Genomic DNA, 57036 nt, shown 5'->3' on the forward strand with positions numbered 1-57036 from the left:
TGGATTGAACTATCGAGCCGTGCGTGTATGAGTTTTGCATAATCAGCGAGACTACCGACGAGCGCTGTCTCCGCCGCGTGAGGACATTACCCATGCTCGATTGGGATGAGTTGCGGAGCTTTCTTGCCGTTGCGCGTCATGGCAGCCTGTCGGCGGCGGCGAGGTCATTGCAGGTCACGCAGTCCACTATGGGGCGACGGCTCGAGGCGCTTCATCAGCGCAGCGGCGTGCGGCTGCTGCAGAAGACGCCAAGCGGATATGTCCTGACCCCGGCGGGCGAGCGCGTGCTTGCGAGCGTAGAGCGGATGGAGGCCGAGGCCTTTGCGATCGAACGCTCGATTACCGGCGAGGACGCGCGCATTGCCGGCGAAGTCCGGATCACCACCGTCGAGACGTTTGGCGCACGGATACTGACGCCGCTGCTGCAACCATTGCTGGCGATGCACCCTGACTTGCGCATCGAACTGATCACCGCAACGCGATCGCTCTCGCTGTCGCGGCGCGAGGCCGATATCGCGCTGCGCCTTGCCCCTTTCGAACAGCACGAAGCCGTCGTGCGCAGGATTGGTGACATGGCCTTTGCCGCCTATGCGGGCCTGTCGTACCTTGAGGCGCACGGCTTTCCCGATTTCCAGCGCGGCGCGTTGGGCCATGCTTTGGTGACGCTGCAGGAAGACCTTGCGCTCCTGCCCGAGGCGCGCTGGCTGGCGCAATTGGCCCCGCAGGCCAGAGTACAACTCAAGACAAACAGTCGCGACGCGCAATTGCAGGCGGCTACTTCGGGATACGGCGTGGCCGCCCTGCCCTGTTATCTGGCCCTTGACGAACCAGGCCTTCGGGAACTGACGGCGCCCAACCAGCGGCTCGTCCGTGGCATCTGGCTGGGGGTGCACAAGGACACGCGTCATGTGCCGCGGATAAGGCTGGTGATCGACACGATCGTCGAGGGCTTGCGCGGACAGGCCAAGCGCCTTGTTCCTCCTGCCCTTTAGACGACATCCCGGAACGCGAAGTCGCACGGATCGTTGGCGGCAGGCGATCATGGAGTTCCGGACCATCCACCAGCACTGCTGCCTGCGCAGAAGACTTTTTGTCCTGACAGATCGTCCAGGCGTGCCCATTCCCGCTTCGGTCGCTACAGCCTACAGCAGGACCAGCGGTGCCCTCCAAGCCTACAGGACCTCAGCATGGAACTGACCACAAGCCCGGACCTTGCACCCGATGGCGCGGAGCGGGATGATTTCGACACTGCTCGCAGCGACGCCCACGACGACTTCCTGCAGGAGATGCTGGCCGGGCTTTCGGCCAGCCAGAAGGCCATTCCCTGTCGCTTCCTCTACGATCAGGCAGGCTCGGCGCTGTTCGACCAGATTTGCCTTCTGCCCGAATACTACCCGACCCGCACCGAACGCAGGATCCTGTCGGATCATGCTGCCGATATCGCGGCCGCCATCGGGGACAACGTGCGCTTCATCGAACTCGGCGCAGGGTCGGGCGGCAAGGCCGAACTGCTGCTCGACGCCATGCCGGGGGCGCGAGGATATGTTTGCGTCGATATCTCGCCGGTCCCGCTTGAACATGCGGCAGCCGGGGTTCGCCGTCGCTATCCCGCCATCGACGTCCGGCATGTATGTGGAAACTATCTGGGGGAACTCGTCCTCCCCTCGGGCGGTGACCTGCGCGACGTCTGCTTCTTTCCCGGATCGACGATCGGCAATTTCGAGCGCGCCGACGCGGAGGCATTTCTCGCGCGGTGGCGCGACCGTCTCGGGCCCGGTGGAATGATGCTGATCGGTGTCGACCTCAAGAAGGATGTCGCGGTGCTCGAACGCGCGTATGACGATGCCCAGGGTGTCACCGCGCAGTTCAGCCTCAACCTGTTGCGGCGCGCCAATCGCGAACTGGGCGCCAACTTCGACCTCTCGGACTTCCGCCACCGCGCCCGCTATATGGGGGAACCCGGCCATATCGAGATAACGCTTGTCAGCCAGAGGCTCCAGACCGTGAGCCTTGGCGGCAAGTCGTTCAATTTCGCCCAAGGCGAGGCGATCCATGTCGAGAATTCTCACAAATACGGCATCGATGAATTCAAGAACCTTGCACGTCGGGCGGGCTTTGCCAGCGCAGGCGTCTGGACCGACGACGATGACCTTTTCAGCGTGCACCTGCTGCGCGCGACGCATTGACCGTGGCGATGGAGGGGGCCCGCACGATGCGCGCAGCGGTGTTGCGTCGTCCCGGCGCAGCTGAAGCCCTGCAAGTGGAAACCCTGCCCGTTCCAGATCCATCAGATGGCGAGGTGTTGATCAAGGTCGAGGCGTTCGGGATCAATCGCTCCGAACTGTTTACCCGGCGTGGCCAGTCTCCCGGCGTGAAGCTGCCGCGTGTGCTCGGAATCGAAGCGACCGGCATCGTGGCGGCGGCACCGGGCAATCCGGATCTCGCTCCGGGCGACAAGGTGATGAGCGTGATGGGCGGCATGGGCCGCGCCTTCGACGGTGGATATGCCGAGTACGTTTGCGTGCCAGCGCACAACGTGCGGCGCATCGAAACGGCTCTGCCCTGGCCTGTCATGGGCGCTTTGCCCGAGATGCTCCAGACTGCCTGGGGCGCATTGTTCACCGCGCTCGATTGCCAACCCGGCGAACGCATCCTGATCCGCGGTGGCACGACCTCGGTGGGACTGGTCGCTGCGCAACTGGCCAGCCGCAAGGGCCTTGTCGTTGCATCGACGACCCGCCAGCCCGACCGGCTCGCATTCCTTGCCGAAAGAGGTGTGCATCATCCGCTTCTCGATCGGGGGACGATTGCCGGAGATTTGCGCTGCATCTGGCCGGATGGTGCGGACAAGGTGCTGGAACTCGTCGGGACCGGTACCCTGCTCGACTCCCTCAACTGCGTTCGCAAGGGCGGCACCGTCTGTATGGCGGGCATGGTAGGCGACAACTGGACCTTGCCCGATTTCGAGCCGATGATGGCCATTCCCTCGGGCGTGCGTCTCACGACCTATTCGGGCGATGTGGAGGACTTTCTGGCGATGCCGCTGCAGGAATTGCTCGACGCCGTCACAAGCGGCGAACTTGTGCCTCCTCTTGGACCGACCTTCCGTCTTTCCGATATCGCCGAGGCGCACCGGTGCATGGAAGGCAACCATGCAATGGGCAAGATCGTGGTGATCCCGTGACGCAGCCAATGCCACTTGAAGCTCCTTCAATCCCGACGACCGGGACCTTGCACGACCGCTTCGCTGCCGTCCGGCAGTTGACCGAAAGTCTGGCGGCGCCGCTGTCCGACGCCGATGCGACGATCCAGTCGATGGCCGATGCCTCTCCTGCCAAGTGGCATCTGGCGCACACCACGTGGTTCTTCGAAACGTTCATCCTGCGCGATCATGTGCCCGGCTACCGCTTGCACAGCGAGCAGTGGCCGTTCCTGTTCAACAGCTATTACGAAGCCGAGGGCGCACGCATGACGCGCGCCGCGAGAGGAATGCTTTCGCGCCCGTCGCTGGCAGACATCATCGACTATCGAGAAGCTGTCAGCGCAGCGCTGCTGCGCGTCATCGATGACTTGCCCCAGAGCGTGCTCGCCCTTGTGGAGCTGGGCTGCCATCACGAACAGCAGCATCAGGAACTGCTCCTGACCGACATTCTCCATGCCTTTTCGACCAACCCCCTCGAATGCGCCGTGTGGCAGCGGCCCCGCGCATCGGTGCCTGATCCGACGCACCCTGTCAGTTGGAACAGAGGTGCCGATGGACTTGTCGAGATCGGTTTCGATGGCGGCAATGCCGGCTTTGCCTTCGATTGCGAGGGTCCGCGCCACACCACTTTCCTGCAGCCGCACGAAATCGCGGATCGGGCCGTCACTAACGGCGAATGGCTCGAGTTCATGGCGGATGGTGGCTACGATGATCCCCGCCTCTGGCTGTCCGACGGCTGGGCATGGCGGCAATCGCACGGCATTACAGCCCCGCTCTACTGGCGCGGGGATGAGGGGGGCTGGTCCAGCTTCTCTCTCACAGGCCGCCATACGGTCGAACCGGCGGCACCGGTTTGTCACGTCAGCTTTTACGAGGCGGACGCGTTTGCGACATGGGCCAACGCTCGCCTGCCGACCGAAGCCGAGTGGGAGTGCGCCGCGCGGCCGCACGATTCCTTTGGCGGCAACCAGCTTGATGCAGGCGGCGACATCCGTCCACGCCCAGCGCGTGACGGTGCGGGATTCTTCGGCGACGTATGGGAATGGACCGGCAGCGCCTACCGCCCCTACCCCGGCTTCCGTGCAGCAGAGGGCGCCATTGGCGAATACAACGGCAAGTTCATGAGCGGGCAGTCGGTCTTGCGCGGCTCAAGCTGTGCCACCCCGCGCGGCCATTCGCGCGCGTCGTACCGCAACTTCTTCTACCCGCATCACCGCTGGCAATTCATGGGCCTTCGTCTCGCAAGGGACGTCGCGTGACCGCCCAAAGCCATTGGCCGCAAAGGCGTGCGATGATCGCGGTCGGTCTGTCTACTATCGTCGAGTGGTACGATTTCACGCTTTGCCTCTACTTCGCTCCGACGCTTGCGCGCGTGTTCTTCGGCGCGGACCAGGAAAGCCTGGGCAAGACGCTGGGCGGCTTTGCCATCGCCTATCTTATGCGGCCGCTCGGCGCGATCGTGTTTGGCCAGTTCGGTGACCGGCGCGGGCGCAGGCCGACTCTGCTGCTGTCGATGTCGCTGATGACGATCGCCATGCTCGCGCTTGCGGTTTTGCCCACATACGACCAGATCGGCCCAGCGGCGGGCTGGCTGCTGATCGTCATGCGCTGCCTCATGGGATTCAGCGTGGGCGGCGAATATCCGGCGGTCGTGGCCTATCTGTTCGAATCCGCACCGCCCCACAGCCGCGGGCTCGTTACCTCGAGCGCAGCGGCCGCGAGCGAGGTCGGCGGACTGATGGCGGTTGGCCTCTGTGCCTGGCTTACCGCAACGCTTCCTGTCCAATCGCTCGACACATGGGGCTGGCGCATACCATTCGTTTTCGGTGCCCTGCTCGCTGCCGCAATCTGGCTGGCGCGCCGGATCATCCCCGAGCCGCCCGGCTTCCTGTCGGATCAGGTCTCGCGCCCGCGACGGGCGTCCCCGATGGGCGATGCGCTCATCCACCAGCGCAAGGGCATAGGGATTGGCTTTGCCATCTCGGCTCTGGGGTCGATCTCCTATTACGTCGGCATCACGTATGTGCCGTCGTTCATGAAGCTGGTCGGCTGGCCGGACGATGCGGTCGCACTTGGCCTTTCGACCATAGCCGCGCTGGTGGTGATCGTCGTAACGCCTTGCGTCGGTTGGCTGTCGGACCGGATAGGCCGCAAGGCAGTGCTGATTGCGCTCTGCGTCGCTTGTGCGGCTCTGCCATTTGCGATGTTCTCGCTGATCGCGGGCGGCGAAAGGACAACGGCGATGATCGCCGTCATGGTGCTCGCAGCTCTTGCCGGTGGCGTCAGTGCGGTTGGTGCGGTCGCCACGACGGAGCAGTTTCCCGCGCACGCCCGACTCAGCGGCCTGGCGCTTGGGGCCACGACCGCCACGGCGATCTTCGGTGGGGCCGCGCCCTATGCCGCCTATCTGCTCCAGACGTGGTCGGGGGCGAGCGGCACCCCCGGCATCATGATCGCAATCGTTGCAACAGTTTCGGGCCTTGTGCTGCTACGCGCCATGCCGGGCAGGACTGCATCCGCACCGCGCCAAGGTTGATTCTGCCTGATATCCGGAACGCGTTCATTCCGCGTCAGGCTGGATCTCCGGGCGGGCGCGCTGGAATGCGTCCAGCGCGAGGCAGCTGGCTTCAATCCCGGAAATCCGCGCGCTGATAGTGGCGCCAAAGCGCCTGGCATTCACGAGTTGCGGGACGAGCACGATATCTGCCAGTCCGGGCGTGTCGCCGAAACAGAAAGGCCCGGCATTGTTGGGCAGCAGCGCTTCGAACGCAGCGAGACCTTCCTCGATTACGTCGCGTGCCCAGCCATTTACGGCATCCTCATCCCACCCGCTCGCCCGCAGGCGGGCAAGGACCTTGAGGTTCTGCACCGGGTGAATATCGCAGGCGATGACTTGTGCGGCAGCCCGCACCTTGGCCCGCGCCAAGGGATCTGCCGGCAGAAGCGCTGGCTCGGGATGCGTCTCGTCGAGATATTCGCAGATCGCGAGCGACTGCGTGAGCACTTCATCGCCCACGACGAGCGTCGGCACCAGCCCTTGCGGATTGAGCGCGAGGTATTCGGGCGCCCGATGCTCTTTCTTGCGCAAGTGGTGGGATACGTTTTCGTATCCCAACCCCTTGAGCGACAGGGCAAGCCTGACCCGGTACGATGCAGTTGAGCGGAAGTAGCCGTGCAGAATCATTGCCTTGTCCGTTCTGTCTCAGTCCTGCGCCGCCGGCGCGACCGTGACTTCGGTTGCGCTCAGGCCGTCAATGGCAACGACGATCACGTCGCCCGGCACAACCGCGCCAACTCCGGCGGGCGTCCCGGTATAGATCAGATCACCCGGCTCAAGGCGATAGAGTTCGGACAGGAAGCGGATGATGTCCTCGACCGGCCAGATCAGATCGGCGATGTCGGCCGACTGCTTCGTGGTGCCGTTGACCGTGAGGGTGATCGCACCGGTGGACACGTGGCCCACTTCACTGACCGGATGGATCAGTCCGAGCGGCGACGATTCCTCGACGTTCTTGCCCGAATCCCACGGACGGCCCTGCTCGCGCGCCTTGAGCTGGAGATCGCGGCGCGTCATGTCGAGACCGGTCGCATAGCCATAGACATGGCTGAGTGCGTCCTCGGTGCTGATGTTGCGGCCGCCCTTGTCGATCGCAACGACGAGCTCTGCCTCATAGTGGAAGTTGGCGGTGCTCGACGGATAGGCGATCGGCTGGCCCGAAGGAACGACGGTTTCAGCCCACTTGGTGAAGAAGAACGGCGGATCGCGATCGGGATCCTTGCCCATTTCGCGCGCGTGCTCGGCATAGTTGCGGCCGACGCAGAATACGCGGCGAACCGGGAAGTCGTCGCCGGTGCTGGTCTTGGCAAGGACGGCAGGCTGGGGCTGGAAAAGCAAAGTCACGCACGAAGCTCCCTGTAGAGATGCAGTTTTTCCTGGCTGGCCTTGTCCGAGAAGGCGAACAGGATGAGATCGGAATTGGCCTGGATGCGAAGTTCGTTCCACGACGGGACGGCCAGCACATCGCGGACGGCAAGCGGGTGATCGGTGCCGGAAACATTGGCCACGCCCTCGCCTTCGACCACAACGAAGACCGTGCCATCGCTCGACCGGCGCGGGCTGGTTTCAAACCCCTTGGGAATGAACCGGACATGCGCCGAAATCGTAGGCATGACCGAACCGCCGTCGGCTGGATTGATGAACTCGAGCGCATGGCCGAGGTGCGGATCGATTTCCGAACCACTCGCCAGCGACATCAGGTTTTCCCGCCAAAGCGCGAAGGGATAATGGAACAGTGGCTGGTGCGCCGGACGGCGGTCAGCCACGGAGCCGCGCATCGGACGCATGTTGCCGCCGTAGCGCCGCAGGGTGTCGCCCGCCGGAGCCGTCTCGGCATGGACCTTTTCGGGCAGGCGCTCGGCAAACGAGGCGTCAAACAGGCGCACGGTGGGGATGTCGAGGCCATCGAGCCAGATCATCGGCTTGTCAGTGGGATTGGCGTGGTCGTGCCACTGCATGCCCGGCGTCAGGACGAGATCGAACGGACGCATGATCGCCTTCTCGCCATCCACGGTCGTGTAGGCGCCTTCGCCTTCCATCACGAAGCGCAGCGCGCATTGTGCGTGGCGGTGGCAAGGTGCGATCTCGCCCGGAAGGATAAGCTGCATGCCGGCATAGAGGCTCGGCACGATTGCCGACTGACCAGCGATACCGGGGTTCTCAAGGATGAGAACGCGGCGCTCGGCCTGCTCTGCGGAGATGATGTCACCCGCCCGCATCAGGAAATCACGGATGGAGTCATAGCCCCATTTATGGACCTGCGCGGGGCTGCGCGGCGTGACTTGCACGAGATCATGCAGAACCTCCCACAAGGGAGTCAGCCCTTCCGGAGCCATCTTGTCATAGAGATCCTGCAACAAGGCGCGCTGCTCGTTGCTGCCATCATGGGCCATTGCCGTCGCTCTCCCCAGAATCACCCACGGCGTGGGCCAAATCCGGGACCCGCCGTGGTCGGACCCCTGTCGGCCGGACAGCAGTGCTGGCGGGCGATCGGTTCATCCGTGAACGCGGGTTACCCCAAGACTTTGCGCATTGTCAAACATATTGGATATTGCGCAATACTATTTGGCAAGCGGCGAAATGCCCACCATCCCGCTGATTTCCTCGCAAACCTGACGCAGTCCGCTTTCGGACGCAGCGTGACGCTTCTCGTCCGATCCGGCGAGCGAGATCAATGTCGCGACGAGGATCGCATTGCCCTGCAGGTCGAAGATCGGAAACGCCTTGGCATCGAGCCCCGGGATCAGCGTACCACCCACATGCGCCCTGCCTTCGCTGCGTACGGACGCCTTTATGGCTTCAATCCGCGCGGCGTCGATTGCCTTGTTCAGGGCGACGTCGTCGGCAATGAACGTCTCGGTCTCCTGCTCGGGTCGGAAGGTCAGGAACACCTGTCCCGTTGCCGAATTCACGATCGACAGGACCGAACCCAGGGAAAGCGCCGTTACGATCGGTGGACGCCCCATATGCCAGCGCACGATTGTCGGCCCCGATGGCCCGAGCGCGGCAAGAAGCACGGTCGAGCCGGACGACGCGCAGAAGTCGCCCAGCTTTTCATCTGCAATGCGGAAGACGTCGATCCGCGCCAGAGCGCTCAGGCCGAGCCGAAGTGCGGCCGGTCCGAGATCGTAAGTGCCGTTGGCGGCCTGCTGCACCATCCCTGCCTCGGTGAGGCTGGCGAGGTAACGGTGCGTCTGGGAAGGCGAAAGTCCGCAACCTTTCACAATCGCGGCCAGGGGCTTTGCTCCACCCAGTTTGGCCAGGGTGTCGAGCACATGCATCCCGATTTCGACTGACTGAATTCCTGCGCGCTTCTTGGGGCCCGTCTCAGCCATTCCAACTCCGTCACCTTGATGCGCCACGCCGGACGCGTTCGATCGCGACGTTGAGCCGAACGCGAGGCGGGCGTCAACCGCGCTCGCGCTCGCCAAGTCAGTTCGCGGCGGTCTCGAGCAACAGATTGAGCAGGAGATGCGGGGCCTGGTTCATTATGTCGTGCCCGCAGCCGAGCTTGTGAGTCTGCCAGCCGTCCTGGCCGGCAACGCGCTCGTGGATGGCCACAAACGGGCTGTTTTCGTCTGCGGCGCAAAGCGCATAGACCTTGCGCTCTACATCATAAGGCGCGCCCGAGAATCGAACCGGCTGCAGGAAGGTTGCGAGCGGATGTGCGCGTGCCCGCGGATCGACTCCTGGCGGCGCGGCAGTAACCAGTCCATCGGCCGAAGCGGCTATGAACATGTCGCGCACTGCCGGAGGCCAAGTGTTCCAGACCGAATCCCCGTCGTTTGGAACGAGCGCGTCGAGAAACAGCAGGGTGCCAATACGTCCGGGCAGCCGATCGGCGGCTCCGGCAATGACCAGCCCGGCGTAGCTGTGACCGCACAGGAGCACGTTCTCGAGGCGCTCGGCCTCGATATAGCTGACCACATCCTCGATATGCGTGTCGAGATTGATGGCTGCGGTCTGGCGTCCCTCCGGCCCGCCGAGACCGGTCAGGGACAGCGCATGAACGTCATGGCCGGCAGCGCGAAGCTGCGGAAGGATGGGCGAAAAATACCAGGCGCCATGAAAGGCCCCGGGAACAAGCACGATCGTTGCCATTGGCATTCCTCTCACATGCAGACAGGGGCCGCCGACTGCGTCGGTCGGCCCCGGAAGTCAGGCAAGGCAGGCATGGCGTCGCCCTGCGCCTGCCAAATTTTTACAGACCGGAAAACACGCCGGGCTGGTGGACTTCGATCACGTTGCCGTCCGGATCGTTCAGGAACACCTGATACCAGCCCGGAATGGCCCAGCAGCCATAGTCCGAATAGCGGATGCCAAGTTCATCGCAGCGGCGCATGAAGCCCTTGATGTCATCGGTGCGGAAGCAGAAGTGCCCGTGCGACATCGGGTTGACCGACTGCTTCATCTTGAAGCCGGTGTCGACGTCGCGCTCGGCCCAGTGAAATTCGATGTCGCCGTCGGTAAGGAAATCAACCTTGCCGGTGTAGGCACGGTCTTCGCGCTCACGGCTGATGACGGTGTGATCGTCATCCTTGATCGCCCCCAGTTCGAACAGGCGGGTGTAGAAACCCGTGAGGCGCGGCAGGTTGTCCGTGCACAGGTTCATATGGTGGAATTTGAACTTCACGTCTGTCTCTCCTGTCCAAAGCGTCTTTTTGGCGGTCCGATGTAACCATCTGGCCTGCAGCAAGGCTGTTCCCAGCGCACCGCGCAGCGTTCCTCGAGGGATTACGCCAAACCTGGCACAATTCAAACCAAATTATCATATGCACACGCTTTCCTGCACATATGAAATATCAAATCATTGGTGCGAAACTATTGCGCCGTCCTTGATCATTGCCTCGATCGCGCCATCGTCGTAGCCGATCTCGCGCAGAACCGCAGCGCTCTCCCACCCCTTGGGTTGTGCGGGGGAGCCCATCGGGAGATTGGCTTCGTTGACGAGGATCGAGGGCCGGATCGCGATCGTGCGCCCTTCGGTCGGGTGATCGTCTTCACGAAGGAGGCCAACGGCGGTCAGATGCGGATCGTTCGGCAAGGTATCGAGCGTGTGGCACGGCTTGCAGGCGATGTCGGCAGCCTGCATCAGTTCGAGCCATTCGGATGTCGTACGCTCGAGCAGCGGGGCCCCCCGGACCTCGAACCATGCCACGACATTGTCGGCGCGTGCCGACACCGAATTGAAGCGCGCATCGTCGACCAGATACCCCCGACCGGAAACCTGCAGAAACGCCCGCACCTGCTTGTCGGTATTCACGGTGAATGAAATCCAGCCGTCGGCGGTCTGCACAGGCCGGTTATGCGGGCTCAGCAGGCGCCGGTCACCTGCCGGGCCTACCGGCGGATCGAACGAATGTTGCGCGAGATGCTCTTGCAGCATGAACGCCGACATCGTCTCGAACATCGGAATCTCGAGCTTGCAGCCAACGCCAGTCGCCTGCTTCTGCATCAGTGCGGCAACGACAGCGCCGGACGCGATCTCCCCGACCACGTGATCGCAGACCAGCATCGGCACATAGGCCGGGGCGCCGTCGCGTTGCAGGAACAGCCCGGTAACCCCTGATGCCGCCTGGATCACGCTGTCATAGGTCGGCTGCCCGGCGTAGGGGCCTTGCGAACCATAGCCCGTGATCAGGCAATAGACCTTGTCGGGATAGCGCGAGCAGACCTGGTCGGGACCGACGCCGAGCCGGTCAAGCGCCTGAGGCCGCAGATTGGCGATGACCGCATCCGCCGAAGCGACCAGCCGGTCGAGCACTTCACGACCCGCTGGCGTCTTGAGATTGCAGCAGATGTTGCGCTTGCCGCGATTGAGATGAAGGTAGGTGCCGGAATGCTCGCCGGTGGGCGATTGCCCGCCAAGCCCCCGCATCAGGTCCCCCTCGGGGTTCTCGAGCTTGATCACCTCCGCGCCATATTGCGCCAGACGGGCAGTCGTGACCGGCCCGACTACAACGCTGGTCAGGTCGAGAATGCGCATTCCCTTGAGCGGGGCGAAGGTCATGAGATCTCCAGTTCAACTTCGGCAGCCACCTGCCCGGCATCATCGTGAACCCTAACCTGCCAGCCACCGTCGATTGCGGTCGCGGCAAGTGTAAGGGACCGGTCGCAGAACAGCGGCAGGCGATTCGTGATTTTCAGCCGGCTCGGCGTGACGGCAAGATCGCAACGCAGGAATTCGGTGATGAGCAGCGTCACCAGCCCGCCATTGACGACGAGGTCAGGAAAGCCCTCGACCTCGGTAGCGTGCGCGCGGTCGATGTGGATCTTGTGCGAATTGAACCCGAGCGCCGAATACTGAAACAACATGATGGCGTCGGGAGTGACCGTCCGCATCACATCGGCGTTGATTGCAATCTTTTCCTGATTGCGATGCTGGTAGCGCGCAGGTGCCATCAGCACGAAGATCTGGTCCTCTATAACCAGGGCTTCGTCGCGGTTTGCCGATCGCAATTCGTGCCGCACGGTCACGATGGCGCGCGCGGCGTCGGCTTCGCCCTTCTGGCGCAGATCAGCCAGCGAACTGATCCGCAGGAGAGGCTCACCAACCGCAATATTGCCAAGGAAGTGCACTTCGCGCCCCGCCTGCAACAAGCGCGGAAGCCCGAGATCAGGCATGGGCACGCCGAGGCCGGGATATCCGTCAGACCGCAGATCAGAACGGCGCGTCGCAGCGCCCAACGCCGGGAAGTGCCAGCCGCGCGGAATATTGTCGCAAGCCTGCGACCCCGGCGTCGCGAGATCGAGCATTGCCGCGATCTTCGCCAGCACGGCGGAATCGATAGATTCCTCGACGACGCGAGCCTGTGCGTTTGCTGTCATTGCCCCGCCCTGTCCGCAAGCGCGCCCATCACCATCGCTATTCCCGTGTTTTATCAGTAAAACTGATCATTTAATAAGCGAACGCGAGTGGCGGGGCAAGAGAATGATTATTCCCAACCCGGTGGACGGGGATCAAACGGCTGCATCGCGGAAACCTTGTGCAGAGCGGATCGAGTGAATATGCAACCGCCAGCGCATTGGCCAACCAGAGCCAATCACACGTTTTCGGGATTTCGATCAGTGACGGACAAGGAAAAGACGGCCAGCCCTTCGCAGCCTCGCACCTACTCGGCGCCGGCGCTCGACAAGGGGCTGGATATTCTCGAACTGCTGTCCGGCACGGAACGATCGATGTCGCAAAAGGACATCGCCCGCAGTCTCGGTCGCAGCGTGGGTGAAATTTACCGCATGCTCGCCTGCTTGGTCGGGCGCCACTACGTCGGCGTCGCGGACGACAGTTATCATCTCACCAGCAAGATGTTCGAACTGGCTCACAAGCATCCCCCGATGCAGCGCCTGCTGATCGAGGCCCGCCCGATCATGCAGGGCCTGTCAAGCCAGCTCGAACAGTCCTGCCACCTTACAATCTACGGCCGGGGCCGCCAGATCGTGATCGAAAAGGTCGACGTATCGAGCGGCATGGGCTTCAGCGTCAGCGTCGGTGCTGAACTGGAACTGCTGGTCTCGGCATCTGGCCGTATCCTTCTGGCGTTTCAGGAAGCCGAGACGCGCAAGCTGTGGATCCAGCAAGCACTGCAGCGCCATGCGCAGGAAGTCGATCCGCAGATCGACACGGTGCTCGATTTCATCCGTTCGCGCGGCTTCGAGTCTGCGCCGAGCAGCCAGATTCGCGGACTCTATGCCGTGAGTTGCCCGATTTTGGACACCCAGGGCCACGCGATTGCAGCCCTGACCGTGCCCTATGCCGACCGCATCGATCTCGCTTCGCGAAGATCGATACCCGACGTCGAGGCGGCGCTTCAGGAAGCGGCATTGCGCGTCTCCGAACGCATCGCGGGTAAACGCGACTAGCCTGAATCCAGAACGGTCCATTTGCGCACCCGGTCGATCATGGCCGGGAGCAGCAGCGCGCCATTTGACACGCCCCTTCAAATATGGAATTTGAGATTTCCATATAAATGGCAGCGAGGTCATCGCGCGCCAGCGGGGATGGTTTGATGGATCTTGCGCATCCGGGCACGGCGGCCCGAACGGAAAATGGCGGGCAGACCCGCATGGCAACGCGCGCGGCTGTTGCCAGTTCGATGGGGTCCATCCTCGAATGGATTGATTTCACGACCTACGGTGCGCTTGCTGCCACAGTCTTTCCCAAGCTGTTCTTTCCCACACTGAGCACGCAGTCTGGTCTGCTCGCGGCGTTCGCAACGTTTGGCGTCGGCTTCTTTGCCCGACCCCTGGGTGGAATCTTGTTTGGAGCGCTCGGGGACCGCATCGGGCGCAAGTCTGTCCTGCTCTACACCCTCACCCTAATGGGCCTGTCCTCTTTCCTGATCGGCTGCCTGCCCGGTTACGCCAGCATCGGAAACTATGCCCCGGCTTTGCTCATCCTGCTCCGCTTTCTTCAAGGCGTGGCCCTGGGCGGTGAAGCGACCGGTGCCCAGTTGCTCACCATGGAGCACGCCCCGCAGCATCGCCGCGGCCTGTTCGGCTCGCTGATCAACCTTGGCAATTCGGCAAGTGCCGCCGTCGCCAACGGCGCGCTCTTTGTCCTGTACGCGATGCTCGGCGAAACTGCGTTCGAAAGCTGGGGTTGGCGGATTCCGTTCCTGCTGAGCTTCGTCCTGGTCCTTCTCGGCCTGTACATCCGGCGCCGGGTTAGCGAGACGCCGGCCTTCGAGCAGCTCAAGGAGCAGAAGGCTGCAGCCGCGCTGGCCGAGACCAAGGCTCCACGCAGCCGCATGTCCCGTGCCGACGTGCTGACCACCGCCCGCCTGATCATCGTGTGGCTTTGTCCGGCATGTTGCTTCCACGTTATCAATGTCTTCACGCTGGGCTACCTGACCGGCACGCTGCAGCTATCTGGGCAGACCGCCTTCCTTTGCATGACACTTGCCAACGTTCTCGCGATGGGATCGATCGTTGTGGGGGGCACTGCCAGCGACCGCTTCGGTCGCCGCCGCACCATGCTGTTCTCATCGGCGCTCACGCTTTGTGCGGCACTGGCCTACTTCCCTCTGCTCAACACCGCCAACTGGCTGTTCATCGGTCTCGGCATCATTTTCTTCGTGTGCAGCCTCCAGATCCAGTCGGGCGTGCAGCCGGCCATGTTCGCCGAGCCCTTCTCGACTTCGGTACGCTATACCGGTTCGGCGGTGGCCTATACCGGTGCAAACCTGATTGCGGCCGGGCCAGCGCCGTTCGTTGCATCATGGCTGCAATCGATCGGCGAGGGCCAGACCTGGCCCATCACGGCCTATCTTGCCGGTGTCATCATCATCTCGGCCACCGGCGTGCTCGCGAGCCCCGAGACCAAGGATTACGACCTTGCGCGCTGAGCGCGTCCTGCGCGCCCTCAGCCACGAACTAGCTTTCGGAGTACCCAAGTGCTTTTGACCAACAAGATTTGCGTTATTGTCGGAGCCGGATCGCCACGAGGCATAGGCTACGCCGCTATGCAGCTATTCCTCGATCACGGCGCCACCGTCATTGGTTGCGATCGCAAGATGGATGACGAGCGCAAGGCGGGCCTGCTGTCAGGCTTCGATGCGGCGATTGTCGCCGAGGGTCGCGTCGACTTCATGGGCTGTGACATTACCAGCGCCGATGACTGCGCCCGCGTCGTCGCCGAAGTGACTGCGCGCCATGGGCACGTCGACAGCGTAGTGAACTGCGCAGGGATCGTGGAATCACGCGGCACGCTCGACATAGATGCCGCAAGTCTCGACACCATGCTCGGGGTCAATCTCAAGGGCGCCTTCATTCTCAACCAGGCCTTCGTGAAGCAGTTTGCCGAACAAGGTTTCGGATCGATCGTGAACGTCGCTTCGGTTGCGGCGCAGCGCGGCGGCGGACTCGTTGGCGGCAGCCACTATGCTGCATCCAAAGGCGGCATGATCAGCCTCACCCGGTCGCTCGCCCGCGAATTCGGCCCCAAGGGGGTGCGCGCGAATGTCGTCTGCCCGTCGATGACCGAAACAGGCATGCTGGACGATACGGTCAGCGCCGAGATGCACGAGCGCGTCGTCGCCGATATTCCGCTGCGCCGTGCCGGTCGGGCGATCGACATCGCCGGCGCCTGCCTGTTCCTCGCGTCAGACCTCTCGGCCTATGTTACAGGTGCAACCATGGACGTTAATGGCGGTAGTCACATCCACTAGGCAAATAGCCTGAAACGATCCGGAACGAAGGAACGGCACAATGGACGGCAGCGCAATCGATCAGGTCTTCTCGGCAATTCGTGAAGCCTATTGGGGCCTGTTTTTCAGCGTGCCACTGGTGCTTGGCGGCATCGCGCTGACCGGCTCGCTGTTTTACTTGTGCTTTGTCAGGCCAAGCATGCAGGACCGCTCGTTGCGCGGCTGGATCGCCTATCTGTTCCCGCGTGAGATGTACACGAGCCGCTCTGCCATCGTCGATCTGAAGGTCTGGATTCTCAACGGCCTCCTGTTCATCCCCCTGTTCGAAGCCTGCGTGATCATCTTCGGCCTCGCGGCAGGTATCGGATTTGTCGATTTGTTCGAGGATTGGTTCGGTCCCGGGCCCAGCCTCTTTGCAAGCCTCTGGGCCATTGTGGTCGTGCAGTTCCTGGGCTTCTGGTTCGGACAAGGGATCGGCCAATATTCCGGCCATCTGGCGCTGCACCGCGTCCCCGTCCTCTGGGCCGTCCACCGGGCGCACCATTCGGCGGAATCGGCAAATCTCTTTGCGTTTCTGCGCAGCCATCCGCTTGAGCACTTCATCAATGGATCGACGCGGGTTGCCGGAACGGCTGCGGGCATCGGCCTTGCGCTCTATCTGACCGGCAGCAAGCTCCTGCCAGAGACTGCCGCGACGATCTTCTGGTATAACGTCGCCTATGTCCTGATCGGATTCCGCTCGGTCGATCACCTGCACATCCCGGTGTCTTACGGGAAGGTCCTCGACGTTCTGGTGGGATCGCCGATCATGCATCAGGTCCATCACAGCGCCGAGGACCATCATCGCGACGTCAATATGGCAGGTGCCGGTTACCTGTATGACTGGATGTTCGGCACGCTCTATGTCCCGGCGAAGGGCGAGACCTGGCGCTGGGGCCTGAACGACGACGAACTGGGCGACGCAAATCCGCACAACACGCTGAGAGGTTTCTTCCTTGAGCCGCTCGCCACCATGCGAAAGGAGTTCATCGCGATCCTGCCCAGACGAAAGACCAGGGCACCGGACCACCATCAAGCCTGATGCGATGGCGGTCGGGATGCATGCAATGCCCTGCCTAGCGAGGCCGCAGTTTCCCCATCGCGAAAATCGCAATCGCTGCGAATACCGCCGGGATCGCAAGCAGCGTGATCGTGTTTGAGGCTGCCCAGCCGTGGGCCATGGCCAGTCCACCCGCAAGACTGCCGACGATCGACCCGGAGCGACCGACCCCGTTCATCCAGCTGACCCCGGTCGCGCGGCTGCCCGTAGGGTAGAAGCCCGAAGCAACCGCCTGCACGGCGATCTGTCCACCCGAAACGCATAGTCCTGCGCCAAAGGCAGCAAAGGCCTTTACACCTACGCTCTCGGCCGCGCCGCCCAGCAGGGCGATCGCAACAGCTCCACCGAGGTAACCGACGGTCAGGACCACGTTCTCGTCGAACCGGTCCATCAACTGCCCGAGCAGGACGCCACCGACAGCACCGCCGACATGAAATCCCGTGGTGATCAGGGCGGCGTCCGACTTGCCCAGCCCTGACTCGGTCAGGATCAGCGGCAGCCAATTGCCGACGAGGTAGATTACCAGCAAGCTCATGAACGTCGTCGTCCACAGCAGCACCGTGCCGGCGGCCATGCCGCCGGTGAAGAGTTGCGTAATCGGGGCACCGGGTGCCGCCTCGCTGGCCACGAAGCGGGCACCTTCCGCGGCCGGTGCGGATTTCATCCGCGCGACGATTGCCGCGATGCGGCTGTTCGCATCGCCCTTGAGCGCGAGAAACCGGATAGACTCGGGCAGTACGAGCAGCAGAACAGGCGCAAGCAGCAAGGGCGCGATGCCGCCCGCGATCAGGACCGAACGCCAGCCAAACGTCGGAATAAGGCCCGCAGCAATCAGGCCCGACGATGCCATGCCCACAGTGAACCCGCAGAACATCAGCGTGACCAGCGATCCCCTTCGATGGTCAGGACTGTATTCGGACGCCAGCGTGATCGCATTGGGCATAGCGCCGCCAAGTCCCAGCCCGGTCATGAACCGCAGAATGGTCAGGCCGGTCATGGTGCCCGAAAAACCCGAAAGCAGGCACATGGCGCCAAACAGCGTGCACGTGAAAACAAGGATCGGCTTGCGGCCAAAGCGGTCCGACAGAGGTCCGAAGACGAAAGATCCGACCAGCAGTCCGGCCAGCCCGGCCATCATGAGGACCGTCAGTTCAGTGGGGCCTGCGCCCCATTCGGCGCGAATGGCCGGTGCCAGAAAGCCGATGACGGCGGTGTCGAATCCGTCAATGGCAACCACCAGAAAGCAGATGGTCAAGACAAGTCTTTGCAAGGCTGAAACCGGCATGCCGTTGATCATGGCCTGCACGTCAAGCGATTGATTTTTTTCCGACACTGGCATTCTCCCGAACTGCCTTCTTCTATCTTTTTCCGTCAGTTCGGCGCGCAAATGGAATTGCAAATGCGCGCGACAGACCATGACTCATTCACAGGTAAATGATTGACGCCGGATGCGAAAGAACTAACCTGTCGCCGAGCTCCTTTGGCGGTTGTCAGGTCCTTCTTGACCATTCCCGCAGCCCCGCAAAGCCATCAGGTACAAATGATCCGCCGCCAGACCCGCATTCATCCGGCCATACTCGTTCTGGCCGTAACATTCCTCGCAATGCTGGTTTCAGCCGGGGTGCGCTCTGCCCCGGCCGTGCTGATCCTGCCGTTTGAGATGCATTTCGGATGGTCGCGCGCAGCGGTGTCGTTCGGCGCCGCTTCGGGCATACTGTTGTATGGCCTTACCGCCCCCTTCGCCGCCGCATTGATGCATCAGGTAGGCATCCGAAAGACCATGCTCTGCGGCCTGGCATTGATGACCATCTCGTCCTTCGCCAGCCTGTGGATGCACGAATACTGGCAGTTCATGCTCACCTGGGGGCTGCTGTCGGGCGTCGGCTCCGGGGCGGTGGCGTCCGTGCTCGGCGCCGCGATCGTCAATCGCTGGTTCTCCGCAAGGCGGGGTCTTGCAATGGGTTTGCTCGGTGCCAGCACCGCGACCGGCTCGCTGGCGATCGTGCCGATCCTCGCATGGCTCTCGACCGAGGGAGACTGGAAGCCGGTAGCCGTGTTCGTGACGGTCTGCTGCGCCGTGCTGATCCCGGTCGTGGCCTTGCTGGTGCCGGAAAGCCCTGCGGACAAGGGCGTGGGGCGCTTCGGAGAGAATGAGGCGCCAGTCGAAACAGTTTCGGCTCCGCGCGAGAGCTGGATGGCCTTGGCAGTGCTGAAGCGCGCGGCCAGAAAGCCGACGTTCTGGCTGCTGGCTGGATCATTCTACGTCTGCGGCCTGACCACGAACGGCTTGGTGGGTACGCACATGATTGCCTATTGCGGTGATCACGGCATTGCTCCGGTTGCAGCTGGCGGACTGCTGGCGGCGATGGGCATGTTCGACCTGATCGGGACCACCGGTTCGGGCTGGCTCACGGATCGCTACAACCCGCGCCACCTGCTCGCGCTCTACTATGGCGTCCGCGGGCTATCGCTGCTGATGCTGCCGTTTCTGGATTTCACGACCCCGGGCCTCGCGATCTTCGCCCTGCTCTATGGTCTCAACTGGATCGCCACGCTGCCGCCCACCGTGAAGATCGCGAACGAGGAGTTCGGCGAGGCCGAGGGCCCCATCGTCTACGGCTGGGTCCAGGTCGCCCACCAGCTGGGCGCGGCCAGCGCCGCCTATGGCGCAGGCCTTGCCCGTCAGGTCACTGGCCATTATGATCCCGCCTTCATGGCCGCAGGGACGGTCGCCCTCGTTACCATGGTGGTCATGCAGATTTCGGCGCGTCGTTCCAAAACTCTGGCGCGCTCGTCCCGCCTCGCCGCCTGAGCATCTAGCCGCCGCCGCGAAGCAAATCGTCGCAGGCTCTCGAGCCGATCCGGTCCCGGGTTGCCCTGCCCTCGCCAAAGCGGATGCCGGTCCGTCGCTTTGCTGAATAGACCGGCCATTTCACAAGGCCCATCCCGTTCGGGTTACCCGTGCGGGCAAAGTTCGTCCAGTATCGGATGACGGTATCGGACAGGCGCGCCTCGTCGGCATTGAAGGGGCGCGTCGACAATACGCCCCCGTCCCTGTCCGGATTTCCGAAAGTGTACGTCAGGTCTGACGAATGCCGGACCGCCGCTTCGCCCGGACTGGGCTGCGCGAACTCATAAAGCCATGCCCGATCCGCTGCATCGGCCATTTTACGCGATGGGCAACCGAACATCAGATCGGTCATCAGCTGCTCGCCCAGGCTGCCGTGGCGCACGGTGTCTGTCTTCCTTGCGTAAGCCTGCAGAACCTTGGGCCCATTCTTTCCGAAGTTCTGCCCTGCCACGGTCCGGACCTTTTCGTCGGTCAACGCCATCGGCATCTCGCGCGAGGCATTGCCCAGCAGAATGGACCGTCCCTTGAGCCCACCCTGGCCGAAGATATCTGCGGGCACGCCGGGAAGCACAACGCCATCGACCACTGGCGAGAGCCGCAGCATATCTTCGCCTGGACTGTCGGCAAATGCGTTCCAGCGCGCCATCAGTTCCTTGGCGCTTGTCTGGCGCAACTCCGCCACGGTGCCAAATGCACGGTTCGCGTCCTGCGCTTTTTGCAGGTTCTCGGGCCGGCCCAGCACGGTCCCATAAGGCGCCCCGCTTTGCAGGATCGCCTTGCTGAAAAGTCCCCGGGCTTTCGGAGAAGCCAGCAGGAAGCCCACGCTTGCCGCCCCTGCGGACTGGCCGAAGATCGTCACGTTACCGGGATCACCGCCAAACGCGGCGATGTTGTCATGCACCCACTGCAAGGCGGCAATCTGATCGAGCAGGCCGTAATTGCCCGAGATGCCCTGAGGACTTTCGGATGACAGCCCTGGATGCGCGAAATATCCGAAAACGCCCAGCCGGTAGTTGACGGTGACCAGCACGACCCCGCCCCGCGCAAGCTTCTCACCGTCATAAAGTGGGGAGTTTCCGGCACCTCCCAGAAATGCGCCACCATGAAACCACACCATGACCGGCAACGTCCCGTTGTGATCGGGCCTCCAGACATTGAGGTTCAGACAGTCCTCGCTGGCGCGGGCTGCATCGATAGAGTTCCAGCCCTGATCGGGCTGCATGCAAGCATTGCCAGGCTTGCTCCCATCGCGAACTGCGGTGAATGCCGGCGTCGGCTCTGGCGCGCGCCAGCGAAGTGGTCCCACGGGCGCCTGAGCGTAAGGGATGCCCTGAAAGGCCTCGCCTCCGGCAAAGGCAGTGCCTTCTACCGTACCTGCCGGAGCAACGACCCTTGGTTGCAGTGCCTCGGCATTCAACGGACCACCTGTCGCCAAAAGCAATGCGGCGAGAGCCAGTGTGTTTGCAAGCGTCCCGTGAATCTTGCTCATCCCGAATCCTCTTCCCGGACCGATCGCGGAGATTTGCGCTCGCCTGATCCGTTTCATGTGACTGACCTCGCCGCCATTCCGGACGTTGCAGATTTGCCGCACCTGCCGCGTAAACACGATCCGCTACCAGCAGAATGTGCACTTCACACCTGAAACACCTAGCAGAATCTCACTTTTTATAATACGTAACGCCTTGCATCGTGTGCAAACGGCTTAATGTCCGACAACCAGGGGAGGTTACCATGGACAAGACAAAGATGACCCTGCTCGCCAGCATCAGCTTGGCGGCAATGACACAGCCTGCGTTCGCCCAGGAAGCACAGGCGGACGCGGCAACGGCCGCCGAACCTCAGATCGTCGTGACCGGCAGCCGCATCACCGCTAACGGTGACAGCATGCCCACGCCGGTGACGGTTGCGCCGACCGACCTGTTGCTCAAGACCAGCCCGACGAACTTGCCGGACGGCCTCAACAAGATGCCGATCTTCGCGCTGTCGCGCGGCACGGCCAATCTCAACAATCCGACCGATAACTTCACCGGTAACTATCTGAACCTGCGTGGCTTCGGCATCAACCGCAACCTGGTTCTGCTTGATGGTCACCGCATGGCTCCCACGAGCTACACCGGTGCTGTCGACATCAACACGCTTCCCCAGATGCTCGTGCAGCGGGTCGAAGTCGTGACCGGCGGCGCGTCGGCCGTCTACGGTTCGGACGCCGTATCCGGCGTAGTCAACTTCGTACTCGACAAGAAGTTCAACGGGCTCAAGGTTGCAGGCCAGTCGGGCATCTCCAGCCGTGGCGACGCCTTCTCGTGGCGCGCAGGCGCGGCTTACGGCACCAATTTTGCCGATGACCGCGGCCACTTCATGGCCAGCTATGATCATTTCAAGCAGGACGGTCTCGACGACAAGGAATCGCGCAGGAACGGTCGTGCGATCTATGCGGTTGCCGGCAGCGGCACCTCGGCCGATCCGTTCCGCCTGATCACCAATGCCCGCAACGCCTTCATCAGCTTCCAGGGCAACGCCTACACTCCGGCATCGCCGGTCGGCGAAATCTTTACCGAAGATGGCCGCCTGCGCTTCCCCACGTTTGGCACCCCGCAGGGCGGCGCGCTGTTCAGCGGCGGCGACGGTTTCTACGGCAAGGGTTCGTCGGCTACCGCCGATCTTGAGACCGATCAGGCCTATGCACGTCTCGACTATGACCTGACCGACGACGTCAACGTCTATGTCCAGGGCAACTATGCCCAGGCCCGCACGTTCAACAACTTTTACCCCAATCTGCTCTTCCCGATGCTGGTGCCGACCAGCAACGCCTTCCTGCCCGCCGATACACAGGCCAAGCTGGGCGGGCCCGTGTTCCTTTTCGCCCGCGTGTTCGATTCCTCGCAGTATGCCCTCGGCGTTCGCGCGAAGTCGGAAAGCTGGCTGGCTGCAGGCGGCCTTAACGCCAAGGCACTGGGTCTCGACTGGAACCTGCACTATCAGCACGGCGTCAGCGCGACCGTGAACACGCAGGTCAACAACGTCCTGCCGGGCAACCTCGCGGCATCGCTTGATGCAGTGGACGAAGGTCTAGCCAAGGGCGGCGCTGCGAATGGCAACATCGTCTGCCGCGTAAGCGTGACCAACCCCGGCGTCTATCCGGGCTGCGTTCCGCTTAACGCTTTTGGTGCTTCGGCGGCGAGCCAGTCGGCTGCGCTCGACTACATCACCGGGGACAACTTCAACCGACCCGAGTTCACAATGGACAATGTCGAAGCCAGCGTAAGCGGCACGGCGTTCGACAACTGGGCAGGCCCGGTACGCTTCGCTCTCAGCGCCGAATATCGCTCGCTGAAGCTCGACGTGACCACCAACTCGCCGAGCGGCGTCTTTGCCGATTGCACTGGCCTGTCGCCGTTCCTCTGCACCCCCGGTGCGACGCCGGTCTATCGTGACGCGCAGATCACGCCGATTAGCGTGAAGGAAGACGTCAAGGAAGCCGCGTTCGAATTCGACTTCCCGCTGCTCAAGGACAGCAGCGTCGGCTCGTTGAATCTCAGCGGTGCTGCACGCTACACCGACTATTCGATCAGCGGTGGCGTCACCACCTGGAAGATCGGCGGCGACTGGCAGCTGACGGACAGCCTGCGCTTCCGCGGGACGCGTTCGCGCGATATTCGTGCACCCAGCCTCTATGAACTGTTCCAGCCCGCGACCAACGCTCGCAGCGGTTACCAGGATCTTCACACCGGCACGTCCGGCTCGGGAACCGTGGCAATCGAAACCGGCGGCAATGACAATCTGGTACCCGAAAAGGCTGATACGCTCACCTTCGGTGGCGTCTTCCGTCCAAGCAGCCTTCCCGGCTTCAGCATCGCGATCGACTACTACAGGATCAAGATCAACAACGCGATTTCGCTGATTGATGGTCGTCAGCAATCGATCCAGAAGCTGTGCGAAGACAGCAACGGCACCAGCCCGTTCTGCTCGCTCTATGAGCGTCCGCTGCCGTTCAGCGATCGCAGTGCGGCCAACTTCCCGTCGCTGGTCAAGTTGACCACGCTTAATGCCTCTTCGGTCAAAACCTGGGGCATCGATGGCGAGATCAACTACAGCTTTGGCGTCGGTTCCGACGGCAAGATCGATCTTCGCGGTCTGGTTGGCTATCAGCCAGAGTACACCACGATCCTCGTCCCGGGCGCTACGCCGCAGCTTGGTGCAGGCGCGGGTGCTACCCAGTCGACCGGTGGTGTTCCCAAGCTCCGTCTGACCGGCTTCATCGGTTACAGCACACCCGATTTTGCGATCGACATCCAAGAACGCTGGCGCTCGTCGCTGAAGTGGGACGCAGACCGTACGCTGGTCTTCAACATCCCCGATGTGCCTTCGGTTGCCTATACCGACATTACGTTCACGGCATACTTCGGCCAAAGCAAGGACAAGCAGTTCTTCCTGTCGGTCCAGAACCTGTTCGACAAGAACCCGCCGGTCTATCTGACCTCGGGCACGTCGGGCACGCCGGCCTTCTCGTTCCCAGCCGTGTCTGGCGACGATATCATCGGTCGCTACATGACTGCCGGTGTGCGCCTCAAGTTCTGACGCGCAGATCAAGCGAGCACAAAAGGGTCCCCTTGCGGGGGCCCTTTTTTGTTGTGAATTCGGTGACTTGGTAAGAGCCTTTCTCTTGCAAATCATCGAACACGTTGCCTAAAATGCAACGCACGGCCTTGGGCGGGCGAAGGCCCAAACACCCAGCATCAAGTGCCCCTACCCTATTTGGCGCCGCCCCGGCAGAAGGCGTGGCGCAGGAGAGAAACAGATGTCTCAAGCAGATAAGCCTTCGCGCCAGCGCTTCGCGTCCAGGTTGTTCGCCATCGGAGGCCTTTCGGCTGCGCAAATCGCGCTGGTGGCACCGGCATGGGGGCAATCCGTTGCTCCCAGTGGCCAGCCGCAGTGCGACGCTTCGATCGCACAGACCTTCAAGCCCGACGATGCGACACGGATTGTCCAGGTCGCACACTTCAGGAAGGGCGACACGATAGGCTTCGGGACCGCGCAACCGGCAGGCGCTTCTGTTGCCGCCGCGGACGTCTGCATGGTCAAGCTGATCGTCGGTCCCGGCAATCCAGGCCCGGCCGGTGCGGCATCGACCTCCGAAGGCATCGGCATCGAGATCTGGCTGCCCGATCGCGCCAACTGGAACGGCCGCTTGCACGCGCTCGGCGGTGGCGGTTGGCAGGGCGGACCTGCAGGCGTTGCAGGCGCAGTCGCCAATCCGATGGCAGCCATGGTTGCCATGACCGAAGGCGCGGTCTCCTCGACAACCGACACGGGTCATACAGTCATGAATGGCAGCTTCGCCGTTCTGCCCGATGGCTCGATCAACAGCCGTCTCTGGACCGACTTCGCCTCACGTGCGATCCACGAGCAGGCGGTCAAGTCCAAGGCACTTGCGGCATTCTACTATGGCAAGGCGCCGAAATATTCATACTGGGAGGGTGGCTCCACCGGTGGCCGGCAGGGACTGAACCTCGCCCAGAACCATCCCGAGGATTTCGACGGGATCATCGCACTGTTTCCGGCGCTGAACTGGACCCGCTTCATCACCGCGGAGCTCTATCCCCAGGTCGTAATTCAACGCGATCTTGGTGGCCGTGCGCTGACCAAGAGCCAACTCGACCTCGTATCGAACGCAGCGATTGCTGCCTGCGACAGCGTTGGCGGCGAGCATCTTGGATATATCGTCGACATAGCCACCTGCCGCTACGACCCCAGCAAGGACAAGGCCGTGCTCTGCGCGTCCGAAGGCGGCACCAACTCAACCGGAGACTGCGTCAGCGTTGCGGAGGCACGGGCCCTGAACAAGGTCTGGTACGGCATGACATCGGACGGCAGCGTGCCCGATCCCGCCGTCGACAATGGCTGGAACCGGACCGATCGCAATCTCGCCACGAAGCGCAATCGGCGTCACTGGTTCGGCCTTGCGCGCGGCACCACGCTCTACCTCAACTACCCCGGCTTCGAGGGGCTGGTTAACCCCGACCACCCCTTCTCGATCGCCACGCACGTCGTGGCCCTCGAGATGCAGAACCCTGCCATCGCCGAACCGATGTTCCAAAGCGCGGCGGGAAGCGGACAGTCGAAGTGGAAAGACCTGACCTACGCGCAACTCGCCGGTGCCTATGCGCGCGGCCTCGCGCTCCAGCCCAAGTTCGGCAATATCAACACCAACAATCCCGACCTGACCGCCTTCCGCAAGCGCGGCGGCAAGTTGCTGACCTGGCACGGCATCGCTGACGAGGTGATCCCCGTCCAGGGCTCGATCCACTATTACAACGCCGCAGCACGCCAGATGGGCGGCGTCGACCGCTTGCGTGATTTCTACCGGCTTTACCTCGTTCCGGGCCTCGGCCACGGCACGCCGAATGGCACGTCTAACCACGCGGCGGTCATTCCCAATTTTGCGCCAGGGCAGATGTACGATGTCCTGACCGCGTGGGTCGAACAGAAGACTCAGGCTCCCGGCGCACTGACGCTCAAGGCTGGTGAAGGCGCGGCCGCACGCAGCATGCCGATCTGCCCCTACCCCGAGAAGATCACTTACGTGAGTGGCGATGCAAAGCAGGCCTCGAGCTACACCTGCATTCGCCCCAAGCGTTGAAGTACCGTCAACGCCTGTCGGGACGCTGACATGAAAAAGCCCCCCGGAGATGTCTCCGGGGGGCTTTTCTTTCAGGCTACGGCCCGGCTCAGAACTTGAAGCCGAGACGCGTGAACCATTCGACCGGACGGTTGTACGAGCCGACGATCGCACCGAACGCAGGAATGGCGCTGCCGGAGGTCACGAAGCGTTCGTTGGTCAGGTTGGTCCCGCCGACGGTCAGCGTGTAGCGTTCCGAAGGATCGCGATACGCAATGCTGGCATTGAGCAGCGAAACACCGGGACGATTGAGCACGAACGTGCGCTCGACGTTGTTGGTCTGCGACGAGATGTAGGTGTAGTCCGCCAGCAGGGTAACAGTCCCGCCATTGGCCAAGCCGATCTCGTAGCGTGGGCTGAAGTTCACCTTCCACTTCGGCGTCTTGGGCAGCACGCTACCTACAACTGCACCAGCCTGGAGCGCGCTCGGACCGCTGGTGACGGCAACGGCGGGATCAAGCTTGGTGTAGTAGGCGTCGGTGTAGCCAAGAGCGAAGTTCAGCGTCAGTGCGGGCACCGGCTGGGCCACGACCTCGAGCTCGGCGCCCTTGATCTTGCCGTCGCCGACGTTCGCGATGGTCGGCGAACCGCCCACCTGATAGTTCAGCTGGATCGCGTTGTAGTTCGTCTGGAACACCGCAGCGTTGATCTGCAGACGACGATCGAGCAGCGTCGACTTCAGGCCGATTTCGAAGGTCTCTGCCTCTTCCGGCTTGAAGCTGCTGACGAAGGTCTGCGGCGTCGAGTAGCGCGTCGTCCAGCCGCCGGTCTTGTAGCCCTGCGACCACGAGCCATAGAGCATCACGTCGTCGTTCGGGTGGATCTGCACACCGACCTTGGGCGAGAAGTCATTGAAGCTCAGGTGGTTGATGCCACCGGGATAGATGCGCAGCGGGTTGCTGGGATCCGGATAGTTGTTGGCCACGCGGCAGCTCACCCCACCGATGGTTGCATTCGGGAAGATGTTGCCGGCAAGGTCGGAACAGGGGGCACCCGCAAGCTTGTAGAACAGCCCGCTCAGCTCCTGCTGGCCGCCTTCGAAGCTCTTGCTTTCGTGCGTGTAACGGCCGCCCAGCGTGATCCCGATGAGATCGCTGAAGCGATAGTCGATCTGGCCGAATGCCGCATAGGCATTCGTTTCGAGCCAGTTCGGACCGTCGATGACATAGATGCCTTCACCCGAGATCACGTAGTCGGCAAGATAGCCGCTTTCGTTGAAGTAGTAGCCGCCAAGCACGTAGTTCAGCTTGCCATCAAGCGCGCTGCCGACGAGCTGCAGTTCCTCACTGAACTGCTTCTGCTTCTGCTCAAAGCTGTAGGTCGACATGTTGATAGGCGAACCATCGCCGTCGAGGCCGCTGACCCAATGGCTCTTGCGGAACGAGGTGATCGACTTGAGCATCGCGTCATCGCTGACGTCGAATTCAAGAACGCCCGTGAAGCCCCAGTTCTTCAGGTGCGAGAAGTTGTTGCCCGTCGCGTAGGTGGTGTCGCGGTTGTTGGTGATGAACCGGTTGTCCCACGGCAGCAGGTCGTTGTTCGGGTTTGCGTCTGCGTTCACGCCGGCGAGCGTGTAGAGACGATTCACCGGGAAGGTTTCGTTGCGGTGGATCGACGGCAGCTGCGTACCCGACGAGTTGCACATGTTGATCAGGCCGATGGCCGTCAGCGTGTCAACCGGCGTGCTGATGCAAAGGTTGTAGAGGTTGCCGAACAGGCCGCCCGGATCGCCATTGGTCGTCTGCAGCAGCTTCGTCGGCGCCGTGCCCTTGGTGTAGGCATAGTCGCCGCCGAGGGTGAAGCGGAAGTTGCCACCGTCGTACTTGACCTTGCCGCGGATCGTGCGGTTGTCTTCGTCGCCTTCGCGCGAGGGCGATTCATAACCGGCGGCGGGATAGACCGTGTACGGTGGCGAATTTGCAGCAAGCGAGCCAGGGAAAGGCAGGCGCTTCATGTAGCCGTTGCGGGTCTTCACATCGACGGTGACCATCGAATAGAGGTTCTCGGCCAGCGGAACGTCAACCGACGCACGAGCCTGGAACAGGTTGAAGCGACCGACGGTCACGTCACCGCGAACGCTGAATTCCTTGCCCGGATCGCGCGTGACGATCGAGACCGCGCCACCGATGGTGTTACGGCCGAACAGCGTGCCCTGCGGACCCTTGAGGATTTCGATGCGCTCGACGTCGAGCAGGTCCTGGTTTGCGCCAACCGAACGGGCGAGATAGACGCCATCGACGTAGACGCCCACGGCGGGGTCGATGTTGAATGCAAAGTCGCTGGCGCCGATGCCGCGGATCGAGGCGGCAAGAACCGCGGTCGAAGCGGTGAACGAAACGCCCGAGTCCAGGTTGACGTTGGGCGAAAGCGCCGCAAGCTGGCTGACGTTGCCAACGCTGCGTTCTGCCAGCGAGTCACCGGCGAACGCGGAAATGGCGATCGGAACATTCTGGACGTTTTCCGCGCGCTTCTGCGCGGTAACGACGATCTGGCCGATGCCGGAAGTTTCTTCAGCTGCAGTTTCCTGCGCGAAGGCAGGGACACTGGCGCCTGCGAAACACGCAACAGAAAGCAGCGCCGGCACCGCAGTGCCGGACAGGAATGTCCTTTTCATGTTAATCTCCCCTATTTGATTATTTGCCCAAGACTTAAATTGGATAGATCAGCGAATTCGGAATGATATCATTGTCGAAAACGCAGAACTTCTGCGAATATTTCAATTTATCTCCCTCATAGACCACACGGTCGATGTATCGTCCCACGCTGTATACTTCGGCCGGAAAATCCCGCTTCGTCCGGAATACTGCGTAGTTTGCCTCGACATTGATGATCCCGTCTTCACTCACAGTGATGGACGGAAGGCCGATGACGTGGCGCTGGTAGTAAGGCGCGTGGAAGATCGTGCTTTCCACGCCGTAGATGCGATCCTTCATCATCGCCTTGCCCTTGAGCGAGAGCGTGCTCAGCGGCAGATCACGATCGAAGTTCTCGCGGGGCACGACCCGGTACCACGCGTTTTCGGTGAAGAACTCGGGCCACTCGTCGTAGTGGGCCCCGTCGATGCAGGCACCATAGGCAGCATAGAGGTCGGCCACGTCGTGGCGGAGTTGGATGTCGACGCTCACAGTTCCATCACCTCCCGCCAATAGCGGTACATGCCGCGAATGAGGGTCTCGGTGACCATGTGGTCGCTCGGCCCCACGCCCACGCCATCGAGTTCGCAAATCGTGCTGAACGCTTGGTCCTGCACGAAGCCTTCCTGGCTGAACTCGATAACTTCGCCATCATCTGCCGACACGAAGCCGGCCGGACCGAAGAGGTTGGCCTGCCGCAGGCGACGCTCGACCATTTCCTCGTCGTCGTCCTCGAACCCGAAGTGCGTCCAGACGAAGTCGAACTTGTCGGGCCCTGCCGGAATGATCTGGCGGGTAGAAAGCGAGTTCACCTGCTGCTGGAAAATCACGTTGGGGAACACGGTAGTCATGCAGACTGTATCGTTGCCCCACCACGGTTCGTGCACGATATCGAGCAGCAGCGGTTCGTTGAGCTGCATGTTTTTCCGGAAGCTGGTGACGCCTTCCTCGATGTTCTTTGTCACTGCATCGCTGCGGCGCGAGATCATCGCGGCGTGGCGATGGTGCTTGTCCATCTTGAGGCGCGATTCGTTATCGGCGCGCCACAGGCCGAACGTCACGAACCAGGTATGCAGCAAGCCCGGATGATAGGGGTCCTTGATGTTCTCCATCATCAGCTTCCAGTTGCCCGGAATGCGCTGGCGATTGTAACCAAGCAGGGTCAGCTTGCGACCGTTGAACGTGCGGTCGAAGCAGGCCAGGATGTCCTCGCCGAGGTACTCCTCGAGCGGTTCGACATCGTGATCGAAGCAGGCGAAGACCACCCCGTTGCGAACCGCGACCTTGAGGCGATTCAGCCCGTGATCATCGAGACTGAAGTCCTCGGGCATTCCGCCATTGCCCTTCACACCATTGCGGAAGGGCACGCCCAGCAGCTTGCCGTCGTAGTTGTAGTTCCACTGGTGATAAGGACAGACGAGCGTCTTCACCTTGCCGGTGCGCTCCTGGCAGAACCGCATTGCGCGGTGCGCGCAACGGTTTTCGAGCACGTTGATCTCGCCCTTGCGGTTGCGGATCATGATGACCGAACGCTCACCGACCGAGGTCCGCTTGAAGCTTCCCGCCTCGGGCACCTCGATCTCGAGCCCGACATAGCTCCAATGCGGGCCGTAGAAGATCCGCTCAAGCTCGCGCTGGTAGATTCCCTCGTCGGTGTAGACGGGTGAAGGGATCCGGCTGGACCCTTCCCCATCCCACGCGGGCAAGGTCTGCCCGTCCAGGCCTTCGCGCCTGTTAGAAGTCATAGCATTGTCCCAGTCTGACTAAAGGCTTCAGACCGTGCCGATGCGCAGGACGGGCTTGATCGTCTTGCCCGTTTCGCTGTCGGCGATGGCCTGATTGATGTCTGCGAAATCGTACTGCTTGATCAGTCGATCGAAGGGGAAACGCCCCTGGCGATAGAGCTCGATCAGAGTGGGGATGAACGTTGCAGAGATGACGTCGCCCTGGACGATGCCCATCACGCGCTTGCCGGGGATCATCACGCCCATGACGTCGACCTTCACTTCCGAGCCGAGCGGCGGCGCACCGACGATGCCGCAGGTCCCGAAGATGCCGAGGCAGTCGATTGCCTGGCGAAGCACCGCGCCGACGCCGCTGGCTTCGAGTGCGAAGTCAGCACCCTTGCCGGTGATTTCCTGGATCTTGGCGACCGCATCGACTTCCTTGCCGTTGATCGTGTGCGTCGCACCGATTTCTGCAGCAAGGGCAAGACGTTCGGGATTGATGTCGACAGCGATGACCTTGGTCGCGCCGGCAACCTTGGCTGCCATGATTGCGGCGAGTCCCACGGCACCGATGCCGAACGCCACGAACGACGAACCCGGCTTCACCTTCAGCGCCTGCAGGACAGCACCCGCACCGGTCTGAAGGCCGCAACCAAGCGGAGCCAGCAGGTCGAGCGGCAGGTCCTTGGGCACCTTGACCACATTGCGCATGTTGGCCAGCGCATATTCGGCGAACGAGGACTGCGCGAAGAAGTGGTCATGGATCGGCGCGCCGGTCGAATCGGTGATACCGGTCGAACCGTCGGCGCGGCTCCCACCAAAGCACTGGGGCAGCACGTTCTCGCAGTGAGCGGGGTGGCCCGAATGGCACAGATCGCAGCTACCGCACCAGGCATAGCTCATCACGACGTGATCGCCGGGGACGACATTGGTTACCGAACGGCCGACCGCCTCGACAACGCCACTGCCTTCATGTCCGAGTACTGCGGGTAGCGGCATGGGGAGCAACTGGTCGCGAACCGAAAGGTCGGTATGGCAGATGCCGGTGGCAACGATCCGGACCAGCACCTCATCATCGGCTGGCTCGCCAATGCGAACGTCCTCGATTGACATCGCTCCGCCCTTTTCGCGGACGATGGCTGCCTTGATGATCCTGCTGTCGTGAATGCCCAACGATCTTCTCCCGTATACACTGTCCCGGCTTGCAGGACTCGCGCCCCGCAGCGCTCCCGGTTTGATCGGGAGTCGCCACCAGATGATGTTATCGCTGCCAGAAATTTTTATTTGGCGCAATCCTTTTTATATTATACAAATGGCTCATGGACAGCGTTGACCGGCCGTAAGAGGTTGGCCAAGCGCTGCTTTGTCTGTGCAAAACGGCCCGAGCCGATTGGGGAGAGTAACATGGAAGTGCAGCTGCTGATCGACAACAAAGCGGTCGCTGCGGGCGATGGGAAGACCTTCGAACGCCGCAACCCTGTGAGCGGTGAAGTAGTCACGCGCTCGGCCGCTGCCGGCGTTGCCGACGCAGCGCGGGCCGCGGCTTCCGCAGGAGAGGCCTTCAAGTCGTGGTCCAAGACCGGCCCCACCGAACGTCGCCGCGTGCTGATGGCCGCTGCCGACCGTCTCGAAGCCAAGATCGGCGATATCTCGCAGGCCATGGCCGCAGAAGTCGGCGCATCGGGCCTGTGGGGCGGATTCAACGTCATGGCCGCTGCCAACCTGATCCGCGAAGCCGCATCGCTGACCACGCAGATCCAGGGCGAGACGATCCCGACCGACAAGCCCGGCACCCTTTCGATGACGCTGCGCCAGCCGGTCGGTGCGATCCTTAGCATCGTGCCCTGGAATGGCCCGGTCATCCTTGCATGCCGCGCCATCGCCTACCCTATCGCATGCGGCAACACGGTCGTCTTCCGCGCCTCGGAGATGAGCCCGAAGACCCACGCGCTGATCGCCGACGCGTTTGTCGAAGCAGGCCTGCCCGAAGGCGTCCTGAACTTCGTGATCAACGCGCCCGAAGATGCCGCAGATGTGATCGATTGCCTGATCTCGCACCCGGCCATCCGCCGCGTGAACTTCACTGGCTCCACCCGCATCGGCCGCATCATCGCCGAGAAGTCGGGCCGCAATCTCAAGCGCTGCCTGCTCGAACTGGGTGGCAAGGCACCGTTTGTCGTGCTTGACGATGCCGACATTGCAGGCGCGGTAAATGCCGCAATCTTCGGCACTTTCCTGTATCAGGGCCAGATCTGCATGTCGACCGAGCGCTTCGTCGTGGACGAGGCTGTTGCCGACGAATTCGTTGCAGCATTCGCCGCCCGCGCCGCGGCGCTGCTGGCCGGCGATCCGATGGTCAATCCCGCCTGCGTGATTGGCCCGATGATCGACGCCTCGTCGGGCACGCGCATCAACGCCATGCTTGACGATGCCCTCGCCAAGGGTGCGAAAATCGTCGTCGGCGGGTCGGCAAATGGTGCGGTGATGCCCGCCACGATCGTCGATCACGTCGTTCCGGGCATGACGATCTACGACGAGGAAACCTTTGGCCCGGTCACCACGATCGTCCGCGTCAAGGGCGTCGAGGAAGCGATCCGCGTCGCCAACGACACCGAGTACGGCCTCGCCGCCGCTGTCTTCGGACGCGACGCGACGCGCGCGCTCAACGTCGCGCGCCAGATCGATGCAGGTCACGTTCACGTCAACGGCGCGACCGTCCAGAACGAGCCGCAGGCCCCTTATGGTGGCATGAAGAACAGCGGCTACGGACGGTTTGACGGCCGCGCCGTGATCGACGAATTCACCGAACTCAAGTGGGTTACGGTCGAGCCCTCGGACCAGCCCTACCCGGTCTGATCCTCGCAGGACCAGACCCTTCGAGATAGCAGGGGGGCAGCCAGCCGGCTGTCCCCCTTTTTTCATGTCATGACCCCGCGCGCCGCGCGATGAAGCCCTCGAGAAACGTTGCAAAGGCCTTGACCCGCGGCGCCTCGGCGCGCTGCGATGCCCGAACCAGCCAGAGGTCGCCGCGCACGCAGCGCAAGTCGGTGAGCAAGGGCACCAATCGTCCCGCCGCCACTTCATCGACCACCGCATAATCGGGCAGTTGCGCGATCCCGAGTCCAGCCATCGCGGCGCGGGCCACTGCCTCGCCATCGTTGAAGACAAGGCCGGCAGGTATCTCGCGATCGTACTCCACGCCGTCGAATGACCATCGCTCAAGCATGCCGGTGGTCGGATAGCGGAAGCGGATGACTTTGTGCTGCCAGAGTGCTTCCAGCGTTGCGGGCATACCGCACTCGGCCAGATATGCGGGCGAGGCGCAGAGCAGAAAGCGGTGCTGCGCCAGCTTGCGCGCAAACAGGCCGCTGTCTTCGAGAACCCCGGTCCTGACCGCAAGATCGTAGCCACCTTCGACGAGATCGACCTTGCGATCGTCAAGGCCGATTTCAAGTTCGATCCCCGGGTACTCGGCGATGAACTCGCCCAGGTTCGGCACGACCAGCATGCGTCCCAGTGTTGCCGGAAGGCTGACCCGCACCCTACCGACCGGTGCCGCGCGTTGCGCGGCCAGCATGCCCTCGATATCGCGCAGATCATCCAGCAGGCGGCTCGCGCGATGGTAGAGCTGCTCGCCCTCGAAGGTCATCATCACCTGCCGCGTCGTCCGCGTGAGCAGGCGCACCCCAAGCCGGGCCTCCATCCGCGAAACCGCTTTGCCCACAGCCGAGGCCGAAAGACCGAGCCTTCGCGCCGCAGCGGCAAATCCCCCAGCCTCGACGGTCGCGACAAATGCGGTGAGACCGGATATGGATTCGACGCTGGCGATTGAAGACATCATGTCCGCTCTGTTCCGCGCGAAGGCCCTATTCCGTCAACTACAAACATCTGTAAATGTGGCGCGCGATCCAAATGCATCGCCCGTCGGTCTCGTCGGAGCGGCACCAATCCATTCCTGAGGTTTCCATGGCAATCTTCCGCACCAAATCGAAGCCACACCCGGCAGGACTTCTTGATCCTCGCCGGATCGCCGGTATCGCATTGGTGCTGGGTGCGACCACGGCGCTTGCCAGGCCGCCGGTCGGACAATTCGCCCTTGCCGACATCACGCCGCACAATGTCGACGTCGCACAGGACAAGGACGGGCTGCGAGTCTCGATGCCGCGCCAGTTCTGGCAGGACCCGGCGCGCGAAAAGCTTTCCGACCGTGACTTCATGGCGCTGCTCCCGGTCGACTTCTCGGACGGCACGATCGAGGCCGAAATCATGAGCACCGTCGATCCGCAGGCACCCGCCTTTGCCCGCGGTTTTGTGGGCTTTGCGTTCCGTGTCGCGGATGGTCGTTTCGAGAAGATCTACCTTCGACCTACAAACGGCGTCGCCGATGACCAGGTCCGCCGCAATCATTCGATCCAGTACGCGGCCTTTCCCGACTATCGTTTCGATCGCCTGCGCGCCGAATCTCCTGAACGCTATGAAACCGCTGCAGACATCGCACCCGGCCGATGGATTCACGTCAGGATCGAAGTATCCGGCGCGAAGGCGAAGCTGTATCTCGACCGCCGCTCCAACCCGACCCTGATCGTGAACGACCTCAAGCTAGGTGCCGACCGCCGGGGCAAGGTCGGGCTGTGGATCGAGAGCGGCACCATCGCGCACTACCGCAAAATCAGGATCACGCCCGCGCGCTCGGCCGGTTAAGGCAGTCAACTGGTCTGCATCATCCTTGATGCGCTTTCATAAGTGCGCATCAAGTGGGCAGTTTCGTCAACTGAGCCGGAGGTTATTGCCTCGATCAGCCTGATAGTCAGGTCATGAATCATCTGTGCGTCGGCTGCTGCCATGGGTGGCAGGATCGTTCTGCCTGATTGCACCTGAAAGTAGAACAGCGTCCTGATGATGACGTGCAGCACGTCATTGCCGTGGAGGTCCGCGAGAATCCGCCATATGCTCAGCTGGTGCGAATAATCGCCACGCTCGAACTGATCGGGGCGCAAAGTCCGCATTGCCGCTTCGAGCCCTTTGTACGTCTGTCCGGCGAAACGTTCGGCAACGGTCTGAGCATTGATGGCGTTGATCGTCCAGATCAGGTCGCCAAGCCACGATTCCGGCAATCGATTCAACTGGAAATGCGGGAAGACAGCGCGAACGATCGCGCCCGGAGTGGGCCGCCGCAGGACAAAACCACCCCCTCGCCCCAATTGCACGCGCACCATCTCGAGATCTTCGAGAATACGCAGGGCCTGCAAGATGACCGGCCTGCCAGAAGAATGCGCTTCGACGAGTTCATCAAGCGATCCAAGCCTTGCACCGTCGATCAGCCCCACGCTGTCGCGCGCCGCCACGATGATCCTGCGAGCGATTACCATGGCCCGATTGCCCGCAGCTATTCCCGCAGGCTGCACAGGCATGTCGAGAGCCTTCGTTACCCCATCCAGGAGGTCGCGCGTCCAGGCAAAGACCGGACTGTTGCGTCCGGCAAGGTGACGTTCCAGCAGGACAGCCGCCCTTGCCGTATCGCCGCAATCGGCGTCGATGGCGTTGAGATACAGCGCGATGAGCTGGGCGGTTTCGGCGAGGTCAGGGACCCGCAGTTCCAGGCCACCACCGACGCCGCGCCGCATCGACCCGATCCGCCGCGCTTCGAGGATGCGCAAGGCCTGGCGCACAACGTTGCCTGATGCCTTGTATTCGACCTGCAACCTGTGCTCGGGCCCAAACACCTTGCCGCCCGCGCCGTCCAGACGAACGATATCGGCCTCGAACCTGTCGGCAAGCGCCAGCGCGGCCGTCCGGCCCTTGCTGATGGGGATTTCTGTCGCGCGCTGAAGGCGTGGGGGAAACATCTGGAATGGCCGGCAGGAGATGCTTTGTGGTGCCATCTATTTTGGGCTCTCTTTATGCCCGAAGACAACCCCTAGAGCGGAAATATCGGAGCGGCCCACAGGGAGGCGCCGCACGAAAATTGGGGATGATGCATGACCAGCCGCATTTTCGCTCGCCTGATGGCGGGCGCCACTTTCGTCGCGATGTTTCAGACGCCCGCCTTCGCGCAGGACGCTGCCACGGATGCCGCACTTTCGGAAATCGTGGTCACCGCGCAACGCCGCGCAGAAAACCAGCAGGATACCTCGCTCGCCGTAACCGTGATCCCGGGAGACGCACTGCAGGACCGCGGCATCCGCGATCTTACCAATCTTCAGAACGTCACACCTGCATTCTCGTTCGCCGACGCTGGCATCCTCAAGTTCGCGAACATCCGCGGCATCGGCCTCAACCTGCAGTCGCCCACGGTCGTCTCGGGCGTCGCGCTCTATCGTGACTCGCTATTTGCGCCCAGCCCGATCTTCCTCAACGAAGGCGTGTTCGACATCGCCTCGATTGAAGTGCTGCGCGGCCCGCAGGGCACGTTTGTCGGCCAGAATTCCACCGGAGGAGCCATCATCCAGCGCACCCGTTCGCCCAAGCTTGGCCGAAGCGAAGGCAATGCTGAAGTGTCCTACGGCAATTACAACGCCATCGTCGCCGACGCAGGCTTCAGCGTGCCGCTGGGAGAGACGCTCGCGGTGCGCCTCGCAGGCCATTTCGAAAATCGCAACAGCTTCTACGACCAGATCAACCCGGCCAACCGCTCCGAACCGGGCAAGGTCGATGCACAGGGCGCGCGCCTCAGTGTGCTGTGGGAGCCTTCGACCAACCTGAAGGTTGAATGGAAGACCGAAGTCAACGCCAACAGCGGCGGTGGCTACCCCTATGCCCCGCTGCCCGGCACGGCCTTTGCGGCTGCTGCCCCGTCGACGCCTTTCGTGATTAACTACGATCATCCGACCAAGCAGAAGGAGTTCAGCCTCCGCACCGGGGTCGAGACGGTCTTCACGCTCGACAGCGGCACGCAGCTGCGCGCAGTGTTCGGCTATCAGTTTGGCAAGCAGGACTTCACCAACGACACGGATGCCTCGCCCGTGCCATTCTCGTGGAACGACCAGAAGATCCACGACAACGTCTACAGCGGCGAAGTCAATCTGATCTCGTCCGATGCCAGCGCAATCAAGTGGGTACTGGGCGCTTCGGCGGCTTACCAGACCGCCGATCTTGATCTCGGGATCAATCTCGTCGGCGGCAATTTCGTGATCGGCATAAACACGGTCAATCCCAAGCTCTCGCTCGGCGGGTTCGGACAGGTGACCTGGCCGATCACGGAAGGGCTCACGCTCGATACGGGCGTGCGCGTAAGCTACGACAGGCAAACCCAGAGCGGCACCTTTGCCGTTGGCGGCTTTGGCATTGATCCCTCCAGCCCGCGCTATTCCGACACGCGCGTGACCGGAAAGGTGGCGCTCAACTACAAGGTCGACGACGACAACCTGCTCTACGGCTTCGTTGCGACGGGCTACAAGCCGGGAGGGGTCAACCTTCCGGCCGGGCTGTTCCTTGCAGAGACCGTGACCAACTACGAAGCGGGCTGGAAATCGACGCTTGCCGATGGCCACATCACCACTCAGGTCAATGGCTTTTACATCGATTACAAGAACCTGCAGCTCAATGTGTTCAATCCGAACACCCGCGCAAGCTCGATCACCAACGCGGGCAAATCGCGAATCTACGGTTTCGAAGCGCAGATCCAGGCCCGTGCCGGCGCCCTGCGGTTCGATGGAAGTGTGGCCTACGTCAATTCGCGGGTCGGTGCGCTCAGCCTGATCGACACGCGCGCGCTGCCGGGCGGCAATGCGAACAATCTCGGGGGACAGTGTGTCACCAATTCGCCACCGACGCCTGCCGGCTGCTTCGATTACCTGCCTTTCGTGACCACGCTGGACGGGCGAAACAATCTCTATTCGCCCGAATGGACTGCCAGTGCCGGGCTAGAATACACAATCGAACTCGGCGAGGCGCAGATAATTCCTCGCATCGACGTCGCGTACCTGGGCAAACAGACTACCAGTCTGTTTGAACGCCCCGTCGTCGATGTTCTCGAAGCGCGCACGCTTGCCAACGCGCAATTGCAGTATCGCCGCGATCGCTGGACGCTCTCCGTCTACGGCACCAATATCTTCGACAAGACCTACCGCTCGGGCAACGATGGCGATAACACCTTGTACGGTGCCCCCCGCCAGTACGGCGTGCGTGTCGGCCTCGAATTCTGATCGGAATGCCAATGCGAAACATCGAACGTTACGCCGCCCTCTCGCTTGTCCTGGCAAGCGCGGGTGGCGCGCCCGTCACGGCCATTGCCGCCGAAGATGCCGATGCCCCGCGCCTCGAGTTCGCCTTCGAGGAGATCGTCACTCTCGCGCCCGACATAAGGGTCGGGCCGACGTCGCTGGGCGGCCGCAACATCATTCCGATCACCGGCGGCCGGTTCGAAGGCCCCGGCATCAAGGGGACGATCATTCCCGGAGGTTGGGACTGGCAGCTGATCCGGCAGGATGGCTGCCTGCAGATCGAGGCCGATTACATGCTGAAGACCGATGATGGCGTCGTGATCAACGTCATCAACAAGGGCGTTGCCTGCAGGGGTGCCGACGGCAAGCCCGTTCCGCTGCGCACGCAGCCGGTATTCGAGGCACCGCTCGGCAAGTACGAATGGTTGGGCAAATCGGCGTTCGTCGGGACGCTCGAACCCGTTCAGGAGGCCGGAGCTCCGGCCGTCCGCATTCGCTTCTACAAGGCAATCTGAACCATGGCATCGCTCCGCAAGGTCGCCCCTCTGCTTGCCTGCGTCGGCAGCGCGCTCATCTGGAGCAGCGCCGATGCCGGGACCGGAAATAGAGCAACGGTCCGCGCCAATGCCGATCGCTGCGCAGCCCTTGCGGGGCTCCACCTTCCCGGTCTGGGGCGGATCACGTCGGCGGCCCCCGGACCCGCCGAGCTTCCCCCCGGCCCTTTCGGGCAGCCCGCGCTTGCCCTTGCGCCGCACTGCGAAGTTCAGGGCGTGATGCAGGAACGCCTTGGACGGCTTGGCCAGCACTACGCCATTCGTTACCGCCTACGTCTGCCGGCGAACTGGAACGGTCGGTTCCTGTTCCAGGGTGGCGGCGGCACCAATGGCGAAGTCGGCAACGCCGTGGGCGCAGACAACACCAGTGGCCCATCGGCTCTTGCCCGTGGCTTTGCCGTTGTCGCGCAGGACAGTGGCCACGACAACAAGGTCAACTTCGATCCCGCATGGGGCGGACAGACCGTTTTCGGCACAGATCCCATCGCGCGCGCCAACTACGGCCATGCCTCGTTGCCGCTTGTCACCAAGGCAGCCAAGGCGGTGATCGCCCGCTACTATGGCAAGAGCGCCGAACACAGCTACTTCCTCGGCTGCTCCAAGGGCGGGCAGGAAGGGATGGCCGCAGCGCAGCGTTACCCCACGTTGTTCGATGGCATCGTGGCGGCAGCGCCCGGATTCGCTTTGCCCCGCGCCGCGCTAAACCAGGCATGGAGCGTGCAGCAATTCGCCGCACTGGCGCAGGAACAGACCGGCAAACCCGCCACGGTCGCTGCGCTCGCGCGCACGTTTACGCCTGCAGACATGATGCTCGTGCGCAAGGCCGTGCTTGATGCCTGCGACGCGGCAGATGGCCTTGCCGATGGCATCACGTCCGATTTCCGCCAATGCCGAGGCGATCGCGTCCTCAACCGGCTCCAGGCGCAGATCTGCCGCCCCGGCATGACCGCCGACTGCCTGACGGCATCGCAAGTCGATACTCTGGCGCGCGTGATGACCGGTACGCGCAATGCATCCGGGCGTCCGATCTATGCGGAATGGACGTGGGACGGTGGCATCGGCAGCCCGATGTGGTCGATGTGGCGCACCGGTAGCGAGCAATTGCCCGCATTCGACGTCGCTCTGGGCGGAGCTTCCCTGCCGACGGTGTTCTCGGTACCGCCCGCGCAGGTCGGTACCTCACCTGACGACATCCTCGCCATGCAACTGCGCTATCGCTTTCCCGATACCGAGGCGGCGATCTACCGTCGCGCAGGACCGTTCAGGACGAGCGCCTGGCAGGACATCGCAATGCACTCGGCCAATCTTGACGGCTTTTTTGCGCATGGCGGCAAGCTGATGGTGCCGCACGGCGTATCCGATCCGGTGTTTTCGGTCATGGACACGCTGGCATGGCACGACCGCGTCGTGCAGCGCTACGGCGCGCGTACCGATGATGGCATGCGCGTGTTTCCCGTCTCAGGCATGGCGCACTGCATGGGGGGACCGTCCACGAGCCATTATGATGCTCTGGGTGCGCTCGTCGACTGGGTCGAACAGCGCAAGGTTCCGGACAGCCTGCTCGCCACAGCCGACGCGCGGACGCCATGGCCGGGCCGTACACGCCCGGTCTGCGCCTGGCCGAAGATCGCGCGCTATCGCGGCGGTGACCCGGAACGTGCCGCGAGCTTTGCCTGCGAATGACCGCCTGCGCGCTCCGAGACCAAGATCAGCGGGTAAAACCGGAAAACGGCGTCAGATAGATTGCGCCGAACCCGTCGAGCACGGCGCGAACTTCCGGCGTCGTTTCGCCGTAGACGTAAAGCTTCTCGATCCGCACGAGCGCAAGGAATGCCTCGGCAAAAGGCGCGAAGGTCTGCTGCACGTGCGGCAGGAGGCCTTCGATGCGGTAGCGCTCGACGATGTGGACTTCGGTGCGGGCCTCATTGACCACGTACTCGTAGGTCAGCGTGTCGGCTTCCTTTGCCGTTTCGGCCACGATATTCGCGACAAGCGCTTCGAATGCCGGAAAGTCTCCCGGTTCGATCGCGCAGTGATAGATGGAGTAGAGGTCGCCCTGCTTCACGATATTTCCTTTGAGAGACTTGAGGTCAGACGCGTTCGAACAACAGGGCGAGACCCTGGCCAACGCCGATGCACATGAAAGCCAGGCCATAGCGCCCGCCGGTGCGCTGCAGTTCCTCGACCGCAGTCATCGTGATGCGTGCACCCGACATTCCGAGCGGATGGCCCAGTGCAATCGCGCCCCCATTGGGGTTGACGCGCGTGTCTGTCAGCGGATCGATTCCGAGATCGCGCAACGTGGCAATTGCCTGGCTGGCAAAAGCCTCGTTCAGCTCGATCACGTCGAGATCGGCAACGCCGAGCCCGGCGCGTGCCAGCACCTTGCGCGCAGCTTCGATCGGGCCTGCCCCCATGACGCGCGGAGCAATGCCGGCTGCCGCCATCCCAATGATGCGTGCGCGCGGTGTCAGCCCATTGGCCTTGGCCGCAGCGTCCGATGCAATGATCATCGCAGCAGCACCATCGTTCAGGCCGGAGGCATTGCCCGCCGTCACGGTTCCATCTGCACGCACGACCGGCTTGAGCTTGGCGAGTGCCTCGAGACTCGTCGCACGCGGATGCTCGTCGCGTTCGAACAGCTTGGGCGGGGCCTTGCCCTGGGGAACCTCGACCGGCTCGATCTCAACATCGAAGCGGCCCGATGAAATGGCCGCAGCAGCCTTTTCCTGGCTTGCCAGCGCGAAGCGGTCCTGATCCTCGCGGCTCACCTGCCACTGGTCGGCCACGTTCTCGCCTGTCTGGGGCATCGTATCGACGCCATAAGCCGCCTTCATCGCGGGATTTATGAAGCGCCAGCCGAGCGTGGTGTCTTCGATTTTCTGGCCGCGATCGAACGCGCTGCCTGCCTTGCCCATCACGTATGGCGCACGAGTCATGCTCTCGACGCCGCCGGCCACCATCAGTTCGGCATCGCCCGAGCGGATCGCCTGCGCGGCAATTCCGATGGCGTTGAGGCCCGAGGCGCAGAGGCGGTTGACGGTGACGCCGGGAACCGTCTCAGGTAGCCCGGCCAAAAGCGCGGCCATGCGTGCGACGTTGCGGTTATCCTCGCCCGACTGGTTAGCGCAGCCCATGATGACGTCATCCACCCGGCTCCAGTCGAGGCCGGGATTGCGCCGCGCCAGTGCACGCAACGGCAGCGCAGCAAGGTCGTCGGCGCGCACGCTGGCAAGCGATCCGTTGAGCTTCCCGACAGGGGTGCGGATGGCATCACAGATGAAAGCGTCGGTCATCGGGCGGTTCAATCCTTCAGGAATTCGAGCATGGTCTCGGCAAGGAGCTGCGGTGCCTCGAGCGGCGCCAGATGCGCAGCGGGCAAAGCCGCATGCCTCGCCCCGGGGATCTGGGCAAGGATGTATTCCCCGTGACCCTCAATTGGAGTGGAGGTGTCACGCTCGCCCGTCGCCACCAGCGTCGGGCAACTGATCTGGCCAAGCCGCGATGCCAGATCCATGTCGCGGATGGCTGCAGCGCATCCGGCGTACCCGGACGCAGCCATGCTCACCAGCTGGCGGCGGATCGTCTGCGCCACCGCAGGCTCGGCGGCGATGAATTCGGGCGAAAAGAACCGTCCCATGGCGAGTTCGGCGATGGCCCCCATGCCTTCGCCGCGCACCTTTGCCACGCGGTCGCTCCACGCCACCTTGTCCATCGTTGCAGACGTGCAGATCAGGGCCAGCGCAACAACGCGATCGGGCCGTGCGAGCGCCATCTCCATCGCGATCATTCCCCCCAGCGACACACCCGCCACCGCTGCAACCGCGATCCCGGCGGCATCCATCGCACCGAAGATGTCGTCGGCAAGGCCTGCCATTGCGTAATCGCCGCCTGCCGCATCCGAAGCGCCATGCCCCCGCGTATCCACGCGCAAGAGCCGGTGGCTCTGCCGCAGCAAGGGCAACGTCCGGTCCCACAAGTCCATGTCGGTGCCGATGGAATTGAGCAGCACCAGCGCGGGCGCATCGTCTCGCCCTTCTAGCTTCCAGTAGACGCGGCTTCCCGATTTCCCGCTGAACGGCATCAGCCTTGCGCTCCTTCGGCAAATGCCGAAACATCGAGGGGCGCGCCAGTCTTGGCGACAACCTCCGCAACCGTGAGTCCCGGCGCCAGTTCGACAAGCGTCAGCCCGCCCACTTTGCGGTCAACGGCGATCACCGCAAGGTCGGACACGATCAGATCAACCACGCGCCGCCCCGTCAGCGGCAGACTGCATGCCTCGAGGATCTTGGGCGCACCGGACTTCGAAACGTGGTCCATCACGACGACGATGCGCTTGACCCCGGCGACGAGGTCCATCGCCCCGCCCATGCCCTTCACCATCTTGCCGGGAATGGTCCAGTTGGCGAGATCGCCGTTTGCGGCAACTTCCATCGCGCCCAGCACGGCCATGTCGATATGGCCGCCCCGGATCATCGCGAAGCTGTCAGCCGAGGAGAAGAAGCTCGACGTGGGCAGCGCGGTGATGGTCTGCTTGCCCGCGTTGATCAGGTCCGGATCGGCCTCGCCCTCATAGGGGAACGGACCGATGCCAAGCATGCCGTTCTCGCTCTGCAGCGTGACCTTGATGCCTTCGGGCACGTGGTTTGCCACCAGCGTCGGGATGCCGATGCCGAGGTTGACGTAGTCGCCATCGCGCAGTTCCTGCGCGGCGCGCGCGGCCATCTGGTCACGATTCCAGGGCATCAGGCGCTCTCCCTTTCGCGCACGGTCAGCTTTTCGATGCGCTTTTCGTTGATGGTCGAGAGGACGATACGGTCGACATAGATTCCGGGCGTATGGATGCAGTCGGGGTCGAACGTGCCTTCGGGTACGATCTCTTCGACCTCGACCACGGTTACCTTTGCCGCCGTCGCCATGTTCGGGTTGAAGTTGCGCGCTGTGCGCCGGTACATCAGATTTCCCTCGGGATCGGCACGCCACGCCTTGATGATGGCAAGATCGGCGCGCAGCCAGCTCTCGCGCACATATTCCTCGCCGTCGAACACTTCGACCGGCTTGCCCTCGGCGACGACCGTGCCCACGCCGGTGCGGGTGTAGAACGCCGGAATACCCGCGCCCCCTGCCCGGATGCGCTCGGCCAGTGTTCCCTGCGGCGTCAGCTCGAGTTCGAGCTCACCTGACAGGTACTGCTCCTCGAACAGCTTGTTCTCGCCCACATAGGATGAGATCATCTTCTTCACCTGACGACTCTGCAGCAGCATCCACAGACCGAAGCCATCAGCGCCAGCATTATTGGAAATTACCGTCAGGTCCTTCACGCCCGCCGCGCGGATCTCGGGAATCAGGCTTTCCGGATTGCCGGACAGACCGAACCCGCCCGACATCACGGTCATCCCGTCAAACAGCACGCCGTCCAGCGCAGATGCGGGACTTGAATAGATCTTCGACATTGCTTGGCCTTTGCGTTCAGCCCAGGTCACCGCCCGCAACGGGCAGGATGGTTCCAGTAATGTAGCTCGCCTCGTCCGAGGCAAGGAAGAGGATCGGCGCGATCTGTTCGTCCAAGGTGCCGTAGCGTTTGAAGAACGTCGATTCCGTCACCTGTTCGACCGCTTGCGCCATCCACGCCTGTTCCTGCGCATTGTCCCCGGCGGCATTGCGCGGCACCTTGCGCGGCGGCGCGCTGGTCCCGCCCGGCGCAGTCGCCACCACGCGGATACCCTGTTCACCATACTCCATCGCGAGGCTCTGCGTCAGCGCATTGATCCCGCCCTTGGCCGCCGAATAGGGCCCGCGCCGGATACCACGCGTGGCGTTGGACGACACGTTGACGATCGTGCCCGATCCCTGGGCCAGCATCGCAGGCAGAACTGCATGGCAGCCATAAAGCGTCGGCATGAGCGAGCGGCGGATTTCCGCGTCGATCTGGTCGGGCGTGAAGTCGGCAAAAGGCCGCATGCGGATCGCGCCGCCGACGTTGTTGACGAGGATGTCGATCCGGCCGAATTGCGCTACCGCTTCCGCCATGGCTGCTGCTGCGCCTTCGTGCGTTTCGAGATCCGTCATGAATGCACGCGCCGATGGCCCGATTTCGGCTACCACATCGGCAACGAAATCTGCCCTGTCGACCAGCAGGACCTGCGCGCCTTCTGCCGCAGCCCGCAGCGCCACCCCGCGTCCGATCCCCTGCGCCGCGCCGGTCACGACCATCACCTTGCCGGCGAACCGTCCCGCGAAATGCCCCACCGGATCAGACATGATAGACGTCGATCACCTGGTTGATGTAATCGTTCTTGAGGACGATCTTCTTCGCTGAAATCTTCAGTTCGCCCCCTACCCGGCGCAGCGTGCAGAACGTTGCACCGAAGAACTGGCTGGTCATCTTGAACCGATGGCTGAGCGTATGCCAGTTGTAACGCACATCAAGCTCGTCGCCGCGATCGTCCATCAGTTCGATGTTGGCAATCATGTGCGTGGTGCGCGGCTCCGGCGTGCTCGCGCTCGAACGCTCGGTTTCGAGCCTGTACACTCGATCTTCCAGACCTTGCCTGTTCGCGTAGTAGATGAGCGAAATCTGGCTCTGCGGGTCAGTAACGAGTTCGTCGTCATCGGTCCAGGCCGGCATCCAATAAGTGCAGTCGGGCGTGTAGCATTCGAGCCACGCGTCCCATTGCCGGTCGTCGAGCAGTCGCGCCTCGCGATTGAGGAAGGCGGTAACTTCGATGAGCACGCTCACGCCATTTCCTCCGCCTGCTGGTCGCTCTGCGCAAGGCCGTTGAGCAGGGCCTTGGCCCAGTATTCGTGCTGGCGCACGAACAGCCCCTCGTCTTCACTGCGCTCACTGCTGAGCAGCGGATTCATGCCCATCTCGCGGGCGTTCTCGTCCGGCCCGGCGATCCAGCGCTTTGCGCCGCGGCTGAGATCGTTCCACAGCTCGCCCGCGCCGGCATAGGACGCCTGACAGGTGCGGAACTCCTCGAGATCATCGGGCGTGCCCATGCCCGAAACGTTGAAAAAGTCTTCGTACTGGCGGATGCGGATCGCCCGCAGCTCCGCGCTCTCGCCCTTGGGGGCAAAGCAGTAGATCGTCACCTCGGTGTGGTTTGCGTCAATCGGTCGAACCACGCGGATCTGGGTCGAAAACTGGTCCATCAGGAAGACGTTGGGATAGAGCGCCAGATTGCGGCTCTGCTCCACGATGAAGCGCGTGCGCTCCTTGCCGAGGCGCTGCTCAAGTTCTTCCTTGTGCGACCAGACGGGCCGCACCTCGGGATTTAGCACCTTGGTCCATAGCAGGATATGCCCGTTATCGAAGCCGTAGACTCCGCTCACGGCCTTGGACCAGCCGTTGGCGTCCACCGCCTTTGTGCCGCCCTCGGCCCGCCGGCCCATTGTCTTGGCGTAATTATAGTGGACCGAGCTGACGTGATACCCGTCGCAGCCGTTCTCCATCTGCAACTTCCAGTTGCCCTCGAAAATGTAGGACGAACTGCCCGCAAGTACCTCGATGCCGTCTGGCGCCTGGTCGACGATCTGGTCGATGATCACCCGCGTTTCGCCGAGATACTCCTCGAGCGGCGCAACATCGGGATTGACGCTGCCAAACAGGAACCCGCGATAGCTTTCGAAGCGCGCCAGCCGCGCAAGGTCGTGCGATCCATCACGGTTGAACGATTCCGGATAGGCCCCGGTGCTCTCGTCCTTCGCCTTCAGGAGCTTGCCGTCGTTGGTGAAGCTCCAGCCGTGGAACGGGCAGACCATGACGCGCCCATTGCCCCGCTTGCGCCGGCACAGCATCGCGCCGCGATGCGAACAGGCGTTGATGAAAGCGTTGAGCGCGCCATCCTTGGTGCGGGTAATGACGACGGGGGTCCGGCCCACCGTTATCGAGAACCAGTCGTTCGAGGAAGGAATCTGGCTCTCGTGGGCCAGATAGACCCAGTTCCCCTCGAAGATGTGCTTCATCTCGAGTTCGTAAAGGTCGGGGTCGGTGAAGATGTCGCGGCGGCAGCGGAACTGCCCGGTATCCGCGTCATCGACAACGGCCGTTTCAATGCGAGTCCTGATGGCACCGGACATCTTCATTTCCCCTAAGTTCTTGCGTCAGGCTTCGAGGCGCGCGCGCGTCGAGAACTTTTCGTCTTCCTGGTGGGCGGCACGCTGCATCTCGAAGTCGAATGTGATCGAGGCGCTGTCGCCCTGGCGCATGGGCACAGGCAGCAGGCCTTCGCGCGTGCCGAATGCAAAGTCGTCATGCGCGAACGGATCGTCGCCGAAGTTGATCTGCGTGGTCAGCTGGCGATAGCCCGGTGCCTCGATGAAGAAGTGGACGTGGGCCGGACGGTTGCCGTGGCGGCCAACTGCCTGCATCAGAACGTCGGTCGCACCGCCGGGGGGCACGCTGTAGCCCTTGGGCATCTTTGAACGGAAGGCATAGCGGCCGTCGTCGCCCAGCTTGATGCGGCGGCGATTGTTGAACGGCGTCTGCTCCTTGGTCGGGTCGAAGTGCGAATACCAGCCCTGAGAGTCCGCATGCCACACGTGCATGATCGCGCCTGGAACCGGCTCGCCATCGGGACCACGCACCTGGCCCGTCATGTACAGGCTGGTGGTGTCGTCGGGATCGACAGTCAGGTTGACGTCCGGCCCTTCGACAAGCGGCGCGCCTGCAACATAGAGCGGACCCTCGATGGTCCGCGGCGTACCTCCGGAAAGTCCTGCTTCGGCATCCTTGGCGTCCATGTAGAGGTCCATGAAGTGCTCGAGGCCGATGCCCGGAACGATCAGTCCGATCTCACCGGCGCTGTCCTGAAGGTACTTGACCGCACCCCAGAACTCACTCTCGGTCACGTCGTGACGCACGATCACGCGCGCAGTAGCCTCCAGCAGGTCGCGCATGATGGCCTTGAGGCGGGCGTCACCGCCATCACCGTCAAGGCCGGCCGCGCGGTCGAGCAGGTTGCGGATCGGAGCGGAATCAACGAAGGATTCTTGCATGACGTCAATCTCCCAAGATACTGTTTGAATTACCTGTTATCGAATGTCCGGTTCAGCGATCATCGTCGTGCAGCGACGAGGGATGGCGGCAGAGCGCGGTCACCTTCATCGTCATGAAAGGGTAGAGCGGCAGGCCGATCAGGATGTCGTGCAGCTGCGAATTGCTCTCGACATCGAACACGCTGACGTTGGCGTACTGCCCCGCCACGCGCCAGATGTGCCGCCAGGTGCCCGCAGCCTGCAACTCCTGGAACCGCGCCTTTTCCTCAGCCTTCAATCGCGCTGCTTCGTCCGCATCGAACCCGAGCGGAATGTTGACCTGCATTTCGACCATGAACAACATGCGTGCGTCCTCTCAGGCGACGGCGTGAATTACGGGAGCCGCGCTGTCGCGGCGGAAGCGGGCGATCTTGTCCTCATCGAGCGTGATGCCGAGGCCGGGCGCGTCGGGAACCGCAAGCTCGAAATCGGCATAACGCAGAGGCGCCGCCAGGATTTCCTCGGTCAGCAGCAGGGGCCCGAAGAGTTCGGTACCCCACGCGAGTTCCGGGAACGTTGCAAACAGGTGCGCCGAGGCAACGGTGCCGACCCCGCCTTCAAGCATGGTACCGCCGTAAAGGCCGATACCCGCAGCCGTCGCGATTGCGGCAACTTCGCTTGCAGGATGCAGCCCGCCCGATTGCGCGATCTTCACCGCGAACACGCCGGCAGCCGCCGCCGATGCGATGCGGAAGGCCGAGCGCGGTCCGTTCAGAGCTTCGTCGGCCATCAGCGGCACCGCCTGCGTTCCCGACAGGCGCGCCATTGCATCGAGAGCATCGCGCGCCACGGGCTGCTCGACCAGTTCGACGCCCACGTCGTGCAGCATCGCCATGCCGCGCACGGCCTGCGCTTCAGACCAGTTCTGGTTGACGTCGACACGCACGCTCGCCCGTCCGGCAAGCGCCTTGCAGATTGCGCCTACATGGGCGACGTCGTCTGCCACTTCGCGCTTCCCGATCTTGAGCTTGAAGATGCGATGGCGGCGCTGTTCGAGCATGGCCTCGCCTTCCTCGATGTCGCGAGCGGTGTTTCCGCTGGCAAGCGTCCAGGCCACGGGCAGCGAAGAGCGGACGCGACCACCACCGATCAGTTCCGATACCGGCACGCCAAGCCGCTTGCCCGCCATGTCGAGCAATGCGGTTTCGACCGCGCACTTGGCAAAGTGGTTGCCGCGCACGCTGCGGCCGATCCGTGCCATCGTGTCGCGCACCCTCGAAAGATCGCAGACCTGAAGGATCGGCGCGATATAGGTGTCGATCGCGGACTTGATGCTTTCGGGGCTTTCCTCGCCATAGCTGAGCCCCCCGATCGTCGTGCCTTCGCCGATGCCCTCGACGCCGTCACTGTCGGTCAGGCGGACGATGACCATCGACTGGGCATACATCGTGGCCATGGCCAGCACGTGCGGACGGATCGTCGGCACGTCGACAATGAAGGTATCGATCCTGTCCAGTGCCGCCATGTCATCGACTCTCCAAAACACGTCTTGTTTTCGATGGAATACCGGCGGAACTGCCAAGGCTCAATGATCATTGCGGTCCACCCGCCATACCTTTAGAGTATAAGGATGGATCTAAGGCAACTCCGGCATTTCCTCGCCGTGGCCAATGCGCGCAGCTTTTCGCGCGCTGCCGCACAGCTGAACATCGCGCAGCCGCCATTGAGCCGGACGATCCGCCAGCTCGAACAGGACGTCGGCGGCCCCCTCTTCGACCGGACCGCAAGACCGCTGGTCATGACGCCGCTCGGACAACTGCTGCACGAGCAGGCGCGCCAGGTCGTCGATCGGATGGACGACATGCATTCGATGATGCGCACCGCTGCTGCCATGGAACGCAGGCGCTTCACCATCGGCTTCGTCGCTTCAACTATCTATGCTCGCCTTCCCGAACTTATCCGCGCCTTCCGCCAGCGCGCACCAGACGTCGAGCTGTCGCTTGTCGAAAGCACCACGCTTGATCAGATATCCGCGCTGAAGGAAGGCCGCATCGATGTCGGCTTCGGCCGCATCCGCCTCGAAGACCCGGCGATCAAGCGCACGGTGCTGCGCAACGAACGCCTCGCGGTTGCGCTGCCGCGCGGCCATGCACTGGCCCAGGGCGATGCCGCGCTCTCGCTCAAGCAGGTGGCGGCAGAACCCCAGATTCTCTATCCACGCGCACCCCGGCCCAGCTACGCAGACCAGGTCATTTCGCTGTTTCGTGATCACGGCCTTGAACCCCGGATCGCGCACGAGGCCCGCGAACTCCAGATCGCCATTGGCCTTGTGGCGGCAGAAGAAGGCCTCGCGATCATACCTGAATCGATCAGCCGTTCGCGCAGCCACGATGTCGTCTATCGCGAGCTTGTCGAGCCCGCGACATCACCGATCATCATGAGCCAGCGCATCAACGATACCTCGGACGAACTGCGCCTCATGTCCGAGGTGATCGCCAGCCAGTACGCCGGATGGGGATACCCCGTGCCTGAAGCCCTGCTTGCCGACGGGGCCGCCTAGGCCACTTCTAGGACTTGTCAGAGTGGCGGTTCGCCCCGCTGCCAAACCATAATCCCGGACAAGAGCGCACTAGCGCCGCAGGCTGTCCGGGACATGGTCGGCCTGCTTTGTCTGGAGATGGGTAATGACGACTGAAGCAAAGTGGGACCTCGAAGTCGATGTCGTTGTGCTCGGCTCTGGCGGTGCCGCCATGACCGCAGCCATCGCAGCTCACGATTTCGGTGCGAAAGATGTCGTCATTCTCGAGAAAACGGGAATGGTCGGCGGGACAACCGCCATGTCGGGCGGCATGTTGTGGATCCCCAACAACCACCACCAGCAGGAAGAAGGCATCGAGGACAGCGACGAGGCGATCGTAAGCTACCTTGACTCACTCGCACCGGGCCAGCTCGATCCGGAAACCTTGTGGGCGTTCATGCAGAACGGCCCGGAAATGGTGCGCTATCTTGCCGACAGGACACCGGTCCGGCTGCGCGCGTTCGCCGATTTCCCCGACTACCAGCCATACTCTCCCGGCGCGAAGCCTGATGGCGGCCGCTCGCTCGATAACGAGGCCTTCTCGTTCGAGCGGCTCGGCAAATGGGCTGCGCGCGTCAACCCCAGCAAGATGGCCTACCCCTTGCGCGGCAGCCTGATCGAGGCAACGCGCGGCACGCTCGATGAAGCCACCCTCGCCGAGCGCGAAGCGGGCGATTATCGCGGCCTGGGCCAGGCGCTGGCAGGTGCCCTGTTCAAGGCGGTGATCGATCGCGGCATTCCGGTCGAGTTCGAAAAGCGCGCGCGCAAGCTGGTCAAGGACGGCGACCGCGTGGTCGGTGTGGTCGCCGAAGACGCCAGCAACCGCGATTTCCGCGTTCGCGCACGGCGCGGCGTGGTGATCGCAACCGGCGGGTTCGAATGGAACGAGACGCTGGTCAAGACCTTCCTGCGCGGCCCGATGACCGGCCCGGTCAGCGTGCCCGAGAATGAGGGCGATGGCCTGATCATGGCCATCGAAGCGGGCGCGCAGCTGGGCAACATGCAGAACGCCTTCTGGCAGCAGAGCGTGCTCGAGATGAAGCCGCAGCATCGCGCCGCAAAGCCCAACTACATGCTCGGCTCGGATGAACGCGCACGCCCCGGCGCAATCCTGGTCAACAGCGCAGGCAAACGCTTCGTGAACGAGGCTGCCAACTATAACGCCATGGGCAAGGCCGTGGTCGCATTTGACGCAGGAACGCACAGCTACCCCAATCTGCCCTACTGGCTGGTCATCGATCAGCGCTACAAGGACAAGTACCCGACTTTCACCTCGCCCCCTGGCTCCCCGATCCCGTCCTACATGATCCAGGCTGACACGCTGTCCGAGCTCGCCGCAAAGGCAGGGATCGATGCCGATGGCCTCGAAGCTACGGTCGAGCGGTTCAACACGATGGTCCGCAACGGTCGCGACGAGGACTTCAATCGCGGCGAGAACACCTACGACAATTTCTACATGTGGGGCGACATGGACTTCGACCCGCCGTACCGCACGCTCGGGCCGATAGACCGCGGCCCGTTCTACGCGGTGAAGATGGAATCGGGCGCGCTGGGCACGTCTGGTGGGCCGCGCACCAATGCCGATGCGCAGGTTCTCGACTGGCAGGGCAATGCCATTCCCGGCCTCTATGCTGCCGGCAACGTGATGGCCGCGGTGCTGGGCGAGGTCTATGGCGGCGCAGGTGGTACACTCGGCCCTGGCCTGACCTTCGGCTATATCGCGGGCCGCCATCTCGGTACCCACCTCGCCAATTCCACCGGATAGGCCTGTCTCGGGCCGAAACTCTCCGTGGCTCAATGCGTTACGTCGCGCAGACCATATTCGGAGAGCAAAAATGCCAGACGACAGGACCAGCCGCGGCCCCCCGGACGCCTCGCGCATTGCCGTGGGGCAGGATTACGAAGTCGAATACTGGACAGGACAATTCGGCGTTACCCGGCACGAGCTCGAGCAGGCAGTTCGCGACGTGGGCAGCAGCGCTGACGCTGTCGAACGCCACCTCAGATCGCGGAACTGACTTGCAGAGGAACCTTGGACCCGCCCAACCGTTCGACGGGGCCAAAGGAACCATGACGAATGCTGATCGACCAACGCACGCAAGCCCATGCAGAGAGCGCCTTGTTTGAGACTATTGCCGACGCCGCATTCCCGTGCGTCGGCGCGAAATCCGCCATGGCTCGGGGTACTCTCAAGGTCCTTGCATGCCACGGCCTTGACAGTTCGTGGGACGACCTGATCATTCATCAGGCCCTCATGGACTGGGCGGCAGAGTATCGCTCCGACCCTGAGGGCCTGCGCAGTCTGGCCGTGACCTTCGCCGGTCCGGGCGACATCGACGAAGCCCGGTTCGAGCATCTGATGTGGCAACGCATCCAGTCATTCGCCGACAAGGACGCGTGGCTCGGCCACCCATACGATCACAGGGTCAGCGCCGATCCGTCAGACCCGCATTTCTCCTTGAGCTTCGGGGGCGAGGCGTTCTTTGTCGTCGGCCTGCACCCCAACGCGTCGCGCCCGGCCCGGCGCTTCCCACGACCGACATTGGTCTTCAACCTGCATGATCAGTTCGAGCGTCTTCGCGATGAAGGGCGCTATGACAAGATGCGGACAACCATCCTCAATCGCGACGTGGCGCTTGCCGGTGACATCAATCCCATGCTGGCGCGCCATGGCGAGGCAAGCGAGGCCGCGCAGTACAGTGGCCGCCTGGTCGACGAAAGCTGGCGCTGCCCTTTCAGCGACAAGCGCGCGAACGCGGCATGACCGTTCACGAAATAATGCCGCGCAGCGGCACCGCCTTCCGCCTTGAAAAGGGCAAGGTCCTGCGCGTGATCGATCCGCGTGGCGTACAGGTCAGCGATCTGCTCGCATATGATGCGAATGACGTTCGTGAAGTGATCTCTGCCGGCCGTACCTTCGATTACGAAGAGACCATCCGCCTGACCACCGGTAATGTCTTATGGTCGAACCGGTCGAACCCGATGCTCGAGATGATCGAAGACACGGTGGGCTGCCACGATTTCCTGCTGACACCGTGCAGCGAGGCGACGTTCCGCCACTTCTATCCCGAAGAGCCCGTTCACCGCGGCTGCTTCGGCAATCTGGCCGAAGCGCTGGCGCCTTACGGGATCGAACCCGACACCATACCCGTGGCGTTCAACGTGTTCATGAACGTGCCCGTCGATGGCGCGACCGGCAGGATCGAGGTGCTCCCGCCAATCAGCAAGGCTGGCGACTTCATCCGCCTTCGCGCCTTGAAAGATCTCATTATCGGTCTGACCGCCTGCTCAGCCGGCGCGTCGAATGGGGGCAGCTTCAAGCCCATCCACTATGCGATCGAGGATTGATATCCGCCCCCATCGGGCCGTGAGCGCGATTGCGCCCACGGCCCTATAAGAGCGACTTAGCCCTGCATGCCGTGCTTGAGCGCGCTCATCTGGTCATGTCCTTCACGGACCGAAACCCAAGCCTCGTTCACCGCATTTCGCGCAATTGCCGAAAGATCGGCATTGTTCATTGCAGTCTCGAACTTGCCCTTGAGGTAATCCTCGCCGCGCTCGACCTCGTTGACGATGGCCTTGTCATCACGTCCGGTAACCGCAGCCTTCAAGTCCACGAACACGCGGTGGATCGACCCCATGACCGAGGTATCATCCTCGGGATTGCCACCAAGCTGCGCAACTGCTGCCTGCAACTTGGTCACCGCGCTCTGGCGCTCACGCGCGCGCTCGAGAAACATCGTGCGGAACGCCTCGTTGTCGAGATCCTCAGCCGACTTCTGGTACCCCTCGACGCTGTCGAGCAGGGTTGCGATCAAGGTGTTGAGTACGGTCACATCGCCATTGCTGCGATCCGAATCCGCTGCGCCGCCTGTGTAATTGTTATTCGATTCCATGGAATTAACTCCGAAAAAGTGAACTCTTCCACAACTCGCTTGCGTCCGCATGGGTCCCGCCTTGCACGGGTTGCAGCAAACATTGCGGCTCGATGCCCAAACGGGGACCAAGTCTGCCCTCCGCCGCGCAGCTCCGGGATCACAGCGAGGCCTGCATCCCGGGCTTGAGCACCACCTTGGTCCAGGTGTCCTGCTGCTCCTTGAAGTTCTTGTAGCCCTCGGCTGCCTGCTCGAGCGGCAAGCGGTGACTGATCAGGAAGGTCGTATCGAGCGTTCCATCTTCAATCTTGGTGAGCAGGTCTTTCATGTAGCGCTGAACGTGGGTCTGGCCGGTGCGTAGCTCGAGGCCCTTTTCCATCACGGCACCCAGTGGAAACTTGTCGGTCAACCCGCCGTACACACCTGGCACCGAGACACGGCCACCCTTGCGCACCGCAAGCAGCGCCTGCTTCAGCGCGCTTGCCCGGTCCGCGCCCATGCCGATCTTCTGTTTCACCACGTCGAGCATGTTGTCGACAGCGAAGCCGTGCGATTCCATGCCCACAGCATCGATCACCGCGTCGACTCCGATCCCGCCCGACATTTCCATCAGCGCCTCGCGCACGTCGGTTTCGCGGAAGTTGATCACATCCGCGCCAAGTCCGCGGGCCAATTCCAGCCGGTGCGGGTAATGATCGATGGCAATGACGCGCGCCGCGCCCATGGCCAGCGCACTCTGCACGGCAAACAGCCCTACCGGGCCGCATCCCCAGACCGCCACCGTGTCATCAGGCTGGATCTGCGCATTCTCTGCGGCCATCCATCCGGTTGGCAGGATGTCTGAAAGGAACAGCACCTGCTCGTCCGAAAGATGATCTGGCACCACAATCGGCCCGACATCCGAGAACGGTACGCGCACATATTCCGCCTGCCCGCCGGAATAGCCGCCGGTCATATGGCTGTAGCCGAACAGGCCCGAAGCCGCGTGGCCGTACATTTTTTCCGATGCGTCCTGCTTTTCAGCAGGATTGGAGTTGTCGCAGGCTGCGTATTGCTGGATCGCGCAGTGGAAGCAGGAGCCACAGCTGATCGTGAACGGCACGACCACGCGCTGCCCCTTGGTCAGGGTGCTTTTCGGCCCGGTTTCGACAACCTCCCCCATGAACTCATGGCCAAGGATGTCGCCCGGCATCAGGCCCGGGATCACGCCGTCATACAGGTGCAGGTCCGATCCGCAGATCGCGGTCGAAGTGACGCGGATGATCGCATCGCGCGGATTTACGATCTCGGGATCGTCGACGGTATCGACGCGCACGTCGCGCGTGCCATGGAATGTCAGCGCACGCATCAGCTTGCCTTCCTGTTGCCTAATGTGTTGGAACCATGCCTTTCGGCCTGTTTCGCCGCGCGGGTCTGATCCTGTCGCCGTGCTGATGTTGCGATTTCACCCGCTTCCATCAGCATCTTGAACCGGCGCAAATCCTGCCGCGCCTGGAGTGCAGGTTCACGTCCATAAAGCTTGGCGACAAGCAGGCCCAGCTCGCCCATCGGCGGCTTGTAGGCCACGCGCACGCTTACCCGCGTGCCGCGTTCGCCAGGCGCATCCTCGAAGGTGACGCGGCCTTCGGTATCGATGTCCGATCCATCGACCGATCGCCAGGCGATCAGCTTGCCGGTTTCTTCGCTGACGATCTTCGTTTCAACGTCGATCGTCTGGCCCGCAGGCGCGCGCAAGGTCCACACGCTGTGCCCTTCGGTGCCGACCGGCTGTACCGCCTCGACATTTTCCATGAAGGTGGCGAGATTTGCGAAGTCCCGCCAAAAGGCGAAAAGCTCGGCCCGCGGGCGCGCGATTGTCACGCTGCGCCCGACCACCGCGTAATCGCCGAATGATCGGCGCGCCGTGAATCCCGGCGCATCATCGGGATGGCTGCCGCCGCCACGTTCGCGCGATCGCATCCACAATCCCACGCCTGCGCCTACAACCGCGGTCAC

The 57036-nt window shown here is 62.6% G+C and carries 52 protein-coding genes (1 of these 52 running past the window's edge); 22 read left to right on the top strand and 30 right to left on the bottom strand.

The annotated features are described in order from the left end of the window. Window positions 1-92: 92 nt before the first annotated feature. The 5 genes from AC2A04_RS02995 to AC2A04_RS03015 all read left to right on the top strand — a co-directional run bounded on the left by AC2A04_RS02995 (window position 93) and on the right by AC2A04_RS03015 (window position 5738). Complete coding sequence (locus AC2A04_RS02995) at window positions 93-992, top strand: LysR family transcriptional regulator (RefSeq protein ID WP_484210829.1); 900 nt, start codon at window positions 93-95, stop codon at window positions 990-992. A gap of 195 nt (window positions 993-1187) precedes the next feature. Beyond that, entirely contained in the window at window positions 1188-2186 is a 999-nt protein-coding gene (egtD, locus tag AC2A04_RS03000; RefSeq protein ID WP_484210830.1) for an L-histidine N(alpha)-methyltransferase, read from the top strand. A gap of 8 nt (window positions 2187-2194) precedes the next feature. Next, complete coding sequence (locus AC2A04_RS03005) at window positions 2195-3184, top strand: zinc-binding alcohol dehydrogenase family protein (protein WP_484211675.1); 990 nt, start codon at window positions 2195-2197, stop codon at window positions 3182-3184. Between the two features lie 8 nt (window positions 3185-3192). Continuing rightward, window positions 3193-4461, top strand: coding sequence for an ergothioneine biosynthesis protein EgtB (egtB, locus tag AC2A04_RS03010; protein WP_484210831.1), 1269 nt, complete (start codon window positions 3193-3195; stop codon window positions 4459-4461). Window positions 4462-4493: 32 nt separating this feature from the next. Next, window positions 4494-5738, top strand: coding sequence for an MFS transporter (locus AC2A04_RS03015; RefSeq protein WP_484211676.1), 1245 nt, complete (start codon window positions 4494-4496; stop codon window positions 5736-5738). Between the two features lie 24 nt (window positions 5739-5762). Here the strand turns inward: AC2A04_RS03015 and maiA are convergent, their stop codons facing one another. From maiA to AC2A04_RS03055, 8 genes are all read right to left on the bottom strand, one after another. Further along, the gene (maiA, locus tag AC2A04_RS03020) at window positions 5763-6386 is read right to left on the bottom strand and encodes a maleylacetoacetate isomerase (protein ID WP_484210832.1); all 624 of its coding nucleotides are present in this window, start codon (window positions 6384-6386) and stop codon (window positions 5763-5765) included. A gap of 18 nt (window positions 6387-6404) precedes the next feature. Next, window positions 6405-7103 carry a fumarylacetoacetate hydrolase family protein gene (locus AC2A04_RS03025; RefSeq protein ID WP_484210833.1) on the bottom strand — a complete coding sequence of 233 codons (699 nt, stop codon included), beginning with the start codon at window positions 7101-7103 and terminating at the stop codon, window positions 6405-6407. Further along, entirely contained in the window at window positions 7100-8152 is a 1053-nt protein-coding gene (gene gtdA, locus AC2A04_RS03030) for a gentisate 1,2-dioxygenase (RefSeq protein WP_484210834.1), read from the bottom strand. Before gtdA ends, AC2A04_RS03025 begins: the two co-directional genes overlap by 4 nt. A gap of 168 nt (window positions 8153-8320) precedes the next feature. Continuing rightward, a complete protein-coding gene (locus AC2A04_RS03035; protein ID WP_484210835.1) occupies window positions 8321-9094 on the bottom strand; it encodes an IclR family transcriptional regulator in 774 nt (257 codons plus the stop codon). A gap of 97 nt (window positions 9095-9191) precedes the next feature. After that, window positions 9192-9860 (bottom strand): alpha/beta hydrolase, encoded by a 669-nt coding sequence (locus AC2A04_RS03040; protein WP_484210836.1) that lies wholly within the window; start codon window positions 9858-9860, stop codon window positions 9192-9194. Window positions 9861-9960: 100 nt separating this feature from the next. Continuing rightward, window positions 9961-10392, bottom strand: a complete 432-nt coding sequence (locus tag AC2A04_RS03045; RefSeq protein WP_484210837.1) for a VOC family protein — start codon at window positions 10390-10392, stop codon at window positions 9961-9963. A 174-nt stretch (window positions 10393-10566) separates the two neighbouring features. Then, a complete protein-coding gene (locus AC2A04_RS03050) occupies window positions 10567-11769 on the bottom strand; it encodes a CaiB/BaiF CoA transferase family protein (protein ID WP_484210838.1) in 1203 nt (400 codons plus the stop codon). Continuing rightward, a complete protein-coding gene (locus AC2A04_RS03055) occupies window positions 11766-12587 on the bottom strand; it encodes an HTD2 family dehydratase (RefSeq protein ID WP_484210839.1) in 822 nt (273 codons plus the stop codon). The genes AC2A04_RS03050 and AC2A04_RS03055 overlap by 4 nt, the downstream gene beginning before the upstream one ends. A 240-nt stretch (window positions 12588-12827) precedes the next feature. Between AC2A04_RS03055 and AC2A04_RS03060 the strand changes: the two genes are divergently transcribed. The 4 genes from AC2A04_RS03060 (at window position 12828) to AC2A04_RS03075 (ending at window position 16985) form a co-directional block, all read left to right on the top strand. Then, on the top strand, window positions 12828-13619 hold the full coding sequence (locus AC2A04_RS03060; RefSeq protein WP_484210840.1) for an IclR family transcriptional regulator: 792 nt from the start codon (window positions 12828-12830) through the stop codon (window positions 13617-13619). Window positions 13620-13765: 146 nt separating this feature from the next. Further along, window positions 13766-15103: an MFS transporter gene (locus AC2A04_RS03065; RefSeq protein ID WP_484210841.1), complete on the top strand. Its 1338-nt coding sequence runs from the start codon at window positions 13766-13768 to the stop codon at window positions 15101-15103. A 48-nt stretch (window positions 15104-15151) separates the two neighbouring features. Then, complete coding sequence (locus AC2A04_RS03070) at window positions 15152-15925, top strand: SDR family NAD(P)-dependent oxidoreductase (protein WP_484210842.1); 774 nt, start codon at window positions 15152-15154, stop codon at window positions 15923-15925. Window positions 15926-15965: 40 nt separating this feature from the next. After that, window positions 15966-16985, top strand: coding sequence for a sterol desaturase family protein (locus tag AC2A04_RS03075; RefSeq protein WP_484210843.1), 1020 nt, complete (start codon window positions 15966-15968; stop codon window positions 16983-16985). 34 nt (window positions 16986-17019) lie between these two features. Here the strand turns inward: AC2A04_RS03075 and AC2A04_RS03080 are convergent, their stop codons facing one another. After that, complete coding sequence (locus AC2A04_RS03080; RefSeq protein ID WP_484210844.1) at window positions 17020-18336, bottom strand: MFS transporter; 1317 nt, start codon at window positions 18334-18336, stop codon at window positions 17020-17022. Between the two features lie 207 nt (window positions 18337-18543). Between AC2A04_RS03080 and AC2A04_RS03085 the strand changes: the two genes are divergently transcribed. Beyond that, on the top strand, window positions 18544-19815 hold the full coding sequence (locus AC2A04_RS03085) for an MFS transporter (RefSeq protein WP_484210845.1): 1272 nt from the start codon (window positions 18544-18546) through the stop codon (window positions 19813-19815). A gap of 4 nt (window positions 19816-19819) precedes the next feature. Here AC2A04_RS03085 and AC2A04_RS03090 read toward each other — a convergent pair whose 3' ends face one another. After that, on the bottom strand, window positions 19820-21343 hold the full coding sequence (locus AC2A04_RS03090) for a carboxylesterase/lipase family protein (protein ID WP_484210846.1): 1524 nt from the start codon (window positions 21341-21343) through the stop codon (window positions 19820-19822). Between the two features lie 242 nt (window positions 21344-21585). Between AC2A04_RS03090 and AC2A04_RS03095 the strand changes: the two genes are divergently transcribed. Both AC2A04_RS03095 and AC2A04_RS03100 read left to right on the top strand, forming a co-directional pair. Beyond that, entirely contained in the window at window positions 21586-24432 is a 2847-nt protein-coding gene (locus AC2A04_RS03095; RefSeq protein ID WP_484210847.1) for a TonB-dependent receptor plug domain-containing protein, read from the top strand. Between the two features lie 220 nt (window positions 24433-24652). Beyond that, window positions 24653-26494, top strand: coding sequence for a tannase/feruloyl esterase family alpha/beta hydrolase (locus AC2A04_RS03100; RefSeq protein WP_484210848.1), 1842 nt, complete (start codon window positions 24653-24655; stop codon window positions 26492-26494). An 88-nt stretch (window positions 26495-26582) separates the two neighbouring features. Here AC2A04_RS03100 and AC2A04_RS03105 read toward each other — a convergent pair whose 3' ends face one another. Genes AC2A04_RS03105 through AC2A04_RS03120 form a run of 4 tightly spaced genes read right to left on the bottom strand, consistent with a single transcriptional unit; the run spans window position 26583 to window position 32066 of the window. After that, complete coding sequence (locus tag AC2A04_RS03105; RefSeq protein WP_484210849.1) at window positions 26583-29147, bottom strand: TonB-dependent receptor; 2565 nt, start codon at window positions 29145-29147, stop codon at window positions 26583-26585. A gap of 34 nt (window positions 29148-29181) precedes the next feature. Next, the gene (locus tag AC2A04_RS03110; RefSeq protein ID WP_484210850.1) at window positions 29182-29658 is read right to left on the bottom strand and encodes an aromatic-ring-hydroxylating dioxygenase subunit beta; all 477 of its coding nucleotides are present in this window, start codon (window positions 29656-29658) and stop codon (window positions 29182-29184) included. After that, on the bottom strand, window positions 29655-30911 hold the full coding sequence (locus tag AC2A04_RS03115) for an SRPBCC family protein (protein ID WP_484210851.1): 1257 nt from the start codon (window positions 30909-30911) through the stop codon (window positions 29655-29657). The genes AC2A04_RS03110 and AC2A04_RS03115 overlap by 4 nt, the downstream gene beginning before the upstream one ends. 27 nt (window positions 30912-30938) lie before the next feature. Next, on the bottom strand, window positions 30939-32066 hold the full coding sequence (locus tag AC2A04_RS03120; protein ID WP_484210852.1) for an NAD(P)-dependent alcohol dehydrogenase: 1128 nt from the start codon (window positions 32064-32066) through the stop codon (window positions 30939-30941). Between the two features lie 231 nt (window positions 32067-32297). Between AC2A04_RS03120 and AC2A04_RS03125 the strand changes: the two genes are divergently transcribed. Further along, entirely contained in the window at window positions 32298-33749 is a 1452-nt protein-coding gene (locus AC2A04_RS03125) for an aldehyde dehydrogenase (protein ID WP_484210853.1), read from the top strand. 67 nt (window positions 33750-33816) lie between these two features. Here AC2A04_RS03125 and AC2A04_RS03130 read toward each other — a convergent pair whose 3' ends face one another. Continuing rightward, window positions 33817-34734, bottom strand: coding sequence for a LysR family transcriptional regulator (locus AC2A04_RS03130; protein ID WP_484210854.1), 918 nt, complete (start codon window positions 34732-34734; stop codon window positions 33817-33819). A gap of 125 nt (window positions 34735-34859) precedes the next feature. On the opposite strand from AC2A04_RS03130, the gene AC2A04_RS03135 reads away from it, so the two are divergent. Then, the gene (locus AC2A04_RS03135) at window positions 34860-35594 is read left to right on the top strand and encodes a hypothetical protein (RefSeq protein ID WP_484210855.1); all 735 of its coding nucleotides are present in this window, start codon (window positions 34860-34862) and stop codon (window positions 35592-35594) included. Window positions 35595-35599: 5 nt separating this feature from the next. Here the strand turns inward: AC2A04_RS03135 and AC2A04_RS03140 are convergent, their stop codons facing one another. Beyond that, a complete protein-coding gene (locus AC2A04_RS03140) occupies window positions 35600-36739 on the bottom strand; it encodes a hypothetical protein (protein WP_484210856.1) in 1140 nt (379 codons plus the stop codon). Between the two features lie 132 nt (window positions 36740-36871). On the opposite strand from AC2A04_RS03140, the gene AC2A04_RS03145 reads away from it, so the two are divergent. Genes AC2A04_RS03145 through AC2A04_RS03155 form a run of 3 tightly spaced genes read left to right on the top strand, consistent with a single transcriptional unit; the run spans window position 36872 to window position 41292 of the window. Next, the gene (locus AC2A04_RS03145) at window positions 36872-39037 is read left to right on the top strand and encodes a TonB-dependent receptor (RefSeq protein ID WP_484210857.1); all 2166 of its coding nucleotides are present in this window, start codon (window positions 36872-36874) and stop codon (window positions 39035-39037) included. A gap of 11 nt (window positions 39038-39048) precedes the next feature. Next, window positions 39049-39570, top strand: a complete 522-nt coding sequence (locus AC2A04_RS03150; RefSeq protein WP_484210858.1) for a DUF3237 domain-containing protein — start codon at window positions 39049-39051, stop codon at window positions 39568-39570. Between the two features lie 3 nt (window positions 39571-39573). Beyond that, entirely contained in the window at window positions 39574-41292 is a 1719-nt protein-coding gene (locus tag AC2A04_RS03155; RefSeq protein WP_484210859.1) for a tannase/feruloyl esterase family alpha/beta hydrolase, read from the top strand. Window positions 41293-41317: 25 nt separating this feature from the next. On the opposite strand, the gene AC2A04_RS03160 is transcribed toward AC2A04_RS03155, so the two are convergent. The 11 genes from AC2A04_RS03160 to AC2A04_RS03210 are packed head-to-tail and all read right to left on the bottom strand — an operon-like array spanning window position 41318 to window position 50113. Then, entirely contained in the window at window positions 41318-41674 is a 357-nt protein-coding gene (locus tag AC2A04_RS03160) for a putative quinol monooxygenase (protein ID WP_484210860.1), read from the bottom strand. Between the two features lie 25 nt (window positions 41675-41699). Beyond that, window positions 41700-42905, bottom strand: coding sequence for a 3-oxoadipyl-CoA thiolase (pcaF, locus tag AC2A04_RS03165; RefSeq protein WP_484210861.1), 1206 nt, complete (start codon window positions 42903-42905; stop codon window positions 41700-41702). An 8-nt stretch (window positions 42906-42913) separates the two neighbouring features. Further along, the gene (pcaD, locus tag AC2A04_RS03170; protein ID WP_484210862.1) at window positions 42914-43693 is read right to left on the bottom strand and encodes a 3-oxoadipate enol-lactonase; all 780 of its coding nucleotides are present in this window, start codon (window positions 43691-43693) and stop codon (window positions 42914-42916) included. After that, window positions 43693-44355 (bottom strand): 3-oxoacid CoA-transferase subunit B, encoded by a 663-nt coding sequence (locus AC2A04_RS03175; protein WP_484210863.1) that lies wholly within the window; start codon window positions 44353-44355, stop codon window positions 43693-43695. Before AC2A04_RS03175 ends, pcaD begins: the two co-directional genes overlap by 1 nt. Further along, entirely contained in the window at window positions 44355-45062 is a 708-nt protein-coding gene (locus AC2A04_RS03180; RefSeq protein WP_484210864.1) for a CoA transferase subunit A, read from the bottom strand. The genes AC2A04_RS03175 and AC2A04_RS03180 overlap by 1 nt, the downstream gene beginning before the upstream one ends. A gap of 16 nt (window positions 45063-45078) precedes the next feature. Then, window positions 45079-45870, bottom strand: a complete 792-nt coding sequence (gene benD, locus AC2A04_RS03185) for a benzoate diol dehydrogenase BenD (RefSeq protein WP_484210865.1) — start codon at window positions 45868-45870, stop codon at window positions 45079-45081. Next, complete coding sequence (gene benB / locus AC2A04_RS03190) at window positions 45863-46348, bottom strand: benzoate 1,2-dioxygenase small subunit (RefSeq protein ID WP_484210866.1); 486 nt, start codon at window positions 46346-46348, stop codon at window positions 45863-45865. Before benB ends, benD begins: the two co-directional genes overlap by 8 nt. Then, the gene (locus tag AC2A04_RS03195; protein ID WP_484210867.1) at window positions 46345-47691 is read right to left on the bottom strand and encodes a Rieske 2Fe-2S domain-containing protein; all 1347 of its coding nucleotides are present in this window, start codon (window positions 47689-47691) and stop codon (window positions 46345-46347) included. The genes benB and AC2A04_RS03195 overlap by 4 nt, the downstream gene beginning before the upstream one ends. 24 nt (window positions 47692-47715) lie before the next feature. Beyond that, on the bottom strand, window positions 47716-48609 hold the full coding sequence (locus AC2A04_RS03200) for a dioxygenase family protein (protein ID WP_484210868.1): 894 nt from the start codon (window positions 48607-48609) through the stop codon (window positions 47716-47718). 52 nt (window positions 48610-48661) lie between these two features. Further along, entirely contained in the window at window positions 48662-48952 is a 291-nt protein-coding gene (gene catC, locus AC2A04_RS03205; protein ID WP_484210869.1) for a muconolactone Delta-isomerase, read from the bottom strand. Between the two features lie 12 nt (window positions 48953-48964). Then, the gene (locus AC2A04_RS03210) at window positions 48965-50113 is read right to left on the bottom strand and encodes a muconate/chloromuconate family cycloisomerase (RefSeq protein ID WP_484210870.1); all 1149 of its coding nucleotides are present in this window, start codon (window positions 50111-50113) and stop codon (window positions 48965-48967) included. A 105-nt stretch (window positions 50114-50218) separates the two neighbouring features. Here AC2A04_RS03210 and AC2A04_RS03215 point away from each other — a divergent pair, with 105 nt between their 5' ends. From AC2A04_RS03215 to AC2A04_RS03235, 5 genes are all read left to right on the top strand, one after another. Then, window positions 50219-51148, top strand: a complete 930-nt coding sequence (locus AC2A04_RS03215) for a LysR substrate-binding domain-containing protein (protein ID WP_484210871.1) — start codon at window positions 50219-50221, stop codon at window positions 51146-51148. A 124-nt stretch (window positions 51149-51272) separates the two neighbouring features. Beyond that, window positions 51273-52931, top strand: a complete 1659-nt coding sequence (locus AC2A04_RS03220; protein ID WP_484210872.1) for an FAD-dependent oxidoreductase — start codon at window positions 51273-51275, stop codon at window positions 52929-52931. Window positions 52932-53001: 70 nt separating this feature from the next. Next, window positions 53002-53184: a DUF3606 domain-containing protein gene (locus AC2A04_RS03225; RefSeq protein ID WP_484210873.1), complete on the top strand. Its 183-nt coding sequence runs from the start codon at window positions 53002-53004 to the stop codon at window positions 53182-53184. A 59-nt stretch (window positions 53185-53243) separates the two neighbouring features. Further along, entirely contained in the window at window positions 53244-53930 is a 687-nt protein-coding gene (gntA, locus tag AC2A04_RS03230; RefSeq protein ID WP_484210874.1) for a guanitoxin biosynthesis heme-dependent pre-guanitoxin N-hydroxylase GntA, read from the top strand. Further along, on the top strand, window positions 53927-54514 hold the full coding sequence (locus tag AC2A04_RS03235) for a DUF1989 domain-containing protein (protein WP_484210875.1): 588 nt from the start codon (window positions 53927-53929) through the stop codon (window positions 54512-54514). Before gntA ends, AC2A04_RS03235 begins: the two co-directional genes overlap by 4 nt. Window positions 54515-54570: 56 nt before the next feature. Here AC2A04_RS03235 and AC2A04_RS03240 read toward each other — a convergent pair whose 3' ends face one another. From AC2A04_RS03240 to AC2A04_RS03250, 3 genes are all read right to left on the bottom strand, one after another. Then, the gene (locus AC2A04_RS03240; RefSeq protein ID WP_484210876.1) at window positions 54571-55062 is read right to left on the bottom strand and encodes a ferritin-like domain-containing protein; all 492 of its coding nucleotides are present in this window, start codon (window positions 55060-55062) and stop codon (window positions 54571-54573) included. A gap of 139 nt (window positions 55063-55201) precedes the next feature. Continuing rightward, on the bottom strand, window positions 55202-56389 hold the full coding sequence (locus AC2A04_RS03245) for a zinc-dependent alcohol dehydrogenase (RefSeq protein WP_484210877.1): 1188 nt from the start codon (window positions 56387-56389) through the stop codon (window positions 55202-55204). Further along, window positions 56389-57036: the 3' portion of an SRPBCC family protein gene (locus AC2A04_RS03250; RefSeq protein WP_484210878.1), read on the bottom strand. Its footprint extends 54 nt past the window's final position; only the last 648 of its 702 coding nucleotides appear in the window; the start codon falls outside the window, past its right edge; it ends in the stop codon at window positions 56389-56391. Before AC2A04_RS03250 ends, AC2A04_RS03245 begins: the two co-directional genes overlap by 1 nt.

This window comes from Novosphingobium sp. HNCC26DJ243 (assembly GCF_057180545.1).

Bases quoted from the DNA above. Each gene is read 5' to 3' on its own strand.
- AC2A04_RS03145 (WP_484210857.1), top strand. From the start codon at position 36,872: ATGACCAGCCGCATTTTCGCTCGCCTGATGGCGGGCGCCACTTTCGTC.
- AC2A04_RS03210 (WP_484210870.1), bottom strand. From the start codon at position 50,113: ATGGCGGCACTGGACAGGATCGATACCTTCATTGTCGACGTGCCGACG.
- AC2A04_RS03195 (WP_484210867.1), bottom strand. From the start codon at position 47,691: ATGTCCGGTGCCATCAGGACTCGCATTGAAACGGCCGTTGTCGATGAC.
- egtB (WP_484210831.1), top strand. From the start codon at position 3,193: ATGCCACTTGAAGCTCCTTCAATCCCGACGACCGGGACCTTGCACGAC.
- AC2A04_RS03135 (WP_484210855.1), top strand. From the start codon at position 34,860: ATGGCAATCTTCCGCACCAAATCGAAGCCACACCCGGCAGGACTTCTT.
- pcaF (WP_484210861.1), bottom strand. From the start codon at position 42,905: ATGACCGACGCTTTCATCTGTGATGCCATCCGCACCCCTGTCGGGAAG.
- AC2A04_RS03245 (WP_484210877.1), bottom strand. From the start codon at position 56,389: ATGCGTGCGCTGACATTCCATGGCACGCGCGACGTGCGCGTCGATACC.
- AC2A04_RS03075 (WP_484210843.1), top strand. From the start codon at position 15,966: ATGGACGGCAGCGCAATCGATCAGGTCTTCTCGGCAATTCGTGAAGCC.
- AC2A04_RS03005 (WP_484211675.1), top strand. From the start codon at position 2,195: ATGGAGGGGGCCCGCACGATGCGCGCAGCGGTGTTGCGTCGTCCCGGC.
- AC2A04_RS03200 (WP_484210868.1), bottom strand. From the start codon at position 48,609: ATGCAAGAATCCTTCGTTGATTCCGCTCCGATCCGCAACCTGCTCGAC.
- AC2A04_RS03035 (WP_484210835.1), bottom strand. From the start codon at position 9,094: ATGGCTGAGACGGGCCCCAAGAAGCGCGCAGGAATTCAGTCAGTCGAA.
- AC2A04_RS03100 (WP_484210848.1), top strand. From the start codon at position 24,653: ATGTCTCAAGCAGATAAGCCTTCGCGCCAGCGCTTCGCGTCCAGGTTG.
- AC2A04_RS03240 (WP_484210876.1), bottom strand. From the start codon at position 55,062: ATGGAATCGAATAACAATTACACAGGCGGCGCAGCGGATTCGGATCGC.
- AC2A04_RS02995 (WP_484210829.1), top strand. From the start codon at position 93: ATGCTCGATTGGGATGAGTTGCGGAGCTTTCTTGCCGTTGCGCGTCAT.
- AC2A04_RS03175 (WP_484210863.1), bottom strand. From the start codon at position 44,355: ATGCCCTGGAATCGTGACCAGATGGCCGCGCGCGCCGCGCAGGAACTG.
- maiA (WP_484210832.1), bottom strand. From the start codon at position 6,386: ATGATTCTGCACGGCTACTTCCGCTCAACTGCATCGTACCGGGTCAGG.
- benD (WP_484210865.1), bottom strand. From the start codon at position 45,870: ATGTCTGATCCGGTGGGGCATTTCGCGGGACGGTTCGCCGGCAAGGTG.
- AC2A04_RS03095 (WP_484210847.1), top strand. From the start codon at position 21,586: ATGGACAAGACAAAGATGACCCTGCTCGCCAGCATCAGCTTGGCGGCA.
- AC2A04_RS03085 (WP_484210845.1), top strand. From the start codon at position 18,544: ATGATCCGCCGCCAGACCCGCATTCATCCGGCCATACTCGTTCTGGCC.
- AC2A04_RS03065 (WP_484210841.1), top strand. From the start codon at position 13,766: ATGGATCTTGCGCATCCGGGCACGGCGGCCCGAACGGAAAATGGCGGG.
- gtdA (WP_484210834.1), bottom strand. From the start codon at position 8,152: ATGGCCCATGATGGCAGCAACGAGCAGCGCGCCTTGTTGCAGGATCTC.
- AC2A04_RS03130 (WP_484210854.1), bottom strand. From the start codon at position 34,734: ATGATGTCTTCAATCGCCAGCGTCGAATCCATATCCGGTCTCACCGCA.
- AC2A04_RS03115 (WP_484210851.1), bottom strand. From the start codon at position 30,911: ATGACTTCTAACAGGCGCGAAGGCCTGGACGGGCAGACCTTGCCCGCG.
- AC2A04_RS03215 (WP_484210871.1), top strand. From the start codon at position 50,219: ATGGATCTAAGGCAACTCCGGCATTTCCTCGCCGTGGCCAATGCGCGC.
- AC2A04_RS03150 (WP_484210858.1), top strand. From the start codon at position 39,049: ATGCGAAACATCGAACGTTACGCCGCCCTCTCGCTTGTCCTGGCAAGC.
- AC2A04_RS03155 (WP_484210859.1), top strand. From the start codon at position 39,574: ATGGCATCGCTCCGCAAGGTCGCCCCTCTGCTTGCCTGCGTCGGCAGC.
- egtD (WP_484210830.1), top strand. From the start codon at position 1,188: ATGGAACTGACCACAAGCCCGGACCTTGCACCCGATGGCGCGGAGCGG.
- catC (WP_484210869.1), bottom strand. From the start codon at position 48,952: ATGTTGTTCATGGTCGAAATGCAGGTCAACATTCCGCTCGGGTTCGAT.
- pcaD (WP_484210862.1), bottom strand. From the start codon at position 43,693: ATGCCGTTCAGCGGGAAATCGGGAAGCCGCGTCTACTGGAAGCTAGAA.
- AC2A04_RS03090 (WP_484210846.1), bottom strand. From the start codon at position 21,343: ATGAGCAAGATTCACGGGACGCTTGCAAACACACTGGCTCTCGCCGCA.
- AC2A04_RS03015 (WP_484211676.1), top strand. From the start codon at position 4,494: ATGATCGCGGTCGGTCTGTCTACTATCGTCGAGTGGTACGATTTCACG.
- AC2A04_RS03235 (WP_484210875.1), top strand. From the start codon at position 53,927: ATGACCGTTCACGAAATAATGCCGCGCAGCGGCACCGCCTTCCGCCTT.
- AC2A04_RS03220 (WP_484210872.1), top strand. From the start codon at position 51,273: ATGACGACTGAAGCAAAGTGGGACCTCGAAGTCGATGTCGTTGTGCTC.
- AC2A04_RS03180 (WP_484210864.1), bottom strand. From the start codon at position 45,062: ATGTCGAAGATCTATTCAAGTCCCGCATCTGCGCTGGACGGCGTGCTG.
- gntA (WP_484210874.1), top strand. From the start codon at position 53,244: ATGCTGATCGACCAACGCACGCAAGCCCATGCAGAGAGCGCCTTGTTT.
- AC2A04_RS03140 (WP_484210856.1), bottom strand. From the start codon at position 36,739: ATGTTTCCCCCACGCCTTCAGCGCGCGACAGAAATCCCCATCAGCAAG.
- AC2A04_RS03050 (WP_484210838.1), bottom strand. From the start codon at position 11,769: ATGACCTTCGCCCCGCTCAAGGGAATGCGCATTCTCGACCTGACCAGC.
- AC2A04_RS03055 (WP_484210839.1), bottom strand. From the start codon at position 12,587: ATGACAGCAAACGCACAGGCTCGCGTCGTCGAGGAATCTATCGATTCC.
- AC2A04_RS03040 (WP_484210836.1), bottom strand. From the start codon at position 9,860: ATGGCAACGATCGTGCTTGTTCCCGGGGCCTTTCATGGCGCCTGGTAT.
- AC2A04_RS03125 (WP_484210853.1), top strand. From the start codon at position 32,298: ATGGAAGTGCAGCTGCTGATCGACAACAAAGCGGTCGCTGCGGGCGAT.
- AC2A04_RS03225 (WP_484210873.1), top strand. From the start codon at position 53,002: ATGCCAGACGACAGGACCAGCCGCGGCCCCCCGGACGCCTCGCGCATT.
- AC2A04_RS03105 (WP_484210849.1), bottom strand. From the start codon at position 29,147: ATGAAAAGGACATTCCTGTCCGGCACTGCGGTGCCGGCGCTGCTTTCT.